This window comes from Catellatospora sp. KI3 (assembly GCF_029948125.1).
Lineage (GTDB): Bacteria > Actinomycetota > Actinomycetes > Mycobacteriales > Micromonosporaceae > Catellatospora.
The window spans coordinates 1-54463 of record NZ_JASAMB010000034.1 but is presented as its reverse complement, the minus strand read 5'-3'; the positions used below and the strand labels follow the sequence as shown (position 1 = coordinate 54463).

57 protein-coding genes and 1 pseudogene are annotated in these 54463 nt (G+C 72.8%); 27 read left to right on the top strand and 31 right to left on the bottom strand.

What is annotated here, in order from left to right; genetic code table 11:
• Nucleotides 1–207: pseudogene (locus QEZ54_RS33695) on the top strand (pectate lyase); the annotation flags it as partial.
• Between the two features lie 124 nt (nt 208–331).
• The gene (locus QEZ54_RS33690; RefSeq protein ID WP_281308817.1) at nt 332–883 is read left to right on the top strand and encodes a cysteine hydrolase family protein; all 552 of its coding nucleotides are present in this window, start codon (nt 332–334) and stop codon (nt 881–883) included.
• A 52-nt stretch (nt 884–935) separates the two neighbouring features.
• Here QEZ54_RS33690 and QEZ54_RS33685 read toward each other — a convergent pair whose 3' ends face one another.
• Complete coding sequence (locus tag QEZ54_RS33685; protein ID WP_281308816.1) at nt 936–1532, bottom strand: LysE/ArgO family amino acid transporter; 597 nt, start codon at nt 1530–1532, stop codon at nt 936–938.
• 77 nt (nt 1533–1609) lie between these two features.
• Here QEZ54_RS33685 and QEZ54_RS33680 point away from each other — a divergent pair, with 77 nt between their 5' ends.
• Nucleotides 1610–2491: a LysR family transcriptional regulator ArgP gene (locus tag QEZ54_RS33680; protein WP_281308821.1), complete on the top strand. Its 882-nt coding sequence runs from the start codon at nt 1610–1612 to the stop codon at nt 2489–2491.
• A gap of 2 nt (nt 2492–2493) precedes the next feature.
• Here the strand turns inward: QEZ54_RS33680 and QEZ54_RS33675 are convergent, their stop codons facing one another.
• Nucleotides 2494–2808 (bottom strand): hypothetical protein, encoded by a 315-nt coding sequence (locus QEZ54_RS33675; protein WP_281308815.1) that lies wholly within the window; start codon nt 2806–2808, stop codon nt 2494–2496.
• A 207-nt stretch (nt 2809–3015) separates the two neighbouring features.
• Between QEZ54_RS33675 and QEZ54_RS33670 the strand changes: the two genes are divergently transcribed.
• From QEZ54_RS33670 to QEZ54_RS33660, 3 genes are all read left to right on the top strand, one after another.
• Nucleotides 3016–3381 carry an ATP-binding protein gene (locus QEZ54_RS33670; RefSeq protein ID WP_281308814.1) on the top strand — a complete coding sequence of 122 codons (366 nt, stop codon included), beginning with the start codon at nt 3016–3018 and terminating at the stop codon, nt 3379–3381.
• 243 nt (nt 3382–3624) lie between these two features.
• Nucleotides 3625–4116: a SigE family RNA polymerase sigma factor gene (locus QEZ54_RS33665; RefSeq protein WP_281308813.1), complete on the top strand. Its 492-nt coding sequence runs from the start codon at nt 3625–3627 to the stop codon at nt 4114–4116.
• Nucleotides 4109–5074, top strand: a complete 966-nt coding sequence (locus QEZ54_RS33660) for a hypothetical protein (protein WP_281308812.1) — start codon at nt 4109–4111, stop codon at nt 5072–5074. Before QEZ54_RS33665 ends, QEZ54_RS33660 begins: the two co-directional genes overlap by 8 nt.
• 49 nt (nt 5075–5123) lie before the next feature.
• Here QEZ54_RS33660 and QEZ54_RS33655 read toward each other — a convergent pair whose 3' ends face one another.
• A complete protein-coding gene (locus QEZ54_RS33655; protein ID WP_281308811.1) occupies nt 5124–5897 on the bottom strand; it encodes an SDR family NAD(P)-dependent oxidoreductase in 774 nt (257 codons plus the stop codon).
• Between the two features lie 130 nt (nt 5898–6027).
• Between QEZ54_RS33655 and QEZ54_RS33650 the strand changes: the two genes are divergently transcribed.
• The 3 genes from QEZ54_RS33650 to QEZ54_RS33640 all read left to right on the top strand — a co-directional run bounded on the left by QEZ54_RS33650 (nt 6028) and on the right by QEZ54_RS33640 (nt 9445).
• A complete protein-coding gene (locus tag QEZ54_RS33650) occupies nt 6028–6747 on the top strand; it encodes a hypothetical protein (protein WP_281308810.1) in 720 nt (239 codons plus the stop codon).
• 18 nt (nt 6748–6765) lie between these two features.
• Entirely contained in the window at nt 6766–7845 is a 1080-nt protein-coding gene (locus QEZ54_RS33645; RefSeq protein ID WP_281308809.1) for a Gfo/Idh/MocA family oxidoreductase, read from the top strand.
• A gap of 262 nt (nt 7846–8107) precedes the next feature.
• Nucleotides 8108–9445 (top strand): cytochrome P450, encoded by a 1338-nt coding sequence (locus tag QEZ54_RS33640; protein WP_281308808.1) that lies wholly within the window; start codon nt 8108–8110, stop codon nt 9443–9445.
• A 12-nt stretch (nt 9446–9457) separates the two neighbouring features.
• Here QEZ54_RS33640 and QEZ54_RS33635 read toward each other — a convergent pair whose 3' ends face one another.
• From QEZ54_RS33635 to QEZ54_RS33600, 8 genes are all read right to left on the bottom strand, one after another.
• Nucleotides 9458–10159 carry an ATP-binding protein gene (locus QEZ54_RS33635; protein ID WP_281308807.1) on the bottom strand — a complete coding sequence of 234 codons (702 nt, stop codon included), beginning with the start codon at nt 10157–10159 and terminating at the stop codon, nt 9458–9460.
• Between the two features lie 88 nt (nt 10160–10247).
• Entirely contained in the window at nt 10248–10643 is a 396-nt protein-coding gene (locus QEZ54_RS33630) for a CBS domain-containing protein (protein WP_281308806.1), read from the bottom strand.
• A gap of 93 nt (nt 10644–10736) precedes the next feature.
• Nucleotides 10737–12686 carry an ABC transporter ATP-binding protein gene (locus tag QEZ54_RS33625; protein ID WP_281308805.1) on the bottom strand — a complete coding sequence of 650 codons (1950 nt, stop codon included), beginning with the start codon at nt 12684–12686 and terminating at the stop codon, nt 10737–10739.
• Nucleotides 12683–14419, bottom strand: a complete 1737-nt coding sequence (locus QEZ54_RS33620; protein WP_281308804.1) for an ABC transporter ATP-binding protein — start codon at nt 14417–14419, stop codon at nt 12683–12685. The genes QEZ54_RS33625 and QEZ54_RS33620 overlap by 4 nt, the downstream gene beginning before the upstream one ends.
• Nucleotides 14413–15012, bottom strand: coding sequence for a TetR/AcrR family transcriptional regulator (locus QEZ54_RS33615; RefSeq protein WP_281308803.1), 600 nt, complete (start codon nt 15010–15012; stop codon nt 14413–14415). Before QEZ54_RS33615 ends, QEZ54_RS33620 begins: the two co-directional genes overlap by 7 nt.
• A gap of 215 nt (nt 15013–15227) precedes the next feature.
• Nucleotides 15228–15650, bottom strand: coding sequence for a DoxX family protein (locus QEZ54_RS33610; RefSeq protein WP_281308802.1), 423 nt, complete (start codon nt 15648–15650; stop codon nt 15228–15230).
• A 258-nt stretch (nt 15651–15908) separates the two neighbouring features.
• Entirely contained in the window at nt 15909–17546 is a 1638-nt protein-coding gene (locus QEZ54_RS33605) for an ABC-F family ATP-binding cassette domain-containing protein (protein WP_281308801.1), read from the bottom strand.
• A gap of 191 nt (nt 17547–17737) precedes the next feature.
• Complete coding sequence (locus tag QEZ54_RS33600) at nt 17738–18166, bottom strand: CBS domain-containing protein (protein WP_281308800.1); 429 nt, start codon at nt 18164–18166, stop codon at nt 17738–17740.
• Between the two features lie 196 nt (nt 18167–18362).
• Between QEZ54_RS33600 and QEZ54_RS33595 the strand changes: the two genes are divergently transcribed.
• A complete protein-coding gene (locus QEZ54_RS33595; protein WP_281308799.1) occupies nt 18363–19265 on the top strand; it encodes a hemerythrin domain-containing protein in 903 nt (300 codons plus the stop codon).
• A gap of 144 nt (nt 19266–19409) precedes the next feature.
• Nucleotides 19410–19931, top strand: coding sequence for a DUF4142 domain-containing protein (locus QEZ54_RS33590; RefSeq protein ID WP_281308820.1), 522 nt, complete (start codon nt 19410–19412; stop codon nt 19929–19931).
• 53 nt (nt 19932–19984) lie between these two features.
• Here QEZ54_RS33590 and gndA read toward each other — a convergent pair whose 3' ends face one another.
• Complete coding sequence (gene gndA, locus QEZ54_RS33585) at nt 19985–21418, bottom strand: NADP-dependent phosphogluconate dehydrogenase (RefSeq protein WP_281308798.1); 1434 nt, start codon at nt 21416–21418, stop codon at nt 19985–19987.
• Between the two features lie 294 nt (nt 21419–21712).
• Here gndA and QEZ54_RS33580 point away from each other — a divergent pair, with 294 nt between their 5' ends.
• On the top strand, nt 21713–22657 hold the full coding sequence (locus QEZ54_RS33580; protein WP_281308797.1) for a sulfite exporter TauE/SafE family protein: 945 nt from the start codon (nt 21713–21715) through the stop codon (nt 22655–22657).
• Here the strand turns inward: QEZ54_RS33580 and QEZ54_RS33575 are convergent.
• The 4 genes from QEZ54_RS33575 to QEZ54_RS33560 all read right to left on the bottom strand — a co-directional run bounded on the left by QEZ54_RS33575 (nt 22654) and on the right by QEZ54_RS33560 (nt 25860).
• Nucleotides 22654–23388 (bottom strand): neutral zinc metallopeptidase, encoded by a 735-nt coding sequence (locus tag QEZ54_RS33575; protein WP_281308796.1) that lies wholly within the window; start codon nt 23386–23388, stop codon nt 22654–22656. The two genes, QEZ54_RS33580 and QEZ54_RS33575, sit on opposite strands and share 4 nt — an antisense overlap.
• Before the next feature lie 153 nt (nt 23389–23541).
• Nucleotides 23542–24768: a sigma-70 family RNA polymerase sigma factor gene (locus QEZ54_RS33570; RefSeq protein ID WP_281308795.1), complete on the bottom strand. Its 1227-nt coding sequence runs from the start codon at nt 24766–24768 to the stop codon at nt 23542–23544.
• A gap of 30 nt (nt 24769–24798) precedes the next feature.
• Entirely contained in the window at nt 24799–25170 is a 372-nt protein-coding gene (locus QEZ54_RS33565; protein WP_281308794.1) for a YciI family protein, read from the bottom strand.
• Nucleotides 25171–25203: 33 nt separating this feature from the next.
• Nucleotides 25204–25860 carry a DUF998 domain-containing protein gene (locus QEZ54_RS33560; protein ID WP_281308793.1) on the bottom strand — a complete coding sequence of 219 codons (657 nt, stop codon included), beginning with the start codon at nt 25858–25860 and terminating at the stop codon, nt 25204–25206.
• Between the two features lie 148 nt (nt 25861–26008).
• Here QEZ54_RS33560 and QEZ54_RS33555 point away from each other — a divergent pair, with 148 nt between their 5' ends.
• Together QEZ54_RS33555 and QEZ54_RS33550 are read left to right on the top strand one after the other, a co-directional pair.
• Entirely contained in the window at nt 26009–26473 is a 465-nt protein-coding gene (locus tag QEZ54_RS33555) for a hypothetical protein (RefSeq protein ID WP_281308792.1), read from the top strand.
• Nucleotides 26474–26546: 73 nt separating this feature from the next.
• The gene (locus QEZ54_RS33550) at nt 26547–27134 is read left to right on the top strand and encodes a hypothetical protein (protein WP_281308791.1); all 588 of its coding nucleotides are present in this window, start codon (nt 26547–26549) and stop codon (nt 27132–27134) included.
• On the opposite strand, the gene QEZ54_RS33545 is transcribed toward QEZ54_RS33550, so the two are convergent.
• The 3 genes from QEZ54_RS33545 to QEZ54_RS33535 all read right to left on the bottom strand — a co-directional run bounded on the left by QEZ54_RS33545 (nt 27131) and on the right by QEZ54_RS33535 (nt 31339).
• Complete coding sequence (locus QEZ54_RS33545; RefSeq protein ID WP_281308790.1) at nt 27131–29011, bottom strand: ABC transporter ATP-binding protein; 1881 nt, start codon at nt 29009–29011, stop codon at nt 27131–27133. The two genes, QEZ54_RS33550 and QEZ54_RS33545, sit on opposite strands and share 4 nt — an antisense overlap.
• A gap of 132 nt (nt 29012–29143) precedes the next feature.
• Complete coding sequence (locus QEZ54_RS33540; RefSeq protein WP_281308789.1) at nt 29144–30397, bottom strand: PHB depolymerase family esterase; 1254 nt, start codon at nt 30395–30397, stop codon at nt 29144–29146.
• A 90-nt stretch (nt 30398–30487) separates the two neighbouring features.
• Nucleotides 30488–31339: an alpha/beta hydrolase gene (locus QEZ54_RS33535; RefSeq protein ID WP_281308788.1), complete on the bottom strand. Its 852-nt coding sequence runs from the start codon at nt 31337–31339 to the stop codon at nt 30488–30490.
• Between the two features lie 151 nt (nt 31340–31490).
• Here QEZ54_RS33535 and QEZ54_RS33530 point away from each other — a divergent pair, with 151 nt between their 5' ends.
• From QEZ54_RS33530 to QEZ54_RS33490, 9 genes are all read left to right on the top strand, one after another.
• Nucleotides 31491–32648: a substrate-binding domain-containing protein gene (locus tag QEZ54_RS33530; RefSeq protein ID WP_281308787.1), complete on the top strand. Its 1158-nt coding sequence runs from the start codon at nt 31491–31493 to the stop codon at nt 32646–32648.
• A gap of 3 nt (nt 32649–32651) precedes the next feature.
• Nucleotides 32652–33401: an ABC transporter ATP-binding protein gene (locus QEZ54_RS33525; protein ID WP_281308786.1), complete on the top strand. Its 750-nt coding sequence runs from the start codon at nt 32652–32654 to the stop codon at nt 33399–33401.
• Nucleotides 33398–34084: an ABC transporter ATP-binding protein gene (locus QEZ54_RS33520; protein ID WP_281308785.1), complete on the top strand. Its 687-nt coding sequence runs from the start codon at nt 33398–33400 to the stop codon at nt 34082–34084. Before QEZ54_RS33525 ends, QEZ54_RS33520 begins: the two co-directional genes overlap by 4 nt.
• Nucleotides 34084–34938 (top strand): branched-chain amino acid ABC transporter permease, encoded by an 855-nt coding sequence (locus QEZ54_RS33515; RefSeq protein WP_281308784.1) that lies wholly within the window; start codon nt 34084–34086, stop codon nt 34936–34938. The genes QEZ54_RS33520 and QEZ54_RS33515 overlap by 1 nt, the downstream gene beginning before the upstream one ends.
• Nucleotides 34935–35909 carry a branched-chain amino acid ABC transporter permease gene (locus QEZ54_RS33510; protein WP_281308783.1) on the top strand — a complete coding sequence of 325 codons (975 nt, stop codon included), beginning with the start codon at nt 34935–34937 and terminating at the stop codon, nt 35907–35909. Before QEZ54_RS33515 ends, QEZ54_RS33510 begins: the two co-directional genes overlap by 4 nt.
• A 288-nt stretch (nt 35910–36197) precedes the next feature.
• Complete coding sequence (locus QEZ54_RS33505) at nt 36198–37115, top strand: diiron oxygenase (protein ID WP_281308782.1); 918 nt, start codon at nt 36198–36200, stop codon at nt 37113–37115.
• Nucleotides 37108–37866: a tryptophan 2,3-dioxygenase family protein gene (locus tag QEZ54_RS33500; RefSeq protein WP_281308781.1), complete on the top strand. Its 759-nt coding sequence runs from the start codon at nt 37108–37110 to the stop codon at nt 37864–37866. Before QEZ54_RS33505 ends, QEZ54_RS33500 begins: the two co-directional genes overlap by 8 nt.
• On the top strand, nt 37863–38660 hold the full coding sequence (locus QEZ54_RS33495) for an SDR family NAD(P)-dependent oxidoreductase (RefSeq protein WP_281308780.1): 798 nt from the start codon (nt 37863–37865) through the stop codon (nt 38658–38660). The genes QEZ54_RS33500 and QEZ54_RS33495 overlap by 4 nt, the downstream gene beginning before the upstream one ends.
• Complete coding sequence (locus tag QEZ54_RS33490; protein ID WP_281308779.1) at nt 38660–39886, top strand: aminotransferase class I/II-fold pyridoxal phosphate-dependent enzyme; 1227 nt, start codon at nt 38660–38662, stop codon at nt 39884–39886. The genes QEZ54_RS33495 and QEZ54_RS33490 overlap by 1 nt, the downstream gene beginning before the upstream one ends.
• Before the next feature lie 12 nt (nt 39887–39898).
• Here the strand turns inward: QEZ54_RS33490 and QEZ54_RS33485 are convergent, their stop codons facing one another.
• The 8 genes from QEZ54_RS33485 to QEZ54_RS33450 form a co-directional block, all read right to left on the bottom strand.
• A complete protein-coding gene (locus QEZ54_RS33485) occupies nt 39899–40423 on the bottom strand; it encodes a hypothetical protein (protein WP_281308778.1) in 525 nt (174 codons plus the stop codon).
• 54 nt (nt 40424–40477) lie between these two features.
• Nucleotides 40478–40687: a ferredoxin gene (locus QEZ54_RS33480; protein ID WP_281308777.1), complete on the bottom strand. Its 210-nt coding sequence runs from the start codon at nt 40685–40687 to the stop codon at nt 40478–40480.
• The gene (locus QEZ54_RS33475) at nt 40684–41877 is read right to left on the bottom strand and encodes a cytochrome P450 (RefSeq protein ID WP_281308776.1); all 1194 of its coding nucleotides are present in this window, start codon (nt 41875–41877) and stop codon (nt 40684–40686) included. Before QEZ54_RS33475 ends, QEZ54_RS33480 begins: the two co-directional genes overlap by 4 nt.
• A 99-nt stretch (nt 41878–41976) precedes the next feature.
• Nucleotides 41977–43806, bottom strand: a complete 1830-nt coding sequence (locus QEZ54_RS33470; protein ID WP_281308775.1) for an MDR family MFS transporter — start codon at nt 43804–43806, stop codon at nt 41977–41979.
• Nucleotides 43807–43940: 134 nt separating this feature from the next.
• The gene (locus QEZ54_RS33465) at nt 43941–44549 is read right to left on the bottom strand and encodes a hypothetical protein (protein WP_281308774.1); all 609 of its coding nucleotides are present in this window, start codon (nt 44547–44549) and stop codon (nt 43941–43943) included.
• Between the two features lie 143 nt (nt 44550–44692).
• Entirely contained in the window at nt 44693–46588 is a 1896-nt protein-coding gene (locus QEZ54_RS33460) for a helix-turn-helix domain-containing protein (protein WP_281308819.1), read from the bottom strand.
• A 23-nt stretch (nt 46589–46611) separates the two neighbouring features.
• On the bottom strand, nt 46612–47394 hold the full coding sequence (locus QEZ54_RS33455; RefSeq protein ID WP_281308773.1) for a 3-hydroxybutyrate dehydrogenase: 783 nt from the start codon (nt 47392–47394) through the stop codon (nt 46612–46614).
• Nucleotides 47395–47564: 170 nt separating this feature from the next.
• Nucleotides 47565–47819: a hypothetical protein gene (locus QEZ54_RS33450; protein WP_281308772.1), complete on the bottom strand. Its 255-nt coding sequence runs from the start codon at nt 47817–47819 to the stop codon at nt 47565–47567.
• Between the two features lie 142 nt (nt 47820–47961).
• On the opposite strand from QEZ54_RS33450, the gene QEZ54_RS33445 reads away from it, so the two are divergent.
• Nucleotides 47962–48468 (top strand): DinB family protein, encoded by a 507-nt coding sequence (locus QEZ54_RS33445; protein WP_281308771.1) that lies wholly within the window; start codon nt 47962–47964, stop codon nt 48466–48468.
• 49 nt (nt 48469–48517) lie between these two features.
• On the opposite strand, the gene QEZ54_RS33440 is transcribed toward QEZ54_RS33445, so the two are convergent.
• The 4 genes from QEZ54_RS33440 to QEZ54_RS33425 all read right to left on the bottom strand — a co-directional run bounded on the left by QEZ54_RS33440 (nt 48518) and on the right by QEZ54_RS33425 (nt 52022).
• Nucleotides 48518–49129, bottom strand: a complete 612-nt coding sequence (locus QEZ54_RS33440; RefSeq protein WP_281308770.1) for a hypothetical protein — start codon at nt 49127–49129, stop codon at nt 48518–48520.
• A 66-nt stretch (nt 49130–49195) separates the two neighbouring features.
• Complete coding sequence (locus QEZ54_RS33435; protein WP_281308769.1) at nt 49196–50179, bottom strand: pentapeptide repeat-containing protein; 984 nt, start codon at nt 50177–50179, stop codon at nt 49196–49198.
• 218 nt (nt 50180–50397) lie between these two features.
• Nucleotides 50398–51606, bottom strand: a complete 1209-nt coding sequence (locus tag QEZ54_RS33430) for a DUF6596 domain-containing protein (RefSeq protein WP_281308818.1) — start codon at nt 51604–51606, stop codon at nt 50398–50400.
• A gap of 59 nt (nt 51607–51665) precedes the next feature.
• A complete protein-coding gene (locus QEZ54_RS33425) occupies nt 51666–52022 on the bottom strand; it encodes a YciI family protein (RefSeq protein WP_281308768.1) in 357 nt (118 codons plus the stop codon).
• Between the two features lie 238 nt (nt 52023–52260).
• On the opposite strand from QEZ54_RS33425, the gene QEZ54_RS33420 reads away from it, so the two are divergent.
• From QEZ54_RS33420 to QEZ54_RS33410, 3 genes are all read left to right on the top strand, one after another.
• Nucleotides 52261–52605, top strand: a complete 345-nt coding sequence (locus tag QEZ54_RS33420) for a hydrogenase maturation nickel metallochaperone HypA (protein ID WP_281308767.1) — start codon at nt 52261–52263, stop codon at nt 52603–52605.
• Nucleotides 52606–52607: 2 nt separating this feature from the next.
• Nucleotides 52608–53381 (top strand): hydrogenase nickel incorporation protein HypB, encoded by a 774-nt coding sequence (gene hypB, locus QEZ54_RS33415; protein ID WP_281308766.1) that lies wholly within the window; start codon nt 52608–52610, stop codon nt 53379–53381.
• A gap of 188 nt (nt 53382–53569) precedes the next feature.
• Nucleotides 53570–54328: an IclR family transcriptional regulator gene (locus QEZ54_RS33410; protein ID WP_281308765.1), complete on the top strand. Its 759-nt coding sequence runs from the start codon at nt 53570–53572 to the stop codon at nt 54326–54328.
• Nucleotides 54329–54463: the final 135 nt, after the last annotated feature.

Genomic DNA, 54463 nt, shown 5'->3' with positions numbered 1-54463 from the left:
ATCACGAAGAGCACGGGCGTGGTCGCGGGCATCAACATCAACTGGGGCGACACGGCCCGGTTCACCCGCATCACCGCGTACGGCAGCAGCACCGTCATCTGCGACAAGTACCTCGGCGCGCCGAAGGGCAGCGAGCCCACGCACGTCGGCAGCGGCGCGGACGGGGTCAACTGCTTCTACAGCCCGTCCGACATCGTCTACCGCTGACCGAACCGCCGCGAGCTCCGGGCCATCCCTGCGGCCCGGAGCTCGCGGCTCTGTCGCCCGCGCCCGCTGTCGGGGGGGGACTACGGTGGGTCCTGAACATGATCGCGAGTTCAGGAGGAAGCGCATGACCACGCTCACCGACCGGCCCAACACCGCCCTGCTGGTGATCGACGTGCAGAACGGCGTGGTGGCCAACGCCCACGACCGCGACCACGTGATCGCCAACATCGGCGCGCTGGTCGACCGGGCCCGCGCCGCCGACGTGCCCGTCGTCTGGGTGCAGCACTCCGACGCCGACCTGGTCAAGGGCAGCGACCCCTGGCAGTACGTGCCCGAGCTGGTCCGCGCGGACGCCGAGCCGCTGGTGCACAAGAACTTCGGCGACTCCTTCGAGGCCACCGAGCTGGAGCAGGTGCTGGCCGAGCGCGGCGTCGGCCGACTGGTGGTCACCGGCGCGCAGACCGACGCGTGCATCCGCTCGACCATCCACGGGGCCTTCGCGCGCGGCTACGACGTGACGCTGGTCGGCGACGCGCACACCACCGAGGACCTCACCGCGTACGGCGCGCCCAGCCCCGACCAGGTCATCGCCCACACCAACCTGTACTGGCGGTACCAGCAGGCACCCGGCCGCAGCGGCGGCACGGTGGAGACCGCCGAGGTCAGCTTCGCCTGACCCGGCCGCGGACGGGTGGGGCGGGCCGGTGCCACGGCCGCCCCGCCCGTCGTCACGACAGCAGCAGGCCGACCGCGATCGCCGTCATGGTCAGCGCGATCACGCCGTCGAGCAGGCGCCAGGTGAGCGGCCGGGCCAGCACCGGGGCCAGCCGGTGGGCGCCCGCGCCGAGGCCGGTGAACCAGACCGCGCTGGCCAGCGCCGCCCCGACCGCGAAGACCCAGCGGAACTGCTGCTGGCTGGCCAGTCCGCCGAGCAGCAGCACGGTGTCGAGGTACACGTGCGGGTTGAGGAAGGTGAAGGCCAGGCAGGCCAGCATGGTGGCGCGCAGGGTGCTGCCGGGGCCGTTGCGGGCCTCCAGCGTCCCGGGGCGCAGCGCGCGGCGGGCCGCGAGCACGGCGTACCCGAGCAGGAACGCCGCCCCGCCCCACCGGATCGCCGTGAGCAGTCCGGGTGCGGCGGCGACGGCCGCGCCGAGCCCGCCGACGCCCACCATGATCAGCAGCGCGTCGGACAGCGCGCAGGTCAGCACCACCGCGAGCACATGCTCGCGGCGCAGCCCCTGACGCAGCACGAAGGCGTTCTGACTGCCGATGGCGACGATCAGCGCCATCGAGGTGGTGAAGCCGGCGAACAGCGAAGCGATCATGCGTCGACGGTACGGCCGCCGACCGGCTGCACTCCAGCTAATGATTCTTACCAAGCATTAGCATCGCTTACGTGGCTCTGGACTCGGCTCAGCTGGAGACCTTCGCGGCGGTCGTCCGCGAGGGCAGCTTCGACGCGGCCGCCCGCGCGCTCAACCTCACCCCCTCGGCGGTCAGCCAGCGGATCAAGGCCCTGGAGCAGTCGGCCGGGCAGGTGCTGGTCCGGCGGGCCAAGCCGTGCCAGGCGACCGAGGCCGGTGAGCCGCTGCTGCGGCTGGCCGGGCAGCTGGCCCTGCTGGAGCGGGAGGCGCTGGACACCGCGCGGGGCGGCCGGGACACCGGCTGGACCCGGGCCGCGATCGTCGTCAACGCGGACTCGCTGGCCACCTGGTTCCTGCCCGCGCTGGCCGCGCTGCCGCCGGAGCCGCGCCTGCTGTTCGACGTGCACTCCGACGACCAGGAGTACACCGCCGACCTGCTGCGCAGCGGCACCGTGATGGCGGCGGTCACCTCCCAGCACGTGCCGGTCCAGGGCTGCCGGGTGCAGCGGCTGGGCACCATGCACTACGTGGCGGCGGCCGCCCCGCGGACCCGTGCCGCCTGGTTCGCCGCCGGTGTGACCGCGCAGACCCTGGCCGCCGCGCCGATGCTGGTGCTCAACCGCAAGGACCAGCTGCAGCACCGCTTCCTGCGTACGGTGGCCAGGCGGCCGCTGGAGCCGCCGATCCACTACATCCCGGCGGTGAGCGCCTTCAACGAGGCGATCCGGCTCGGGCTCGGCTGGGGCATGGTGCCGGAGCGCTTCTGCGCCGAGGACCTCGCCACCGGACGCCTGGAACCGCTGCTGCCCGGCCACCGGGTCAGCGTCCCGCTGTACTGGCAGCACTGGCGGCTGGAGTCGGCGGTGCTCGCCGCCCTGACCGAGGCGGTCCGGGCGGCGGCCGCCACCGCGCTCGACTGAGGTCAGCCGTCGGCAGTCGTCGTCTCGCGGACCGCCGGGGCCGGGGTGAGGCCGCCGACGACCAGCGTGCGGGCACGCAGCTCGGCCTCGTACCCCTCGATGGCGGCCACGGCCTTGTGCGCGTCCTTGCCCTTCTCCCGGATCTCCTCCTCCACCGCCGACGCCCAGATGGCGTAGCCGGACATCTCCCAGTGGGTGTTGCCGGTGAGCTTGCCGGCCAGATGCGTGGCGCGCCCGGCGAAGCGCCGCGACACGTTGCTGAGCTTCTCGTCGAACCCCATGACCGCCTCCCGGTCCTCGGCACCGCTGTCCTTCACCCGGAATCGTGCGCGGCCACGCCGACGCACGCAGCCAAATCGTGAAATTGCGTCGATTCGCGCGTAGAATTCTCGCTGAAGGACCCGGTCCCCCCACGCGGTGCGGGCGGTGCCGGGCGTCGGAATCCTCGGTACGGAAGAGGACGGAGCGGCGGAGATGGCCTGGCTGAAGCTTGCGGCGCACGGCCTGACGGACGGGGCGACCCCGTGAACGCGGCCGCCATCCGGCTGCCCGGCGGAGCGGGCAGCGCGGCGATGGCACGACACTTCGTGCGTACCCAGCTGAGCGCGTGGGCGCTGGCCGACGCGGGCGGGGACGCGCTGATCCTCACCTCCGAACTGGTCGGCAACGCCGTCCTGCACGGCGGCGGCGCGGTCGCGATCCGGCTGGTGCGCACCGACTCCGGCATCCGCATCGAGGTCACCGACCGGGAGCCCCGGCCGCCCGTCCCCCGCCCCGCCGGGGTCGACGGCGGGTTCGGGCTGGGCCTGGTGCAGCGCCTGTCGGCGGACTGGGGCGTCGTGCCGGGCCGTACCGGCAAGGTCGTGTGGCTGGAGTGCGCCCTGTCCTGAGCCGGGCGGCCGTCCCGACCCGGTGACCGCGGTCACGCGGCGGTCGGCGGAATCTTCGCGCGGGCCGCAACCGGATGCCGGGGGATGCCGTGTAGTCCGCGTCCGGCCCGACGGGGGCCGGCACGAAACGGACGAGGACGACCTCGAATGGACGCGACAGCACGGGTGACCACGGCGCCACCGGCGCCCGGTACCCTTCGTCGACCTGGGGAAATGCCTCCCACGGGCACGGGGAAGGCAGGCATGGGGCACGACTTCGACGAGTTGTACGCGGCGCACTTCACCTCGGTGACGACGCAGCTCTACGCGTACCTCGGGGACCGGCAGGAGGCGCAGGACGTCACGCAGGAGGCGTTCTGCCGGGCGCTGGTCCGGTGGAAGGACATCTGCGCGTACGACGACCCGGTCGCCTGGGTGCGCCGGGTCGCCTGGAACCTGGCCACCTCCCACTTCCGCCGGTTGAAGGTGGCCGCCGCGTTCCGGCGCCGCCACCGGGAGGAGCACGTCGACGCACCGAGCGCGGACCGGGTCGCGCTGTTCGCGGCGCTGCGCACGCTGCCGCCGCAGCCCCGGCAGGCCGTGGTGCTGCACTACCTGGCCGACCAGTCGGTCGCCGACATCGCCCAGTCGATGCGGGTGTCGACCGGCACCGTGAAGTCGTGGCTGCACCGGGCGCGTACGGCCCTGGCCGGGCAGCTGTCCGCCCCGAACGCCGAGGAGGTCCGCAATGCCTGAGCTCACCGAGTCCGACCCGATGGCCGAGGCCTTCTTCCAGTTCCGGATGGAGGCCCCGCACGAGGTCGCGGTGCCGGGGGCGGCGGCGGTCCGCCGTACCGTCAAGCGCCGCCGCACGGCACGCATGACGGCGCTGTCCGTGGTGGCCGGACTGGTGCTGGCGGCGGGCGGCTACGCCTTCGGCGCCGGAAGCGGGTCCGGGCAGGTCGATCCGGCCGCCCCCACGTCGACCCGGCCGCTGACCGACGATCAGCTGCAGGCGCTGGGCGTGCAGGCGCTGGGGCTGCTCGGATACACCCCTGAGCACACCCGGCCGGGCATGATGTTCGGGCCGGTCAGCGCGGGCAGCAACGGCTTCACGTACAGCTTCGCGGCGCCGAGCGGGGCGCCGATGCCCGCCGGCGAGTACCAGCTGCGGGCGGTCTGCCTCGGCGGGGTCGGCGAAGTGCGGGTGCGGTGGCAGGCTCCGGACGGGCGCACCGACGTCATGGTGCCCTGCGACGCGACGATCGCCGACCGGCCGATCGTGCTGACCGTCTCCGGCGAGGTGACCATCACCCTGCGCGGAGACGACCAGGCCGCCGGACACGCCGGCATTGCGGTCACCCTGACCAACCCCAACGTCGTCCGGGTGAAGCAGTTGCTCGCCGTCGACCGGGGCGAGTACTACGCCAGCACCTTCGGCGAGCTGGAGACGTCGGTCCGCGACCTCGACAACACGGTCACCTCGGGGCCGGTGCGGATGGACGTCTTCTGCGCGGGTTCGGGCGCGGTAACCGCCCGGCTGAGCCTCGGCGCCTCGTCGGACACCGCCCACCTGCTGTGCAACGGCCAGGCGCAGATGGTCACGCTGCGGCTGCCCGCCGGCGCCCGGGGCGAGTCCCTGATCCTGGACCTCGAACCCGACGCCGAAGCCCGGCTCGCGTCGGCGTTCGCAATGCGCCTCTACCGGGAGTGAGCGGTCCGCCGGGCCGGTCGCGACAGGATGCGACCGGCCCGGCGGCGGCTCAGCGGGGCAGTTCCTGGCCGGTGAGCTCGGCGCAGAGGGCCAGCAGGCGGTCCTGCACCGACTCGTCGTAGGCGGCCGGATTGGCCTTGAGGTCCTGGCGGCGCTTGAGGTAGCGGCCGGTGAACCCGATCTCCGCCTCCGGCGCCGTGGCCAGCCACACCTGCGTCTCGGCGCCGTCGGGCAGCTCGTCGGTGGCGTTCGGGCCGCCCATCCGGGTCTTGATCCAGCCCGGGTCGACGGCGTTGCTCAGGGTGCCCGGCCACAGCCGGGCGACCGCGAAGGCGAGCACGACGTCGTACATCTTCGAGTCGCTGTAGGCCTGCATGCCCTGCCAGGGCCTGTGCGTGTACTGCGGGTCGGCGAAGTCGGGGCGGCCGCCCGCCTCCAGGCCGGAGGTCAGGTAGACCAGGCGGCGCGGTGGCGGCATGAGCGCGGTCAGCAGGTACGGCGCGAGCACGTTGATCGCGAGGATCCGCTCGATTCCGTCCGGGGTGGCCTCCCGCCGCGCCGCCCCGCCGCCGACGCCCACGTTGTGGATCACCGCGTCGTACGGTCCGAGGGCGTTCGCGGCCAGGGCCAGTGCCCGGATCCGGGTCAGCTCCGACACGTCGCCCACGACCACCGCCGCCGCGTCCGGCACCGCCGTGCGGACCTGCGCCGCCCGCGCCTCGCTGCGCGCGTGCAGCACGACGCGGTGGCCGCCGCGCAGCAGCGCCCGCGCCGTCTCCAGGCCGATGCCGTCGGCCGACCCGGTCACGAAAACACTGCTCATGGCTACCTCCGTGTGCTGGAGTGAAAACCGTACCGATGTGGTTTGGGTCACGCTCACTGCGGGTACTCGCCGCAGGCGTCTGAGTGACCATCGGACAGGCGCGGCAGCGACGAACCCTCCGGGAGGCACGATGAGGGCAGGGCACCCGACCCCCACCGCGGTGGCGCAGCATCAGGAAGCGATCCCCTCGGCCGGGGATCTGCTCGCGGATTGGGCCGCCGACGGCGGCTGTGTGTGCGTACGCGTGCTCACCTGCGGTGACGTGGTCGCCGTGCACAGCCTCTACCCGGGCATGGGCCCCGGGTTCACCGGCTTCGACATCTTCCGGCTGGCCGAGGGGGTGCCCGCCGAGCACTGGAGCGCGCTGCAGCCGGTGGCGGTGCCGGGCGGCCAGGCCGAGATCGCCGGCCCGCGTACGGTGCAGCAGCCGCGCCAGTCCTCGACCAGCCGCCGCGTGGTCGACTACCTCGTCGACAACGTGCTGGTCCCGCGCGACTACGAGCACCTGTGCCGGTTCGTCACCACCGGCCTGGTGCAGCACCGCCCCGGCGTGGACGACGGGATCGGGGCGCTGTGGACGCAGCTGCGCGACCAGGACATCCGCTACCAGCGGCGGCACCTGACGGTGGCCGACGGCGAGTTCGCGCTGACCGTGTGCACGGGCACCGTGGCCGGCGAGCCGACCGCCTTCTACGACTTGTTCCGCCTCGAGCACGCCATGATCGCCGAGCACTGGGGCGTGCTGTCCGGGGTCCCGGAGCGGATGCCCTACTCCGAGGCGTTCCCGCCGTACCCGAGCGGCACCGACCCGGTCGCGACGGCGAATCTCACCCCGGCGGTCACCGGCTGAGTGCCGTACAGTACGCCGGTGGCTGAACCCATCCGGTACGCGGTGATCGGGCGCGGCTGGCGCGCGCAGTTCTTCTTCAAGCTGGCGGCGCTGATGCCGGACCGGCTCCAGGTAACCGGGGTGATGACCCGGTCGGCGCAGGCGGGCGCCGAGGTGGCCGCCCAGTGGCGGCTGCCGGTGGTCCAGGACCTGTCCGACCTGCTGCGCACCGGCGACCCCGAGTTCGTGATCACGTCCGTCCCCTGGGACGTCAACCCCGGCCTGGTCGAGACGCTGGTCGGGCGGGGTCTGCCGGTGCTGTCGGAGACCCCGCCCGCGCCTGACGTGGCCGGCCTGCGCAGGCTCTGGGACGCCATCGGCGCTACCGGCCTGGTGCAGGTCGCCGAGCAGTACCTGCTGCTGCCCGACCACGCCGCCCGGCTGGCGGTGCTGCGCTCCGGCGCGATCGGCACGCCGACCTCCGCGCAGGTCTGCTCGACGCACGGCTACCACGCGGTGTCGATCCTGCGCGGCATGCTCGGCGTCGGCCTGGGCCCGGCGAGCGTGCAGGCGCGCGCGTTCACCGCCCCGCTGGCCGACCCGCTGGCCCCCTCCGGCTGGCGCGACGACGCCACCCCGCGCCCGGCCACCACCACGCTGGCCACCATCGACTTCGGCGACGGCCGCAGCGGCCTGTACGACTTCACCGACAACCAGTGGTGGAACCCGCTGCGCAGCCGCCGCCTGGTGGTCCGGGGCAGCCTCGGCGAGCTGGTCGACGACCGGGTGGTGCGGCTGCTGGACCACCGGCCGGTCGAGTCGGAACTGCGCCGCCGCCACAGCGGACGCGACCTCAATCTCGAGGGCTTCGACCTGGACCACGTCAGCTACGACGGGCGGGTGGTGTACCGCAACGCCTACGCCGGGGCCCGGCTGTCCGATGAGGAGATCGCGATCGCGTCGATCCTGGAGGCGACCGGCCGCTGGTGCCGCGACGAGGGCGAGCCGCCGTACCCGCTGGCCCAGGCCTGCCAGGACCACCTGCTCAGCCTCGCCATCGACGAGTCCGCCCGCACCGGCCAGCCCGTGTCGGTCCCCACCGCCCCCTGGACCTCCTGAGGTAAGGAAGGGCCCCTTCTTATCGCTTTGCGACGTAGAAGGGCCCCTTTTTAACGGCGTTCTCAGCTTTGACGGCGCCTGCGGCCGTGAGCAGGCGCCGGACCTCATCGGCAGGACCCGGCGCCCGCCTACGCGAGGGTGCGTTAAGAAGGGGCCCTTCTACTACGGAAAGCGATAAGAAGGGGCCCTTCCTTTCCTCAGGGGGTGGGTGGGTTCGGGGAAAGGGGCGCGGGTCGCTGGGAGGCGCGCATAGCGTGGGGGCGTGCGGGTCGAGGAGCTGGAGCGGGTGGGCGCCGAGCAGGTGCGGCTGTCGCGGGCCAGCGTCGGCGACACGCTGCGGGTGGCCGCCACGGTGCTGCTGCCGACGGTGGCGCAGGGCCTGGTCATCCGGCGGCGGCTGGTCACGCTGGCCGGCCGCTGGTGGCAGCCGGACGCCCGAGCGGTGCGGCTGATGCAGCGGCTGCGCGGCCGGTACGGCGGCGGCGCGCTGCTGCTGCGCAACCCGGGCCGCTGCTGGGCGCTGGCGCTGTCGACCGACGCGGTGCGCACGGTGCTGGCCGAGACCGAGCCCTACAGCCCCGCGAGTACTGCGAAGATCGCCGCGTTGTCGCACTTCCAGCCGCACGGGGTGCTGATCACCCGGGGCGCGCTGCGGGCGCCGCGCCGGGCCGTCAACGAGCTGGCGCTGGACACCGACCTGCCCGTACACCACCTCGCCGGGTCGATCACCGCGAAGATCGACGAGGAGATCGGGCCGCTGCGCGACCAGCTGGGCGGGCGGCTGGGCTGGGACCGGTTCGCCGCGGCGTACTGGCGGGCGGTGCGGCGCATCGTGCTCGGCGACGGCGCCCGCGACGACGACGAGCTGCTGGACCTGCTGGCGATGCTGCGCCGCGACGCCAACTGGGCGGGCCTGCGACCGCGGCAGGACCGGCTGCGGCTGCGGTTCCGGCGGCGGCTCGACACCCACCTGGCCCGGCGCGAACCCGGCAGCCTGGCCGCGCTGCTGCCCCCGCCCGAGCCGGTGGTGGACCCGTACGGGCAGGTCCCGCACTGGCTGTTCGCCTACGACGCCGCCGGGGCGACCGTGTTCCGCACCCTGGCGATGCTCGCCACGCACCCCGCCCAGCGGGTATGGGCCGCCGCGGACCTGCGCCCCGGCGAGTCACCGCACCGGCTGCCGCGGCTGCGCGCCTGCGTGCTGGAGACGCTGCGGCTGTGGCCGACCACCCCCGCGATCCTGCGCGAGAGCGGCGGGCCGACCCGCTGGGACGGCGGCCGACTGCCCGCGCGCACCTCGTTCCTGGTGTACGCCCCGTTCTTTCACCGCGACGACCAGACCCTGCCGTACGCGCACCGGTTCGAACCGGCGCGCTGGATCGACGGCGACGGCCACGACGAGTGGTCGACCGTGTCGTTCAGCGCCGGTCCCGGCCGCTGCCCGGGGCGCAACCTGGTGCTGCTGACCACCACGGCGATCCTGGCGGCGCTGCTGCGCGAGCGCGAGCCGCGGCTGCTGTCGTACCCGACGCTGAGCCCGGACCGGCCGCTGCCGGTCGGCCTGGACCACTTCGGGCTGCGGTTCCGCCTCGCCGAGTAGCGGCCGGGCAGGTCAGGCCGGGATGTCGACCCGGACCCAGACCACCTTGCCGTCGCTGATCAGCAGGCTGCCCCAGTCGGAGGCGAGCGCCGTCACCAGCTCCAGGCTGCTGCCGGGGTCGTCGGGTCCGGGCACCTGCGGCAGGAACGGGTCGCCGTCACGTACGGCCACGTAGACGCTGCCGCCCCGGCGCCGCACGCTCACCCGCAGCCGGGTGCGCGCGTGCACCACCGCGTTGGCGGTCAACTCGGAGGTCAGCAGCCGCACCAGCTGCGCCAGCCGCGGCGCGCCGAACTCGCGGCAGGCCTGCGCGGCCAGGTCGCGGGCGGCGGCGCAGCTGCTGGGCAGCGGCGGCAGGTCGATGGCCCGGCGCAGCGACAGGGGCAGGTCGTTCGCGGCGGCCGTGGCCGCCGCGACGTCGTCGTACAGCATGATGCCGTCGTCGGACGGCAGCGCCAGCCCGGGGGCGCTGACCAGCAGCGGCGCGCCCGGCCAGCGCTGGGCGCCGCGGGCCATCCCGTCCAGCCAGCTCGCCAGGCGGTCGTCGGCGCAGGTCGTCTCGGCCAGATCGAGGATCACGGCGTCCGGCTGCTCGGCCAGGCAGTCGGTGAGCGCGGCACCGACGTGGATCACCGTGGAGTCGTCCAGGGTGCCCGCCACCGCGATCTCCGCGATCGGCAGGTGGCACCGGACATGGCACACCAGCGTCGACATGTCTCCTGGATTCCCCGGGGCGGCACGCGGTTAATCCCGCATCGACGAGGTTAACGACCGAACGCCCGGCGCGGTCCCGCACGGTCGCTCACCCGACGCCGCGGGGAGCGCCACCTCCGGGCTGATCGACGTCGATCCAGGTCACGACGCCGACGACCCGCTCGGCCTCCACCACCGGCAGCCGGTGCAGCGCGTGCGAGCGCATCAGGCGCACCGCCTCGCCGACGCCGTCCTCGGCGTGCACCGAGACCACGTCCTGCTTGATCAGGTCCTCGGCGATGGTGTTGTGCGGATCGAGGTCGTCGGCCAGCGCCAGGACCAGGTCCCGGGAGCTGACCACCCCGAGCAGCTTGTCGTCGTCGGTGACCAGCACGTCCTCGATGCCGTGCTCGCGCATCAGGCGGGCTATGTCGACCATCGGAGCCTGCCGGTCCACGTGGATCGGCGCCCCGGTCATGACGTCACGGACCATGAGAATGTCCACGGGCCACCCCCTCGCACCCCACGATACGGAAGAACGCCGGCCGGATGGCGGTGATCCGCCATCCGACCGGCGCCGTGGGGCGCGGTGCCCGGGTTACTCGGTGACCGCCGCGGCGAACTGCGCCTCGTAGAGGCGGGCGTACGCGCCGCCCGCGGCGATCAGCTTGTCGTGCGAGCCGTGCTCGACGATCGAGCCGTGCTCCATCACCAGGATCACGTCGGCGTTGCGGATGGTGGAGAGCCGGTGCGCGATGACGAAGCTGGTCCGGCCCTGGCGCAGCGAGCCCAGGGCCCGCTGGATCAGCACCTCGGTACGGGTGTCGACCGAGCTGGTCGCCTCGTCGAGGATGAGGATGCTCGGTTCGGCCAGGAACGCCCGCGCGATGGTGAGCAGCTGCCGCTCGCCGGCGCTGACGTTGGTGCCCTCCTCGTCCAGCACCGTGTCGTAGCCGTCGGGCAGCGTACGCACGAACCGGTCCACGTGCGTCGCCTTCGCCGCCGCCACGATCTGCTCGTGGCTGGGGTCGTGCGCGCCGTAGGCGATGTTGTCGGCGATGGTGCCGCCGAACAGCCAGGTGTCCTGCAGCACCATGCCCATCTTCGAGCGCAGGTCCTCGCGGGTCATCGCGTTGACGTCGACGCCGTCCAGGGTGATCCGGCCGCCGTCCACGTCGTAGAAGCGCATCAGCAGGTTGACCAGCGTGGTCTTGCCCGCGCCGGTCGGGCCGACGATGGCCACCGTGTGGCCCGGCTCGACCGTCAGCGACAGGTCTGTGATCAGCGGCTTGTCCGGGGAGTACGAGAACGACACGTGCTCGAAGCTCACCTGCCCGCGTACCGGGTCGACCTTGGCGGCCGGGACCGGCTCGGGGCTCTGCTCGGGGGCGTCGAGCAGCTCGAACACCCGCTCGGCCGAGGCCACACCCGACTGCACCAGGTTGGCCATGGCCGCGACCTGGCTCAGCGGCTGGCTGAACTGGCGCGAGTACTGGATGAACGCCTGCACGTCGCCGATCGACAGCGACCCGGTGGTCACCCGCAGCGCGCCGACGACCGCGACCAGCACATAGTTGAGGTTGCCGATGAAGAACATGGCCGGCTGGATCAGCCCGGAGATGAACTGCGCCTTGAAACCCGCCGTGTACAGCGCCTCGTTGTGCTCGCGGAACTGCTCGGCCGCCTCGGCCTGCCGCCCGAACACCTTCACCAGCGAGTGCCCGGTGTACATCTCCTCGATGTGCCCGTTGAGCTTGCCGGTGACGCCCCACTGGGCGATGAACTGCGGCTGGGCCTTCTTGCCGATGCGCATCGTGACGTACACCGACAGCGGCACGGTGACCAGGGCGATGACCGCCAGCAGCGGCGAGATCCAGAACATCATCGCCAGCACGCCGACGATGGTGAGCACCGCGTTCATCAGCTGGCTCAGCGACTGCTGCATGGTCTGCGCGACGTTGTCGATGTCGTTGGTCGCCCTGCTCAGCACCTCGCCGCGCTGCTGCCCGTCGAAGTAGCTCAGCGGCAGCCGCGACAGCTTGTGCTCCACCTGCTCGCGCAGGTTGTAGACGGCCCGCTGCACCACGGTGGTGATGAGCCGGAACTGGAACAGCGAGAAGATCGAGGCGGCGGCGTACACGGCCAGCGCCACCAGCAGCACCCGGCCGATCGCGTCGAAGTCGATGCCCTTGCCGGGCACCATGTTCATCCCCGAGACCATGTCGGCGAGGTTGTCGTTGCCTTCGGCGCGCAGCCCGGCGACGACGTCGGTCTTGCTGACGCCGGGCGGCATCCGCTTACCGAACCAGCCCTCCACGATGATGTTGGTGGCGTGGCCGAGGATCTTCGGACCCACCACGGACAGCCCGACGCCGGTGACACCCAGCGCCACCGCCAGCCACACCAGCGCCCGGTACGGGTTGAGCAGGCGCAGCAGCCGGCGGCCGGACTCCTTGAAGTTCAGCGCCTTGGACATGGACGGGCCCGCCATCATGGCGGCCGGGCCGAAACGGGGACCGCTGTCGCGGCGGGGCGCGGGGGCCGTCATGCCGCTTCCTCCTCGGTGAGCTGGGACAGCACGATCTCCCGGTAGGTCACGTTGCTGTTCATGAGTTCGGCGTGGGTGCCGGCCCCCACGACCTGCCCGTCGTCGAGCACGACGATGCGGTCGGCGTCGCGGATGGTGTTCACCCGCTGGGCCACGATCACCACGGTGGACTCGGACGTCTCCCGTGCCAGCGCGGCCCGCAGCGCGGCGTCGGTGGAGTAGTCCAGCGCCGAGAAGGAGTCGTCGAACAGGTAGATCTCCGGGCGGGCGACGAGGGCGCGGGCGATCGCCAGGCGCTGGCGCTGGCCGCCGGAGACGTTGGTGCCGCCCTGGGAGATCGGAGCGTTCAACTGCTCGGGCATCGCCTCGACGAAGTCGCGGGCCTGCGCGGTCTCCAGCGCCTGCCACAGCTCCTCGTCGGTGGCGTCGGACTTGCCGTAGCGCAGGTTGCTGGCGACCGTGCCGGAGAACAGGTACGGCTTCTGCGGCACGAACCCGACCGCCCGCGACAGCGCCTGCGGGTCGAGGTCGCGCACGTTCACGTCGTCGACCAGCACCGTGCCGCCGGTGGCGTCGAACAGCCGCGGCACCAGGTTGAGCAGCGTGGACTTGCCGCTGCCGGTGCTGCCGATGATGGCGGTGGTCTCGCCCGGCCGGGCGACCAGGTCGATGCCGCGCAGCACCGGCTCCTCGGCGCCGGGGTAGCTGAACTCGACGTCGCGCAGCTCCAGGTGCCCCCGTACGCCGCCGTCGAGCTGCCGCGGCGCGCGGGGCGGCGCGACGCTGGACTCGGTGCCGAGCACCTCCTGGATGCGCTCGGCGGACACCTCGGCCCGCGGGATCATGACGAACATGAAGGTGGCCATCATGACCGCCATCAGGATCTGCATCAGGTAGCTCAGGAACGCCGTCAGGGCGCCGATCTCCATGCCGCCGCTGTCGATGCGGTCCGCGCCGAACCACATCACCGCCACCGTCGAGATGTTGATGATGAGCATGACCAGCGGGAACATCGAGGCCATCAGTTTGCCGACGGCCAGCGACACCTTGGTCAGGTCCGTGTTGGCCTCGGCGAAGCGCTCCTGCTCGCGCTTGTCGCGCACGAACGCCCGGATGACCCGGATGCCGGCGATCTGCTCGCGCATGACCCGGTTGACGCTGTCGATGTTGACCTGCATCATCCGGAACAGCGGGCGCATCCGGACCACGATGGTGCCGATGCCCAGCACCAGGGCCGGGATGACCGCCAGCAGCAGCCCGGACAGCTGCAGGTCGAGGTTGAGGGCCAGCACGATGCCGCCGACCATCATGATCGGCGCGGAGACCATCATGGTGAACGTCATCAGGGCCAGCATCTGGACCTGCTGCACGTCGTTGGTGGTCCGCGTGATCAGCGACGCCGGTCCGAAGTGGCCGACCTCGCGGGCGGAGAAGTCCTGCACCCGGGCGAAGATCGCGGCCCGGATGTCGCGGCCCAGGGCCATCGAGGTCTGCGCGCCGTAGTACACCGCGCCGGTGGAGCAGACGATCTGCACCAGCGACACCGCGAGCATCAGCGCGCCGATGCGCAGGATGTAGCCGGTGTCGCCGAGGACCACGCCCTTGTCGATGATGTCGGCGTTGAGGGTGGGCAGGTAGAGGGTGGCGATGGTCTGCACCAGCTGGAGCAGCACCACCAGGGAGATTTGTCGCCAGTACGGCCGCAGGTGGCGGCGTACGAGTCGGATCAGCATGCGGGCTCTTCCTTGACTTCGGGGTACAGCACACCGTCGAGGACGACGCTGACGACTTCCTCGACGGGCAGGTTGTCGACGCGGTTACTGAACATGATCATGGAGGTGAGCACCGAGGCGACCGCGTCGGCGGGCAGCCGCAGCCGATGCTGGTCCGGTGCGATCAACTCGGTCAGCGCGTCGACGACACGCGGGAAGCCGTCGCGCGCGTCCGGCACGCTAACCCCGGCGGGCAGGCCGCCGCTGCGCATCGCGATCATCAGCGGCATGTTCTCGCGGAACCGCTGGCCGAGGACCTTGACCGCGGTCCTGAGCCGGAACCGCAGGTCCGGCACGCCGCTGAGGGCGCGCAGTGCCGCGACCGTGGGGGCATGGTCGAAGGCCTGCGCCAGGGCGGCGGCCAGCAGCGCGGCCTTGTCCGGGAACACCCGGAAGAGGGTGCCCTCGGCCACACCGGCACACTCGGCGATCCGGCGGGTGCTCACGTGCAGTCCTTCGGCACGCAGCAGGGGCAGCGTGGCCGCGATGATCGCGGTCCGCCGTTCTTCGGGGGCCAGGGGTGCCACACGGCGCCGGGGGGAGGCGTCAGTCACGGCGCAGAGACTAAATGAGTGAGCACTCACTCCGCAACCGGGTCCCCCGCCCCTCGCCTTGAACAGACGTTGGCCTATCTCATCGAGAATGATCTCCGTGAATCCGATGAGACAGGCCAACGCCTATGGCAAGACGGGGACGGCGGGCCGCCGCCGGGCACCGGTCGCCGGAGCGGGCGGGCGGGGCGGCGGGTGGGGGGCGGCGGGCGCGCCGGTCAGGAGGTCGAGCGGGCGTCGGCCTTGCGGCCGAACAGCAGGGCGTCCAGCGACCAGGCACCGGGGCCCAGCACCGCGATCAGCAGGAACGACCAGCAGAACATGGCCGCGAGCTCGCCGCCGTTGTTCAGCGGCAGCAGCGACATGGGCTGGTGCACCACGAAGTACGCGTACGCCATGGAGCCGGAGCAGATGAGCGCGGCGACCCGGGTGCCGAGACCGGCCACCACCAGCAGCCCGCCGACGAACTGGATGAGCGCGGCCCACCAGCCGGGCCAGGCGGCGAACTCCACCGCGCGCCCCGTACCCCGGGCGCCGCCGAAGGCGCCGAACAGCGATGACGCTCCGTGCAGCGTGAAGAGCAAACCGAGCACCAACCGGAACAGCGTGGTGGTCAGCTCGGGCAGACGTCCGTTGGACACAGCGAAACCCCTTCGTTCCATTCATCACCGCCGATAGTGATGATTATCGATGAGATTACGCACGAGCCAGGGCAGCGTGAAGCGCCGACTACGTCGAATGCGTTGACTCTGCCCAGAAAACGCGCCCGTCGATCCGACGGACTGCGCGACCACACCGCCCCGGGCGGCGCACGTACGCACAGCATCGGACGCCGGTGGAACGCCGGACAACTTCAAAAATGCTGCGATTGTGCCGTTTCTGGGGGGTTGACGACCGGTTCAGGCGGCGGTGACCCGGCCCGCCTCCACCGTCAGCAGCCGGTTGGTCCGCACCGCCGCCAGCATCTGCCGGTCGTGGGTGACCAGCAGCAAGGTCCCCTGGTACGACTCCAGCGCCGACTCCAGCTGCTCGATCGCCGCCAGGTCCAGGTGGTTGGTGGGCTCGTCGAGCACCAGCAGGTTCACCCCGCGCGCCTGCAGCAGCGCCAGCGCCGCCCTGGTGCGCTCCCCCGGCGACAGCGTCGCGGCCGGCCGCAGCACGTGCGCCGCCCGCAGCCCGAACTTCGCCAGCAGCGTACGCACGTCAGCCGGGTTGAGCTGCGGCACCTCCGCCTCGAAGGCGTCGACCAGCCGCTGCTCGCCCAGGAACCGGTCGCGGGCCTGGTCCACCTCGCCGACGACCACCCCGGGCCCGAGCGAGGCCAGCCCGGAGGCCAGCGGCGCCCGGCCGAGCAGCGCCCGCAGCAGCGTCGACTTGCCCGACCCGTTCGGGCCGGTGATCGCGACCCGGTCCGCCCAGTCGATGCGCAGGTCGACCGGCCCGAGCGTGAACGCGCCCTGCTCCACCACGGCCGCGTTGAGGGTGGCCACCACGGCGCCCGAGCGCGGGGCGGCGGCGATCTCCATGCGCAGCTGCCACTCCTTGCGGGGCTCCTCGACCTCCTCCAGGCGCTCGATCAGCCGCTCGGTCTGGCGTGCCTTGGCGGCCTGCTTCTCCGTCGACTCGGTCCGGAAGGCGCGACCGATCTTGTCGTTGTCACCGGCCTTGCGCCGGGCGTTCTTGACGCCCTTCTCCATCCACGAGCGCTGCAGCCGGGCCCGCGCCTCCAGCGAGGCCCTGGTGTCGGCGTACTCCTCGTAGTCGTCGCGGGCGTGCTGGCGGGCGATCTCGCGCTCCTGCAGGTAGGACAGGTAGCCGCCGCCGTACAGGTGCACGCGCTGCTGGTGCAGGTCCAGCTCCAGGACCTTGTTGACGACCCGGGTCAGGAACTCGCGGTCGTGGCTGACCAGCACCGTGCCGGCGCGCAGTTCGGTGACGAAGCGCTCCAGCCGCTCCAGGCCCGCCAGGTCGAGGTCGTTGGTCGGCTCGTCCAGCAGGAAGATGTCATACCGGCTGAGCAGCAGCGACGCCATGCCCGCCCGCGCGGCCTGGCCGCCGGACAGCGAGGTCATCGCGTGGTCGAGGTCGACGTCCAGGCCCAGTTCCGCCGCGACCGCCTCGGCCCGCTCGGGCAGGTCGGCGCCGCCGAGCGCGAGCCACCGCTCCAGCGCCTCGTTGTACCGGTCGTCGGCGCCCGGAGCACCCTCGCCCAGCGCCTGCGCGGCCGCGTCCAGCTCCCGCTGCGCCGCGGTGACCCCGGTACGCCGCTCCAGGAAGTCGCGCACGGACTCCCCCGGCCGGCGCTCCGGCTCCTGGGGCAGGTGCCCGACGTTGGCCGTCGGCGGGTTCAGCACCAGCGAACCGGCCTCCGCCGGGGCCAGCCCCGCCAGCAGCCGCAGCAGCGTCGACTTGCCCGCCCCGTTGACGCCGACCAGGCCGATCACGTCGCCCGGCGCCACCACCAGGTCGAGATCGCCGAAGAGGACGCGCTCACCGTGCCCGGCCGCCAGACCCCGGGCCACCAGCGTGGCGCTCACCAGACACCGCCGTCGACTGTCACGCCCCGCAGCCTAACCGCCACCCCGCCCCGCCCCCCGGCCCGCCTCCACCGGTCGATCATGAACCTGTGGCACGGCTCGGCGGCGGGTCAGGCGCACAATTTCATGATCGTCTTGGGTACGCCGACGCCCGGCGGCCGCGGTGACGGCTGCCGGGCGCGACGCGGACGTCAGGCGCTGGGCGGGGCGTCGCTGATGTCGGCCAGTGCCGAGTTCGGGTCGCGGTCGACCGCCAGGTCGCCCAGGGACACGATCCCCACGGCGCGCCCGTCGGCGGTGACCGGCAGGCGGCGCAGCGCGTGCTCGCGCATCAGGTCGACTGCCGCGGTCACCGGCTCGTCGGCGCCGACCATGACCAGGCGGTCGCTGACGATGTCGTGCAGGTGCACGCTGGCGGGCTCCCGCCCGCCGGCCAGACCCCGCACCACGATGTCGCGGTCGGTGACGATGCCCTCCAGGCGGCCGTCGGCGTCGAGCACGAGCACGTCGCCGATGTTGCGCTGGGACATCTGCTCCGCCGCCTCGATCAGGCTGGCGGTGTCCGGCAGGCACACCGGGTTGGCGGTCATCACGTCGCGGACCAGCTGTGCTGTGGTCACGTTGCACCCCCTCGGGATGGTTGGTACGGATTGTCACCGTTACCCTTCCCGCCCCGCTCACCCGCAAACCCCTCCCCGTCCCGGGACTTGCCTCCCGCCCCAGGCCACCCGTGGGCGCAGTTCCGCGTTCACGCCCGTGAGCAGGGTGATTCCTCCAGGATGGGGAAGGACGCCCGACAGGAGAAAGGCAAGCGCCATGGTTGAACACAGCAGCGACGCCCCGTCCGGCGGCGAGCGCCGTCCCACCAGCCGTGCCGGAGGCGACGCGGCCGGCACGCCCGGCGACATCGCCACGATGAGCGTCACCGAGCTGCGGGGCTGGCTGAAGGACCACGGCGTCACCGGCACGTCCGGCATGCGCAAGGCGGAGCTGGTCTCCACCGTCAAGACGATGCGCTCGGACCAGGCGACGACCACCGGCAGCAGCATCCCGACCGGCAAGAAGAGCGCCACCGGCGGGATGACCGCCCAGCCGTCCGCCAAGAAGAGCACCACGCACGCCAAGACCGGCTCCAACGGCGCCGCCGGCGCGGCCGCCGCCGAGCAGCGGTCGCAGGGGCCGGGGATCTCGGTACCGGAGCGGGCGATCGAGCACGAGGACGTCATCGACGTGCTGCTCTCCCACCACGAGCAGATCAAGGCGCTGTTCGCGCTGGTCGGCAAGGCCGGGGCGACGCACCGGCAGGAGACGTTCCAGCAGCTCACCAGGCTGATCGCGATCCACGAGACGATCGAGCAGCAGCTGGTGCACCCGATGGCGCAGCGCCGCCTGCCCGACGGGCCGGACCTGATCGAGTCCCGGGTGCAGGAGGAGGAGCAGGCCACCGAGGACCTGGCGGAGCTGTACGAGATGGGCGTCGACCATCCGGAGTTCGACACCCGCCTGGCCGAGCTGCGCGACGCCGTGATCGAGCACGCCGAGCTGGAGGAGGACGAGGAGTTCGGCTACCTGCGCGAGGCGGTGCCGCGCGAGCAGCTGGCCAGCCTCGCCGCCGCCGCCCGCGCGGCCGAGCGGATCGCCCCGGCCAGCGCGCTGCAGGGCCCGCCGACGGCCATCGCCGAGCGCGTACGCGACGCGCTGAGCGAGGCGCTGCGCTGACCGGACCCCGGCGGGCGTGCCGTCCCGACCGTTCGGGGCGGCGCGCCCGCCGATGTTTGCCCTGTTCACCGTCGAGGGAACGGATATCGGGGAGCATTCCGCACCGCGGGTGCCCGGCCCGGAGGGGGAACGGCCTTGAAGATCATGCGACGGATGTACGTGCTGGTGGCCGCGCTCGTACTGGCGGTGGTCGCCGCCCAGGCGCCCGCCTCGGCCGTGCTGGACCAGGATCAGGACTGGCTCGGCTCCATGCACCAGGTCGACCTGACCGAGATCGCCTTCGCGAAGCTGGCCGCCGACAATGCCGAGTCGCCGCTGGTCAAGCAGTTGGCCGCCGACTTCGCCGAAGGCCACCAGCAGCTGGACGACGAAGTGCAGCAGGTGGCGCAGCAGCTCAAGGCGACCCTGCCGAGCCAGCCGAACGAGCAGCAGCAGCTGGCGCTGCAGCGGATGGGCCTGATCACCGGGGCGGCCTTCGACCAGCTGTGGTTCGCCACCAACGTCGCCGGGCACGAGCAGGCGCTGAAGGCGGCTCAGGCGGAGGTCAAGTCGGGGCAGCACCCGCAGGCCGTCGCCCTGGCCAACAAGGCGGTGGGCGCCATCGCCACGCACCTGGCGGAGCTGAAGGACATCGCCCCGCAGCTCGGGCTGCCGGTGCCGCAGTGAGCCGACGACCGCCCGGCGGCCGGTGATCCGGTCGCCGGGCGGTCGCTCCGGGCTCAGTCCTGCTTGACCTCGGCCTTGTCGTCGGTGGCCCACAGGGTGTGGAACACGCCGTCGGTGTCGACCCGCTTGTAGGTGTGCGCGCCGAACAGGTCGCGCAGGCCCTGGGTCAGCGCGGCGGGCAGCCGGTCGCGGCGCAGGCCGTCGTAGTAGGCCAGCGACGAGGAGAACACCGGCGCCGGGATGCCCAGCTGCGCGGCCGTGGCGACCACGCGCCGCCAGGCCGGGACGGCGTCGCCGATGGCCTTGGCGAAGGCCGGGGCGAACAGCAGGTTCGCGGGCGGGTTGGCGCCGGAGTACGCGTCGGTGATGTCGCGCAGCAGCGACGCCCGGATGATGCAGCCGCCGCGCCACAGCGAGGCGATCGCGGCCAGGTTCAGGTCCCAGCCGTACTCCTTGGCCGCCGAGACCAGCATGTCCAGGCCCTGGGCGTAGCTGACCAGCTTGGAGGCGTAGAGGGCCTGGCGCACGTCCTCGACGAACGTGTCCGACAGGTCGACCTTCACCTCGTGCCCGGCCAGCACCTGCCGCGCCACCGGGCGCTGCGCCGACTGCGACGACAGCGAGCGGGCGAAGACCGACTCGGCGATGCCGGTGACCGGCGAGCCGAGCTCCAGCGCGGCGATGACGGTCCAGCCGCCGGTGCCCTTCTGGCCCGCCTGGTCCACGACCACGTCCACGAACGGCTTGCCGGTCGCGGCGTCGACGTGGCCGAGCACCTCGGCGGTGATCTCGATCAGGAACGAGGACAGGTCGCCCTTGTTCCACTCGGCGAAGATCTTCGCCTGCTCGCCGGGCTCGATGCCGGCGCCGGAGCGCAGCAGGTCGTATGCCTCGCCGATGACCTGCATGTCGGCGTACTCGATGCCGTTGTGGACCATCTTGACGAAGTGGCCGGCGCCGTCGGTGCCGATCCAGGAGCAGCAGGGCTGCCCGTCGACGTGCGCGGAGATCTTCTCCAGCATGGGCCCGAGCGACTCGTACGACTTCTTCGACCCGCCCGGCATGATCGACGGACCCTTGAGCGCGCCCTCCTCGCCGCCGGACACGCCCACGCCCACGAAGTGCAGGCCCTTGGCCGCCAGCGCGGCCTCGCGGCGGCGGGTGTCGTGGTAGAGCGAGTTGCCCGCGTCGATGATGATGTCGTCGGTGTCGAGCAGCGGGACCAGCTCCTCGATCACGTCGTCGACCGGCTTGCCGGCCTTGACCATGATCAGGACGCGGCGCGGGCGCTCCAGGGCCTCGACGAGGTCCTGCAGCGTCTCGGCGGCAACGAAGGTGCCCTCGTCGCCGTGCTGCTCGATCAGGGCGTCGGTGCGGGACCGGGTGCGGTTGTGGACCGCCACCACGTATCCGTTGCGCGCCAGGTTGCGGGCCAGGTTGGCGCCCATCACCGCGAGTCCGGTCACACCGATCTGTGCTGCTGTCATGCTGGAGACTCCTCAGCGCCAGGCAGCCGCGAACGGGTGCGCCTCGCTGCGCGCCTCGGGCCGCGGCTCGCCGGCAGGGCCGTAGGTTCGATCTTCGGACGATCGTCCTCATCCTAGTTTCCGGACCGGGGACCGCACCCCGACCGTCCCACTTTTCCCGCTTTCCCGCACCCGCCCCAGTGCCCACCCGGCGCCCCGGCACCCCGGGTCGAAAGGCGGGACGAACCGACCGCGCAGTGAGATGACCGCAACCCGACATGCGACATCCGGCCCGGTCACAGGTACGGTCTCCTGATGGATCTCTGGGTCGGGGTGGGCGGCTTCGTCGTCGGCGTCATCGTCGGGCTCACCGGCATGGGCGGCGGCGCGCTGATGACCCCGCTGCTGGTGCTGGTGTTCGGGGTGGCCCCGCTGGCCGCCGTCTCCAGCGACCTGGTCGCCAGCGCGATCATGAAGCCGTTCGGCGGCGCCGTGCACCTGCGCCGCGGCACGGTCGACAAGGCCCTGGTCGGCTGGCTCTGCGCGGGCAGCATCCCGGCGGCCTTCGCCGGCGTGTTCATCGCCCGCGCGATGAAGGGCGACGGCCTCGAGCAGACCATCCAGTACGCGCTCGGCGCCGCCCTGCTGCTGGCCGCATCCGGCCTGGTCATCAAGGTCGTCCTGGGCATCCGCGCGCAGGGCCGCGCCGCCGCCGGGCTAGCGGAGGCCGTCGCGGACGACCACGCCCCTGTTCGCGTACGCATAATTCCGACGGTTCTGGTCGGAGTGGTAGGCGGCCTGGTGGTGGGCGTCACCTCGGTCGGCTCCGGCTCGCTCATCGTCATCGCGCTGATGGCGCTCTACCCGCGCCTGCACCCGCACCGGCTGGTCGGCACCGACCTGGTCCAAGCCGTCCCGCTGGTCGCCTCGGCCGCGCTCGCGCACCTGCTGTTCGGCGACTTCCAGTTCGGCCTCACCGCCACCCTCGTCGCGGGCGCCGTGCCCGGCGTGCTGCTCGGCGCGGCCGTCTCCACCCGCGCCCCGGCGGGCCTGATCCGCGGGGCGCTGACGGTCGTGCTGGTGGCCAGCGGCGCGAAGCTGCTCGGCGCGAGCACCCCCGTCGTGGGCGCGCTCGCGCTGGGCCTGCTCATCGTGCTGCCCGTCGCGTGGATCCTGCTGCGCCGGGGCGCGGGCCTGCCCGCCCTGCCCAGCCGCACCCCGGCCCCGGCCGAGCCCGAGCCCGTCGGGGCGGCCAACTAGTCGGTCAGGTCGCAGGCGGTCAGCGAGTCCTCGTACCCGTTGAAGAACGCCTGCGACCGCTGCTGCGCCGTGCCGTGCGAGCCCGGGGCGAACCACGGCTGGTCCGGGTCGTCGGCGACCGCGACCAGGCCGGTGCGCAGCTCGTCGAGGTCGCCGTCGTCGACCCGCAGCCGCCCGGCGCGCACCACGTCGCCCAGGTACGCCCCGGCCATGCAGTCGGCCTGGAGCTCGTGGTCGATGGTGTACCGGTGCGTCACGTTGAGCCGGTCCTGGATCGCGTGCGCGTACTCGTGGCCGATCAGGTAGTACAGGAAGGCGTCGCCGACCTGCCGGAACGCGGCCACCGCCCAGTCGGCGTCGTAGGCGATGAGATCACCGTCGGGGCAGTAGGCGGCGTTGTTGGCGGGCATCGGCTCGCCGCCGCAGCTGACCTCGCCCTCCCGCAGGTACGGCACGATCCGGCTCACCGGCCGGAACTCCAGCCCGGAGTCGGCGAAGACCGCCGCCCAGTACTCCGCCGCGGTGTCGATCGCCGAACCGGCGTCGTCCTGGAACTCCTCGACGGTCATGGTGCCGTCCACGCCCCCGCTCGGCTCGGCCGAGGGCCGGGTGTCGCGGGTGGGGGCGGGTGCCGGGTCGGGGTCGGGCAGCGGCAGCGAACCGCAGCCCAGGGTGAGGGCGGCGGCCGCGGCGAGCGCGAGGGACAGCACGGTACGGGGGCGGGCGGGCATCACGCCACTCCTTCACAACGGGGGTACCCCCGTCATACCCGACGCGCGCCACCCCACGCACGCCGCGGCCGGTGGCGCAGTTTCGGGGAAGGTGCTGGAATCCTGGGCTCGGTTCGTGCAGTTTCCCTGAAACCGCACGAACCGCCCCGAGGGTCAGGCGAGGGCGTCGGCGCGGGACTGGAAGAGGGTGCGTTCGCGGGTGTTGCGGGTCAACGCGGCCGCGCGCTCGAACTCGGTGCGCGCCTCAGCGGCACGGTCCAGCCGGGCGAGCAGGTCGCCGCGGACCGCGGGCAGCAGAGCGTAGCCGGGCAGGGTCAGCCCGTCGACGATGCGCAGCGCCGCCTCGGCGTCGCCCGCGTTGGCGATCGCGACGGCGCGGTTGAGGTCGACGACCGGCGAGGGCGAGACGTGGACGAGCACCTCGTACAGGGCGGCGATGCGGGTCCAGTCGGTCCGGTCGGCGGTGGCGGCGCGGGCGTGGCAGGCCGCGATCTCGGCCTGGAGCGTGTACGGCCCGAACGTGCCGTGCGCGCGGGCCAGCGCGTCCAGGCCGCGCCGGATCAGCAGCCGGTCCCAGCGGCGCCGGTCCTGGTCCTGCAGCAGGATCGGGGCGCCGTCGGCGGCGGTGCGGGCCGGGGCGCGCGAAGCCTGCAACTCCATCAGCGCCACCAGCCCGTGCACCTCCGGCTCGCGCGGCGCCAGCGCGGCCAGGACCCGGCCCAGCCGCAGCGCCTCCTCGCACAGGGCGGGGCGCATCCAGTCGTCGCCGGCCGTGGCGGCGTACCCCTCGTTGAAGACCAGGTAGACGACCTCCAGCACCGAGCCGAGCCGCTGCGCCGCCTCGGCGGGCGGCGGCAGCTCGATCGGCACCCTCTTGTCGGCCAGGGTCCGCTTGGCGCGGGTGATCCGCTGCCCGACGGTCGCCTCGGGCACCAGGTACGCCCGCGCGATCTCCTCGGTGGTGAGCCCGCCGAGCAGGCGCAGCGTGAGCGCGACCCGGGCCTCGGTCGACAGCACCGGGTGGCAGGTGGTGAAGATGAGCCGCAGCAGGTCGTCGCCGACGTAGTCGTCGAGTTCGGCGGCCAGGTCCGGATCCTCGGCCTCCGGCGTGGCCCGCCCGACCTCGGCCAGCTTGCGCCGGTACGCGCTCTGCCGCCGCAGCTGGTCCACGGCGCGGTGCCTGGCGGTCGCCATCAGCCAGGAGCCCGGATGGTCGGGCACCCCCGCCTCGGTCCACTGCTCCAGCGCGATGACGAACACGTCCTGCGCCAGCTCCTCGGCCACCCCGACGTCGCCGACCAGCCTGGCCAGGGCGGCGGTGATCTGGGCGGACTCGATCCGCCAGACCGCCTCCACGACGCGACGAGGATCGGTAGCCACGGCCACCGATCCTCGCACGTACGCGCCCGGTCAGGCGGGAGGTCCGAAGTCCTCCGGCCCGAAGACCTTCAGCAACTCGGTCTCCCCCTCCCACTCCGGCCACAGGTCGCGGTGCAGGGCGAGGAACCGCGAGGCCCACTCGACGGCCTCCTCCTTCGACCGCACCTGGTACAGCGCGTAGCTGATGGTCTCCTTGGCCTCGGCGAACGGGCCGTCGGTCACCGACAGCGCCCCGCCGTAGAGGCCGACCGTGGCTCCCGCCTCACTCGGGGCCAGCCCGGCGGTGTCCAGCAGGGCACCGGCGGCCGACGCCTCGGCGCCGAGCTTGAGGATGGCCTCCATCAGTCCGGGCGGCGGCGGGGTGTCGGGGCGGCGCCCCTTGAGCAGCATCAGGTATCGCATGACGTGGTCCTCTCGTGTCGGATGTCAGGTCGTTCAGGCGGCGGTGCGGTAGAAGTGGACGCTGACGGTGCTCAGCCAGGCCCAGGCGAGCACCACGGCGGCGACGAAGGCCAGCGTCGTGGGGCCGTGCGAGCCGCTGGCGATGCCCGCGAACGCGGCCGGGAACACCACGCCCGTGATCCGCGAGAACCGGGCCAGGCCGCGCGCACCGTCGCGGGCGAGGCCGCGCGCCAGCACGAAGCAGGCCGCGACCAGGCACCCGAAGCCGATGCCGCCGAGCATGAGATGCAGCATGCCGTGCCAGCTGACCGCGGTGGTCTCCGGCGCGCCGACGGGGAACCCCTGGACGGCGTCGGCGCGGAAGACCCCGGCGCCGACCAGGCTCAGGCCGTAGCCGGCGAGCAGGAGCGGGGCCCAGCGGCGGCGGCCGGCGGGCAGGGCCCGGCGCAGGCCGACGGCGGCGGCGACGGTCATCAGCCCGGCGACGATGAAGTTCGCGATCTGGATCCAGCCGTGCTCGCCGTTGGCCAGCAGGCTCCAGGCGTGGCGGGACAGGTCGAACCCGTCGCGGGTCAGCGCCTGGGCCAGGCCGGTCACCACGTAGATCGGGCCGGCGATCACGCCGTACCCGAGCAGCGACTTGGTGATCCGGACCGGCAGCGGCGGGCAGGTGGCGGCGGCGGCGGTCATCTGGGTGTCTCCTTCGGTTTCGAGGCCTACACCTGGTCCTCGAACGGCCGGCCCAGGATCCGACACGCACTTTCAAGATTTTTTCGGGGCACCGCCGCAGCTCCGCCGAGGGCTGCCGTACAACGGACGGTCTGGCATGATCTGCCGCGTGAATCCCTCTTACTCTGGCCCCGTCCAGCCCTACGCCGCCTACCAGGTGCCCGTGCCGCTGCCGGAGGGGCACGGCGTCATCGTGGCGAGCTTCAACCGCGGACCGTACCTGGTGTCGGCCGCCGCCACCTCCCGCCTGAAGATCGACGGCCGGAACGTGCCGTTCGGCTCGGAGGGCACGTACCACGTCGTGGTCCCGGCCGGACCGCACGAGGTCAAGGTCACCGACTTCCTCGGCATGCCGATGATCAAGACGCGGCTGACGGTCCAGGCGGGCGCCGCCCACCAGCTGAACTTCCGGTTCGGCGGCTGGCGCAACCGGGTGAAGGACGGCTTCGGCACCGACGTGACCACCTTCGGCCTGTGGTCCAACTACCTCATCATGCTGATCACGCTGGGCGTGGGCGTGCTGTGCTGCGGCGGTGCCACCGTGCTGGCGGCCCTGATGAACACGTCCAGCTGAGCCGACGGCCGGGCCGGGCCGCACGGGCACTTCTGCGAAGCTGACCGTGCGGCCGGACGACAGGAGGCACGGGATGCGGGGGTTCGCGCGGCGGGAGTTCGTGTTCATGCTGCTGCGGCGCATGGACGACTACCAGCCCGAGCTCGTCGAGGTGGCGTACACCGGCCTGGGCGCCGCCCGCGCCGACTACCTCGCCGCCCACCACCGCTGGCAGCAGCTGCTGCGCTCCCGGCGCAGCCCGCGCGGGCTGGACCTCTACCAGGCCGTGATCGGGCCGCCGGACGCCGAGCGGCCGGTGCCGTTCGGCGACCTGACGCTCACCGCGTACACGTGGCGGCTGCCGGGTCCGTGGCCGGACCTGCGCTGGGAGGCGACCACCGGCACGGACGGCGTCGTACTGCACGCCTGGCTGGTGCGGGCCGAGCCGTCGTCGGCGCCCCCGCCCCGCGCACCCGACCAGGTGGCGCCCTGGTCGGCGGTGGTCGACGACGTGCTCGGCGCGTACCCGGGCGCGCGGCAGCTCGACCCGGAGGTGGCCAGCCGCTGGGTGGTGCGCACCGGGTCCGGCGCCGGCGCGTACGACCTGGTGTTCGTGCACGGCCTCTACCAGGTCGGGCACCCCGCCGGGGCGAGCACGCCGCCGCGCCGGACGACCGCCTAGGGCTGGGCCTGGTAGCCGCTGGCCTGCAGGGTGAACAGGTCGGCGTACCGGCCGCCGAGGGCCATCAGCTCGTCGTGCGTGCCCGACTCGACCAGCCTGCCCTCGTGCAGCACGTGGATGGCGTCGGCGGAGCGTACGTTGGCCAGCCGGTGCGTGATCAGCACGATGATCCGCTCGGGGTGGCGGCGCAGCTGGGCGAAGAAGGCGTGCTCGGCCTTGGCGTCCAGCGCCGAGGACGGCTCGTCGGCGATCAGGATGGTGGCGTCGCGGTAGATGCCGCGCGCGGCGACCAGCCGCTGCCACTGCCCGCCGGACAGGTCCTGCCCCTCCTTGAACTCCTTGGACAGCAGCGTGGCGTAGCCGTGCGGCAGCTCGGTGATCATGTCGTGGGCGGCGGCCGCACGGGCGGCGCCTTCGGCCCGGTCGTGGTCGTACTCGGTGTCGTGCCGCCCGATGTGGATGTTGGCCTGCACGCTGAACGGGAACTTGTAGTACTGCTGGCTGATCATCGCCACCTGCGCGGCCGCCTGGTCGGGATCGAGCTGGTTCAGGTCGACCCCGTCCCAGGCCACGGTGCCGCCGCTGGGCCGGTACAGGCCCGCGAGCAGCATGGCCAGGGTGCTCTTGCCCGAGCCGTTCTCCCCCACCAGCGCGACGACCTGGCCCCGGTGCACGGCCAGCGACACCCGGTCCAGGGCCGGCCGCTGCGCCCCGAGGTACGTGAACGACACCTCCTCGACCCGCACCTGGTCGACCCGCTCGACGGCGGCGCTGCTGGCCTCGGGCACCCGCTCGGCGGCCCGGCGCAGGAACGCGCGGAAGTCGGTGTAGTAGAGCGCGTCCTCGTACAGCCGGTTGATCGAGAACGTGGTGGTCCGCAGGCTCGCACTCGCCGCCTGCACGGCGAACAGCGCGGTCGCCGCCGCGGCCAGCGGCACCAGGCCGCCCATCAGCAGGAACGCCAGCAGCGCGTACATGCCCGCGCTGGCCAGGCCGGTGAGCCCGGCCCCGACCGCCCGCATGGCGGTCTGCTCACCGGCGAGCTGCAGCGACAGCCGGGTCTCGGCGCCCATCAGGGTGCGGTACTGCCCGAGCAGGTAGTCGCGCATCTGGAAGGCGCGCAGCTCGGCGGCGGTGTATCGGTTGGCCAGCAGCACCGCCAGCATCCAGGCGCGGCGGCGGCGGTCGTAGTGCTTGAGCATCAGCAGGTACTCGCGCCGGGCCACCCGGATCGCGGTCACGGCGGTCGGCGCCCCGGCCACCAGCAGGCACGGCAGCAGCAGCGGCGCGATGACCGCGACGGCGGCCCCGGCCGCGGCGATGCCCGCCACGCCGGTGATCAGATCGACGGTGGAGTCGACGATCCAGGCCGACTCGCGCATGCCCCGGTCCCGGGCGCGGTCCATCTCCTGGGCGAAGCCCGGGTCGTCGAAGGCGGCGAGGTCGACGCGGGTGGTGGCCTCGTACATCTGCAGCTCGACCTGGAGGTCGATCTGCGGCCGCAGGCGGCTCTGGGCCCAGCCCGCGGCGATGCCCAGGGCCCCGCGCGCGGTCACCGCGGCCGCGGCCCAGCACAGCGCGGGCAGCGCCGCCCGGACCCGCTCCGGGGTGGGGCCCTCGCTGAACAGGTTGGCCAGGACGTTGCTGGTCGCCAGCAGGCCCAGCGTGGTCATCGACCCGGCGAGCAGCTGCAGCCCGATGGCGGCGACGGTGTCGCGCGGATTGGCCGCCCAGGCCAGCCGCAGCGACTCGCGGACCAGCGCGGGCAGGCGCCGCGCCACCGCCCAGAACCCGGTGTTGGCGAACGCCTCGGCGTGCGCCATCCAGTCCTCGGCGGCCAGCTCCGGCAGCGCCGCCACCCCCTGCGACTCCGTCACGCCCGGCACGCTACCGCCCACCGACCATCCACACCGGACGCCACGCGCACGGGTCAATCCGTCGTGCGGTTTCGGGGAAAGTGCTGGAATCCCGGGTCGAATTCCTGCGCTTTCCCCGAAACCGCAGTCACGTCAGCACTGGCCGTCGGCCAGGACGTAGTAGTTGGGGGCGGTCTGCCGCAGGGTGTGGGTTATCGCCACGTTCCACAGGCCCATGGCCTGGTTGGAGCCGTTGGCGTAGGTGTAGCCGCCGCTCTGGTGGGCCCGCCCGGCCGTGGTGTGGGCGTAGTTGCTGGCCGTGAAGCACGGCTGGTTGGTCGGGCTGGGGCTGGGCGACGCGCTCGGCGAGGCCGAAGCGCTGGGTGCGGGGCTCGGAGCGGTCGAGGCGCTGGGGGACGGCGCCGGGCCGCCGGTGGCCAGGCCCCAGTCCAGGGCGATGCGGTACGACGAGCAGATGGAGTCCAGGAAGTAGGCGGCCGCGTTGCCGCACTGCTCCACGCCGCTGCCCGGGTCGACCGGCGTCCCGTGCCCGATGCCCTGCACCCGGTAGGTGATCACCTGGCCGGTCCCGTACACGGTGCGGGTCGTGCTCGCGGGCAGCGCGCTCGTGCCGGTGGCGGTGGTGCTGACGCCGTGCACGTTGACCCACTGGTCGCGCAGCTCGTCGGCGTTGGCCGGCACCACGGTCGGGTCGGAGCTGCCCGCCCAGACCGACACCTTCGGCCACGGCCCGGCGTACCCGGCGTAGGCGTTGCGGACCAGGTCGCCCCACTGGGTCGGGGTCTTGCTGACCGCGCCGTACATGCAGGTGTAGGCGCTGGACGTGTCGGTGGCGCAGCGGTAGGCCAGCCCGGCGACCACCGCCCCGCCCGCGAACACGTCGGGGTAGGTGGCGAGCATGACCGAGGTCATCGCCCCGCCCGCCGACAGTCCGGTCACGTACACCCGGGCGGCGTCGGAGCCGTAGTTCGTCTTGGCGTAGTCGACCATCTGCTTGACCGACAGCGCCTCGCCCTGCCCGCGCGTGGTGTCGGCGGGCTGGAAGAAGTTGAAGCAGGAGTTCGTGTTGTTGGCCGAGCTCTGCTGCGGCAGCACCAGGGCGAAGCCGTACAGGTCGGCGTACTTCTGCCAGCCGGAGTTGGCGAAGTAGTCGTTGGCGGTCTGGGTGCAGCCGTGTAGCGCCACGACCAGCGGGGCACCGGTGGGCAGGCCGGTGGGCCGGTAGGCGTACATGGACAGGGCACCGGGGTTGCTGCCGAAGCCGGTGACCTGGGTCAGGGTCGCGGCGGCCTGGGCGGGCGCGATGGCGGCGGCGGTCGCGGCCGTCGCGGCGGCCAGGGCCGCGACGCCGGACAGTAGGGCGGTGTACCAGCGGGGACGGGTCATGGCCCGGAAACTACGACCGCCGCTGACCTTCCCGAAATGGGTGCTAACCACATGTTCCGGGCGCCGAATGTGGCGCCGGTCACAACCTGATCAGCGAAGCGCCAGCTTGCGGATGTGGTCGGCCACCACAGCCGCGCCCTGCTCGCCGAGCACGATCGTGTAGTGGTTGACGTCGGGCACCAGCTCGTTCGGCACCCCGGCCAGGGTCTCGGCCCGGTACAGCCCGGTCGGCTCGTCCATCAGCCCGCGCGGCGCCCACAGCACCTCGATCGGGCAGCTCACCGTCCGGTACGCCGTGGTCGTCGGCTCGTGCACCAGCGTGTCGGCCGCGTCGGCCCGGATCGCCTCGACGTTGCAGGAGGAGCGGTCGCCGCGCAGGTCCCGCAGCGCGTACGCCTCGATCGCCGCCGACCAGTACGGCCCCAGCGCCGGATGCTCCGACCAGAAGTCCAGGTAGCCGTCCACGGTCGGGAACACCATCGACAGCCGCTTCATCGCCGGGCCGATGACCGCCAGCAGCAGCGCGTCGATGTCGACCCCGACCGGGAGGCCGAACGCCACCCCGCCGTCGACCAGCAGCACCGCCGACACCCGGTCCGGGTGCATGACCGCGGTCAGCGCCGCGACGAACCCGCCCATCGAGTGCCCGACCAGCACCGCCCGCTCCACCCCGAGGTGGTCCAGCAGGACCGCCACGTCGGCGGCGTGCGCGGCCAGCCCGTACGGCCCGGGCAGGTCCGCGCTGCCCGCCCGGCCGCGCAGGTCCGGGGCGACCAGGTCCACGGCCCCGCCGAGCTGCTGCGCGAGCACCGCGAAGGACAGGGCGTTGGCGGTGATGCCGTGCAGGGCCACTACAGTCGGGCCTTCGCCGGGCCAGCGGCACACCCGCAGGCTGCCGCCCGCGACGGCGAGGTCGAACTCGTCTGGCTGGAGGAGGGTCACGTGGGGCAACCGTACGGATCTCTCCACACGCGCGCGATGGGCTGCGACCCACACCATCGGGGGGTGCGGTGTGGTGGCGGACCACATGGCCGCCCGGTGGCGGCGTCCATAGCGTGGCGTGGACCACAACGGTAACCAAGGAGACCCCGATATGAAACGGCGACTCGTCATCCTCGCCACCGCGTCGGCGCTCGCCCTGGCGGCGTGCGGCAGCCCGCAGGACGCGGCGGCCCCGCAGAGCGCAAAGGTGTCGGTCGGACTGGTGTACTCCCAGACCGGCGCCCTGGCCAGCTACGGCAAGCAGTACGTCGACGGCTTCAAGGCCGGGCTGGCGTACGCCACCAACGGCACCAACAAGGTCGGCGACCGCACCATCGAGCTGCTGGAGTCCGACGACGCGGGCGACCCGGCCAAGGCCGTCTCGGCGGCCAAGGACCTGATCGGCAAGGGTGTCAAGGTCATCGCCGGCTCCACCGCCTCGGGCGTGGCGCTGCAGGTGGCCCCGCTGGCCGCGCAGAACAAGGTGCTGTTCGTCTCCGGCCCGGCCGCGACCGACGGCATCACCGGCGCCAACCGGTACACGTTCCGCTCGGGCCGCCAGTCCTACCAGGACGTGCTGGCCGCCAAGTCGTTCATCGCCGACCCGGCCGGCAAGAAGGTGCTGGTCTTCGCGCAGGACACCGCGTTCGGCAAGGCCAACGAGGCGGCGGTGACCGCCGTCATCGGCGGTGCGGGCGCCACGGTGACCGCCCTGGAGGTGCCGGCCAGCGCGACGGACTTCACCCCGTTCGCCAGCCAGATCGCCCAGGCCAAGCCGGACCTGCTGTTCGTGGCCTGGGCGGGCACCACCGCCAGCGCCATGTGGCAGGCCCTGGAGCAGCAGAACGTCCTCAAGAGCACGCTGGTCGTGACGGGGCTGGACCAGAAGGCGTCGTACCCGACCTTCGGCAAGGCCGGTGACTCCGTCTCCTTCCTGTCGCACCACTTCCCCGGCGCGACCGACAACGCGGTGGCCAAGGCGGCGGCCGCGGCGATCCCCAGCGGCCTGGACCTGTTCACCCCGGACGGCTTCAACGCCGCCCAGATGATCGTCCACGCGCTGCAGGCCGGTGACGACGTCGAGAAGATGATCACCGCGCTGGAGGGCTGGAGCTTCGACGGCATCAAGGGCGCCAACACCATCCGCAAGGAGGACCACGCGCTGCTGCAGCCGATGTTCCAGGTGAAGCTGGTCGGCGGGCAGCCGCAGCTGGTCAAGGCCCTCAACCCGGACGAGGTCGCCCCGCCGGTGGCCGCGATGAAGTCCTGACCGATGCCGGTCCTCAGTACAGACGCGCTGACCTGGCGCATCGGTGAAGTCTCGATCGTGGACGGGGTCACGGTCGAGCTTCACCCCGGCGAGTTCCTCGGCGTCATCGGCCCCAACGGCGCCGGCAAGACCTCGCTGTTCAACCTGATCTCAGGACTGCACCCGGCCACCTCCGGCCGGGTGCACCTGGCGGGGCGGGACATCACCGGCCTGACCCCGCACGCCCGGGCCCGCCACGGGCTCGGGCGCACGTTCCAGTCCTCCTCGGTGTTCGGCTCGCTGAGCGTGCGGGAGAACGTACGGCTGGCGGTGCAGGCCAGATCCGGCGGTTCGGGCTCGCTGTGGCGGCGGGCCGACTCGTTCCGCGAGGTGGCCCGCCGGGCCGACGAGTGCCTGGACACGGTCGGGCTGCTGCCCCGCGCCGACGTCGACGCCCGCACCCTGTCGCATGGCGAGAAGCGGGTGCTGGAGATCGCGCTGCTGCTGGCGGGCGAACCGGCCGTGATGCTGCTGGACGAACCGATGGCCGGGGTCGCCTCGGCCGACGTGCCCGCCCTGGTCGAGGTGATCCGGCAGGTGTCGGGCACCGGCGACCGGGCCGTGATCATGGTGGAGCACCACATGCACGTCATCCTGGACCTGGCCGACCGGCTGGCGGTCATGCACCACGGCGCGCTGCTGGCCTGCGGCACCCCCGACGAGGTCATGGCCGACCCCGTCGTGCAGGAGGCATACCTCGGGGAGGCGCTGTGATCCTCGACGTACACGAGCTCGACGTGCACCTGTCGGGGCTGCACATCCTGCAGGGCGTGAGCTTCGGCGTCGCACCGAGCGGCGTGACCGCGCTGCTGGGCCGCAACGGCGCCGGCAAGACCACCACGATGCGGGCGCTGGTCGGGCTCAACCCGGGCACCGGCCGTGTCCTGTTCGACGGCGCCGACCTGGCCGGAAAGCGCACCCACGAACGGGTGCAGGCAGGGCTGGGCTACGTGCCGGAGGACCGGTGCGTGTTCGCCGGACTGACCGTCACCGAGAACCTGCGGCTGGCCGCGCGCGGCGAGACCGACCTCGACCTCGTCTACAACCTGTTCCCCGAGCTGCTCAAGCGCGGGCAGCAGCAGGCGGGCTCGCTGTCGGGCGGGCAGCAGCAGATGCTGGCCCTGGGCCGGGTGCTGCAGAACCGCAACCGGCTGCTGCTGGTCGACGAGCCCACCAAGGGCCTGGCGCCCAAGGTGGTCACCGAGGTCGCCGAGGCCCTGGAGCGGGTCGGGGCCACCGTGCCGGTGCTGCTGGTCGAGCAGAACCTCGCGGTGGTACGCCGCCTGGCGGGCACCGCCGTGGTGCTCGCCGCGGGCAGCGTCGCCTGGACCGGCGACGCCACGCACCTGCTCGGCGACGCCGAGCTGACCACGTCTCTGCTCGGGGTGGGCCGCTGATGTCGACGATCGTCCTGCTCGCCGTCACCGGCCTGGGCCTGGCCGCGCTGTACTTCCTGGTCGCCTCCGGCCTGTCGCTGGTGTTCGGCCTGGCCGACGTGCTCAACTTCGCGCACGGCCTGTTCCTGTCCGTCGGCGCGTACGCCACCTGGTGGGCCGCCGACTTCATGCCGGTCGAGGCGGCCGTGCTCGTCGGCGTGGCCGCCGGGGTCGCCACCGCCGTGCTGGTCGAGCTGATCCTGATCCGGCCGCTGTACCGGCGCACCATCGAACAGGTGCTGGTCACCGTCGGCCTGTCCCTGGCCGGGGTGGCGCTGCTGCAGTCCGTCTTCGGCGCCGACCCGCGCCCGTTCCCCCGCCCCACCTGGGTCGAGGGCGTGGTGCCGGTCTTCGGCGCCCGCATCCCGGCCGACCGGTTCCTGCTCATCGGCGCCGCGCTGCTGGTGTTCGTCGCGCTGGCCGCGTTCCTGCGCTACACCCGCTACGGCCTGATCGTGCGGGCCGGGGTGGAGAACCGGGAGATGGTCACCGCGCTCGGCATCGACGTACGCAAGGCGTTCACGCTGGTGTTCGCCATCGGCGGCGCCGCCGCCGCGCTGGCCGGATCGCTGGCCGGGATCTACTTCACCACCGTGTCGCCCGGCACCGGCGGTTCGCTGCTCATCTTCGCGTTCATCGTGGTCGTCATCGGCGGCATGGGCTCGGTGCCCGGCTCGGCGGTCGCCGCGATCCTGGTCGCGCTGCTGCAGCAGTTCGTGAACTACTACGGCGGCTCCGGCGCCGGCGACGTGTGCGTGGTCGCGCTGCTCGCCGTCGTCCTGCTCTGGCGCCCGAAAGGACTGGCGAAAGCATGAGGCGATGGTTGCCCTGGGGGCTTGCCCTGGTGCTGGCGCTGCTGCCGTTCGGCCAGGCGTTCAACGCGCCGGGCACGCTGAACCTGCTGGCGCTGTGCCTGGTCTTCGCGGGCCTGGCGGCAGGCTACGACCTGCTGTTCGGCCGGACCGGCCTGCTGTCGTTCGGGCACGCGCTGTACTTCGCGATCGGCGCGTACCTGACGGTGATCCTGATGAACCACGGGTTCGCGCTGCCGGTGGCGGCGCTGCTGGCGATCCTCTCCGGGGTGGTCGTCGCGGCGCTGCTCGGCGCGGTGGCGCTGCGCGTGGACGGGATCGCGTTCTCCATGGTGACGCTGGCGTTCGCGCAGGTCGGTGCGATCATCGTAGCCCGTGACCCGGGCGGGCTGACCGGCGGCGAGGAGGGCGCCACCATCGCGAAGGGCATGCCCGACGCGCTGGTGGGGGTCGTCAACACGGTCAACCTGTACTGGCTGGCGCTGGCCTACCTGGTGGTGGTGCTGGTAGTGCTGCACCGGGTGGGCCGGTCGCCGGCCGGGCGGGTGCTGTCGGCGATCCGCGACGACGCGCGGCGGGTCGGGGTGCTGGGGCTGTCGCCGTACCGGTACAAGCTGATGTCGTTCGTGCTGGCCGGAGCCCTGGCCGCGCTCGGCGGCACGGTGTACGTGCTGGTCGTCGGCGGCGCCTCGCCGCACCTGGCCTCCTCCGACCTGACCCTGACCCTGCTGGTCATGGTGGTGCTCGGCGGGCCGGGCAGCCGGTTCGGCCCGGCCCTGGGCGGGGCGCTGTTCACGTTCCTGGACTACCAGCTCACCGACTACGCCACCGACCTGCCGGGTCCGCTGGCGCAGCCGATGTTCGTGCTCGGGGTCGTGTTCATCCTGGCGGTGTACTTCTTCCCGGGCGGACTGGCCCGGATCGGGGTGACGCTGCCGGGCTGGCTGCGCCGCCCGGCCCGCCAGGAGGCCTGACCCCGGGGCAGCCCGCTCCCGCGGCACACCGCCGCCGCCGCTTTGAAATTGACGCTGGCCTATCCAGAAGACGGTTTTCGATTATCCGTCCTCCAGATAGGCCAGCATCAATGCTAGGTCTGGGGGCGGGCGCGGTCGGGCCCGGCGGGGCTGAACACGCACACCTCGCGGGGTCTGTCCACTCCGGACGACACCGCGAAGTGCGCAATCTGGCGGTAGAAACGCCGCGACCCCGTCCCTAGCATCGACTCCCGGCACGTGATCACCCACGCGCCCGGCGGGAGAACGATGACTGGCGATCCATTCGGCGACTGGTACGACGCTGCCGGCGTACGCGGCGGGACCCGCCGCCTGCTGCGGGACGAGACGGAGCAGGGCCTGGCCTACTTCCCCGAGAAGCTGGTGCCGTACCTGGACCACGAGCTGGTCAAGGCGCTCGGGCCCGAGGCCCGCCGCGACCTGACCGTGCGCCACCTCTACCAGTTCCTGCTGGCGACCACCCATCTGGAGACGCGGATCGTCAACCGCGGCGCCGAGCGCATCGCCAACAACCGGGTGGGTCTCCACCTGCCCGCCCGCACCCGGATGAACGCCTTCAAGGTCTACTGCGACGAGGGCTACCACGCCCTCTACAGCCTCGACCTGGCCGAGCAGGTCGAGGCCGCCACCGGCGTCACCATCCCGGGCTGGGACTTCGGCGGATTCACCAGGCGCCTGGACGACACCGCCGCGCGGCTGCTGCCCGACGCCCCGGTGCTGGCGCAGCTGCTGCAGGTCGTGGTCTTCGAGACCCTGATCACCGCGGTGCTAAACGAGCTGCCCAACGACCCGGGCGTCGTCACCACCGTGCGTGAGCTGACCCGCGACCACGCCCGCGACGAGGGCCGCCACCACCGCTTCTTCGCCGCCTTCTTCCACGAGCTGTGGACCGGGCTCGATGCGAACCGGCGCGCGCAGGCGGCGCTGGCGCTGCCCGCGTTCATCGAGGACTGCCTGCGCTTCGACACCCTGCCGGCGGAGCGCTCGCTCACCCTGGCCGGGCTGGCGCCGGGTGACACGGTGACGGTGCTCGCCGACACCTTCGACCGCCCGCAGCGCCTGCGCGAGAACGCGGCCGCCACGGTGCGCATGTGCCGCTCGGCCGGGGTGTTCGACGTGCCCGGTGCGGTGGAGGCGTTCGCGGGCAAGGGGCTGATCGATGGGTAGCGCGAAGGTGGCCGACCTCGAGGTCGCCACCAGTTACGGCGCCTACCTGCGGCTGGACGAGCTGCTGACGCTGCAGCGGCCGCTGGCGCAGCCCTCCGCCCACGACGAACTGCTGTTCATCGTCGTGCACCAGGCGTACGAGCTGTGGTTCCGGCTGCTGCTGCACGAACTGGCCGAGGCGCGTGACGCCCTGCTGGACGGCGACGCCTACCGGCCGCGCCTGCTGCTGGAGCGGTGCCAGGTCGTCGAACGGCTCATGGTGAGCCAGTTCGACGTGCTGGACACCCTGAGTCCGCAGGGGTTCCTGGAGTTCCGGGCCGCGCTGGCCGACACCTCCGGCGCCGAGTCCGCCCAGTTCCGCGCGATCGAGCGGCTGTCCGGGTCGGCGGAGCCGCGCCCGCCCGCCGACGGCGACGGCGAAACCCGGCCCGCCCATCCGCCGACCCTGTGGGAGGGCTTCCTGGCCCTGCTGCGCCGCGCCGGATACGCGGTGGAGCTGCCGCTGGAGCGCCGGGACGCCCTGCTCGACGTCGCCCGCGATCCGCGCCGCCGCGAGCTGTGGCAGGTCGCCGAAGGGCTGCTCGGCCACGACCAGGGCTGGAGCCTGTGGCGCGGCCGGCACGCGCTGCTGGTGGAGCGGCAGATCGGCGCGAAGCCCGGCACCGGCGGCAGCTCGGGCGTGGGCTACCTCAGGTCCCGGCAACATCATCGGTTCTTCCCCGAGCTGTGGGAGGTGCGCGGCAGGCTATGACGGCCCCGACGACACGCAACGTACTGATCACCGGCGGCTCCAGCGGGATCGGGCGGGAGGCCGTACGCGGCTTCGCCCGGGCCGGGGACACCGTCTGGTTCACCTACCTCACCGGCGCGCGGCGCGCCAAGGAGCTCGTGGACGAGCTGGCCGCCGAAGGGCTGGCGGTGACCGCGTACGAGTTCCAGCAGGGCGAGTGGGACAGCCACCAGAACCTGCTGGCGACCCTGCCCGGCCCGGTCGACGTGCTCATCAACAACGCGGCCGTGGGCTCCAAGACGGTGGAGGACTACGAGCCGGGCGCGGCCCACGAGCGGTCGGCCGCGATGCTGCGCATCAACAGCGTCGGTCCGCTGTGGCTCAGCCAGCAGATCGTGCCGGACATGCTGGACCGGGGCTACGGCAAGATCGTGAACGTGGCTAGCGTCGGCGGCGGGGTGGCCACGTTCGCCGAGTTCGACCCGGCCGACGGCATGAGCAAGGCGGCCCTGGTGCAGCTGTCGCGCCAGCTCGCGGTGGAGCTCGCGCACACCCCCGTCGACGTCTTCGCCGTCTGCCCGGGCGCCGTGGAGACGAACATGCTGGGCGCCAGCGTGCTCGGCAGGCTGGACGCGCCGGCGCGGCAGGCGTTCGAGGCGCGGCTGCCCAAGCAGCGGCTCATCCAGCCCGACGAGATCGCCCGCCTGATCCAGTGGCTGTGCACGGCCGACGCCGCCACCCTGCACGGCGCCGTCCTGGACGCCTCGTTCGGCCTCGGGCTCGCCCCCGGCCTCTTCCAGCCCGGAGCCGCCTGATGGTCTCGCAGCAGTCCGCCCGGCTCGTCGCCGGGACACCGGCCATCGCGGTCGCCCACTTCGCGGCCGAGGCCGACCCGTACCACCCCGGCACCAACCCGCGCGGCTACGTCAACCTGGGCACCGCCGAGAACCGGCTGCTCTGGGACCTGCTGGCACCACGGCTGCGGGCGGCCCGCCCGGTCGAGGCCGCCGACACCCGGTACGCGCCGCTGCACGGCACCGCCCGGCTGCGGGAGAACGTGGCCCGGTTCCTGGCCGCCACCCGGGGCGTGCCGGTAGACCCGGAGGACCTGGTCATCGTCAGCGGCGCGACCGGCGCGCTGGACGTCATCGCCACCGCCCTGTGCGACCCCGGCGAGGCGATCGTGGTGCCGGTGCCCTACTACGGCGCGCTGGACACCGACCTGACCGGCCGCTCCGGCGCCGTGCTCGTCCCGGTCGCGCCGGGCCCCGGCGACGGGCTGACCCCGGGCCCCGCGGCGGTCGCCGAGGCCGTCCGCCGGGCCCGCGACAGGGGTGTCACGGTACGGGCGCTGGCCATCACCTCGCCGCACAACCCGCTCGGCCGGGTGTATCCGGCCGGCGAGCTGACCGCGCTGGCCCGCGTCTGCGCCGGACTCGACCTCGACCTGGTCGCCGACGAGATCTACGCCAACTCCGTGTTCGGCAGCACCCCGTTCACCAGCGCCCTCGACCTGACCGGCGACCTCATCGACCCCGACCGGGTCCACGTCGTATGGGGCTTCGCCAAGGACTTCGGACTGCCCGGCCTCAAGGTGGGCGTGCTGCACACGCGCGGTGCGCGGGTGCGCGACGCGGTCCGCGAGCTGGCCTACTTCGCGCCGGTCTCCACCGACACCCAGTGGCTGCTCGCGGACCTGCTCGACGACAAGGGCTGGCTGGCCGACTTCCTCGACGAGCACCGCCGCCGCCTGTCCGCCTCCTACACGCGGGTCACCGCCGAGCTGACCGCCGCCGGGCTGGCGTTCGCCCCGGCACAGGCCGGCTTCTCGGTATGGACCAGCCTGCGGCCGTGGCTGGCCCGCGACGACGCGGCGGGCGAGCGGGAGCTGTGGCGGCGGCTCGTCGACGGCGCCCGGGTCAGCCTGACGCCGGGCGAGGTGTTCCACGCGACCGAGCCGGGCTGGTTTCGGCTCTGCCACACCGTCGGCGCGGACGCCGTGACCGAGGGCGTCCGGCGGATCCGGCAGCTGCTCGGCTGAGCGGCGCGGCCGTCAGCCGAGCATCGGATCGTACGGCCCGTGCTCGCTGATCGGCCGGTACGCCTCGTCGGCGGCCGCCGCGTGCAGCGCCGCCAGCAGCCCGTCCGCCGGGGGCAGGTCGAGTGCCTGCCTGGCCAGCGCACGCGCCTCGTCCAGCGTCTGCCCGCCCGGGTCGTGGGCGTCGTCCTGGCGGATCTCCTCGTCGGCCTCGGCCAGCGAGCGGAGCAGCTCCTCGCCGAACGGCACGGCGAGCGCGTCGTGCAGGCTCGGCAGGCCCACGACCAGCGCCAGCGCGTCGCGCAGGTCGTGCGCGATCAGCCCGCCCTCGCCCTCCGAGCCCGCGTAGACGACCGCGCCCGAGGGCGTCCGCAGGAAGGTGCCGCCGGAGGCGTCGCCCGCGATCGGGGTCAGCGGCTCACCGCCGGCGAGGTGGACCGGTTCGGCCGGATCGGTGCGGGCCAGGTCGAAGTCGAAGCGCCGGGCGAGCAGTTCGGCGAGCCACGGCGTCGCCTCGATCCGCGCGAGTACGTCTGTCATGGACGCATCCTCGCCCACCGGTCCGACAGCCGTCGCCGGCGGTGCGGGCCGCTCTCAGGGCCCGGCGACCGCGATCGCGCCCGCCGGGCAGTTGTAGGCCGCCTGCCGTACCGCGTCCCAGTCCCCCGGCGCCGGCTCGGACCGGCGCAGCAGCACCAGGCCGTCGGCGTCGTCCTGGTCGAAGACCTCCGGCGCGGTACGCACGCAGTTGCCCGACCCGCAGCAGGCCTCGCGGTCCACGGCGACCCGCAGCGCTCCGCTCACCAGGTGACCTCCAGTCTGCGCACCCCGAACACCACCGCATCGCGGAACTCGACGGTGCTCGGGTCGACCGCCAGCGCCAGCTCCGGCAGGCCGTTGAACAGCTCCTGCAGCGCGATGCGCAGCTCGGCGCGGGCCAGCGGCTGCCCGATGCACTGGTGGATCCCGAACCCGAAGGCCATGTGCTGGTGCGAGCCGCGCGCCAGGTCGAAGCGCTCGGCGTCGGTGAACACGTCCTCGTCGCGGTTGGCGGCCGACAGCAGCCCGATCACGCCCTCGCCCGCCCCCACGCGGTGCCCGCCGACCGTGGTGTCGCGGACGGCGACCCTGGTCAGGCCGGTGCGCACGATGGTCAGGTAGCGCAGCAGCTCCTCGACCGTGTCGTCGATCAGGGCCGGGTCCTGGCGCAGCCGTTCGAGCTGGGCCGGGTGCTGCAGCATGACCAGCGTGCTGAGCCCGATCATGTTGGCGGTGGTCTCGTGCCCCGCGACGAGCAGCAGCACCGACAGGCCGACCAGCTCCCGCTCGGTCATCTCGCCGGTCTCGACCCGTTCGGCCGCCAGGCGGCTGATCATGTCGTCGCCCGGGTTCCGGCGCTTCTCGGCGATCAGCCGGACCAGGTACTCCCGCAGCTCCTCGATGACGGTCTGCACCTGCTCGGGCGTGCTGGCCCAGGCCAGCAGCACCCGGCTGCGCTGCTGGAAGAACTCGTGGTCGGCGTAGGGCACCCCGAGCAGGTGGCAGATGACCATCGACGGCACCGGCATGGCGAAGTGCTCGACCAGGTCGGCGGGCTTGCCGGCCGCCCGCAGCGACTCCAGCGCCCCGAGCACGGTCTGCCGGATCAACGGCTCCAGCGTCCGGATGTGCTTGATCATGAACTCGGGGGTGAGCATCCGGCGGAACCGGGTGTGCTCGGGCGGATCCATCCGGATGAACGAGCCGTCGCGCTGCGGCGCCTCTTTGGGCATCGGCCGGATCTGCGGGAACCCGGGGCGGCTGAAGTCACTGGAGAAGTCAGGGCTGCGCAGCAGTTCGCGCAGGTGCTCATGCCGGGTGAACAGCCAGGCCTCCTGCCCGGTGGGCAGCCGCACCCGGCCGACCCCCTCCTGGCCGAAGTCGGGCAGTCTCGGCTCGGGGCCGTCGTTGCCGAACGGGTAGGCGGGAATGGGGGTGACCAGCGTGTCTGACATCGTTCCTCCCTGAGCCGCGGACCCTTACAAGCTACAAGGAAATGTCAGGTTTTATCGGTTCTCCTCGGCGACCGGTCGGCTTCCGGACATCGACAGAGGTCACGGCTGCCAGTCGCCGCCGCGACGCGGGTGACCCGCCTCGGACCCGTCGAACCCGGTGCCGGCGGCGTGGACCCCCGCCAGCGGAGCCGGCCCGCCGCGCCGGTGCGCCGGGGTGTATCCGGCAGGCCGGTACGCGTGCGCCTGGGTCGCGCGCGGCGCCGGACCCGGCCCCGCGGGCCCCGGCTGGCGCGGGGCAAACCCGGGGTGCGCCACCGGCGCGGGCGCGGGCGCGACCGCCCCGGGCCGCCCAGCCCGCGCCGCCTCGGTGTGGGAGCCGGTGTTCGGGGCGGACGAGCCGGCGGCCGGGACGTCGACGGTGGACCGCAGCACGATCGTGGGCAGCGCCAGCGCCGCCAGCACGCCGACCAGGGCCACGGCGGCCGAGATCAGGAAGACGTGCCCGGTGGCGTCGCCGTACGCCTCGCGGACGATGGCCTGCGCGGCGGGCGGCAGCGCGGCCAGGTTGAGCGAGCCGCCGCCCGAACCGGCGGGCATCCCGGCGGCGGCCAGGTGGGCGGCGATGATCGACTGCACCCGGTCGGCCAGCACCGCGCCGAGCACCGAGACGCCGATGGTGCCGCCGAGCGAGCGGAAGAAGGTCACCGAGCCGGTGGCGGCGCCGAGGTCCTTGCGCTCGGTGGTGTTCTGCACGGCCAGCACCAGGTTCTGCATGGTCATGCCCACGCCGAGGCCGACCAGCAGCATCCCGGCGCCGATCGCGGGCAGCGGGGTGGTGTGGTCGATGAACGACAGCCCGGCGAACCCGGCGACCAGCACGATCGTGCCCGTCACCAGGTACGGCTTGATCCGGCCGGACCTGGTGACCATCTTGCCGCTGATGGTCGAGGAGATGACGACGCCCAGCATCATCGGCATGGTCAGCAGCCCGGCCTCGGTGGGGCTGTAGCCGCGGCCGATCTGGAAGTACTGGCCGAGGAAGACCGAGCCGCCGAACATGGCCATGCCGACAGCCAGGCTGGCGAGGATCGCCAGGGCGGGCACCCGCCGGGCGATGACGGTGATCGGGACGACGGGGCTCTCGGCGCGCAGCTCGACCCATACCGCCAGCGCCAGCACGGCCAGCGAGCCGCCGACCATGGCGTAGCTCTGGGTGGACAGCCAGGCGAACGAGTCGCCGACGAACGACACCCAGACCAGCAGCGTGCTCACCCCCGCGGTGATCAGCAGCGCGCCCAGGTAGTCGATCTTCGTCTTCACCCGGGGCGCCCGGGGCAGGTCGAGGGTGAACCAGAGCAGCGCGAAGGCGAGCGCCGCGATCGGTACGCCGACGAAGAAGCACCAGCGCCACCCCAGCCACGACGTGTCCACGATCAGGCCGCCCAGCAGCGGCCCGGCCAGCGTGGCGACCGCCATCACGCCGCCGAGGTAGCCGTTGTAGCGGCCGCGCTCGCGAGGCGGGATCATCGAGGCGATCACGATCTGCACCAGCGCCTGCAGGCCGCCCACGCCGATGCCCTGCACCGCCCGGAACGCGATCAGCTGGCTGGTGTCCCGCGCGAACCCGCTGAGCAGCGACCCCGCCACGAAGATCGCGATGGCGACCATGACCAGCAGCTTCTTGCCGAACATGTCCGACAGCCGCCCCCAGATGGGGGTGGTGGCGGTCGCGGCGAGCAGCGTCGCGGTGACCACCCAGGTGTACTGCGTCTGGGTGCCGTTGAGTTCGCCGATGATGCGCGGCAGCGCGGTCGAGACGATGGTGGAACTGATCATCGCGACGAACAGCACGAGCAGGAGGCCGCTGAGCGACTCGAGGATCTCGCGGTGGCCCATGCGCAGGTGGCGGGGGGTGTGGGCGGGGTGCATGACTTCGACCTTGCCACCGCCTTTGCACACTGCGCAAAGTTTCCCCGTGTGCACTACGCCACTTCAGGCGCAAGGAAGGGCCCCTTCCACTCGCTTTCCGTAGCAGAAGGGGCCCTTCTTAACGGGGCGGCGGCTCAGGCCTTCTTGAGGTGCCAGGTGACGCTGGGACCGGCCAGAGTCGCGGTCGAACCGGAGCAGGTGTAGGCCAGGGCGCCCTGGCTCAGGTCGAGCGCTCCCTTGAAGGGGACCTGCGTCATCGGCGCCTCCTTGCCGGCGATGGTGGCCTTCATGTCCATCTTCACGTCGTTCGTCGGCATGGTCCCGGCGATCTTGCCGCCCTTGGAGGTCCAGTCGGAGCTGACGGCGCTGCCGGTGTACTTCGAGTCGACCTTCATGGTCAGCTCGGCGCTCATCGGCACGACGATCGCGATGTTCGCGTCGTACTTGATGGTCATCTTCTCGCCGAAGGTCAGGGTGATCGAGCCCGTGCCGTCGCCCTTCGCCTTCAGCTGCGCCATCATGGCCGCCGCCTGCTCGGCCATGTCGTCGACGTCGACCTGCCAGGTGCCGGTCAGGCAGCTGTCGCGGTCGCCCGAGCCGCCGCCGGCCGGGCTCGCCCCGGTCCCGGCCGAGGCTCCCGCCGCCGGGGAGGCGCCGGTGGCACCCGTCCCATCCGGGCCGCAGGCCGACATCGCCAGCGCGGCGACCGCCGCCATACCCGTAACCATCCATCTCGTCCGCATGCCGTACAGAATGGTGCGCGCCCCATCCGCCGAGCTACTTCATGTCGCCAACAGGTCACCGCCGCATCGCGCGGCAACCCGTGGTTAACAAGGGGCCCTTCTACTACTGATTGCGATAAGAGGGGTCCCTTCCTTACCTCTGGTCAGAGGTTGCGGAGGCGGTGCAGGCGCAGGGCGAGCTGGATCTCCAGGGAGCGGGCGGGGGTCTGCCAGTCGGCGCCGAGCAGATTGCCGACGCGCTCCAGGCGCTGGGTGACGGTGTTGACGTGGACGTGCAGGCGCTCGGCGGCGCGGGCGAGGCTGCCGCCGGAGCCGAAGTACGCCTCGAGCGTGGCCAGCAGGGTGGTGCCCCGGCGGGTGTCGTAGTCGACGATCGCGCCGATGGTGTGCCGGACGAACTGCTGCACGTCGCCGCCGTCGCGGTCGCTGACCGCGCCGAGCAGCAGGCCGACGAAGCCCAGCTCGGCACTGCCCGCACCCTCACCGGTGCGCCCCAGCGAGATCAGCGCCGAGGCGCAGCGGACGGCTTCGGCGTACGCCGCCCCGATGGTCCCCGAGCCGCCGGCCGGACCGCCGCCACCGGCCGTGACCGGGCGCCCCAGCACCCGGGTCAGCTCGCGGACCACCGCCTGCGCGGCGGGACCCGGCTCGGCCCCGGGCAGCAGCAGCACCACCCAGCCGTCGCGGACGGCCGCCAGGCCGGTACGGGCCGAGGCGTACGTGCCCGCCCAGGACAGTGCCCGGCCGCGCGGCTGGCCGGGGCCGGTGTCGGCGCGTACCGCCACGAGGACGTGCGGGGCGTCGAGGTCGACGCCCAGGCGGCGGGCGCGTTCACGCAGCGCGGCCGGGTCGCGTACGGGTTCGGCGAGCAGGTCGTCGAGCAGCTCCCCGCGTACCCGCCCCTCGGCCTCCGACGAGGCGCGGCGGAACAGCGTGAGCAGCGCGGTGACCAGGGCGGCGCGCTCCAGGATCTGCTGGTCGGCGTCGACGAGTTCGCGTTCGGGGCGCAGGACGAGTGCACCCAGGTCGTCGGCGCCCGCGACGACGGCGGCGACCCACAGGCCGTCGCGGCGGACCGCGCGGCCCTCCAGGCGGGAGGCGGACAGGGCCTCGGCGACCCGGGCTGGTTCGAGCTCGCCCAGGCCGCCGACGGCGGCGACGGGGCGGCCGTCGGGGTCGAGCACGACCAGGTCGCCGCCGAGCACCTCGGTGACCGCGGCGACCACGTCCTCGACGCCGCCGCCGCGCAACACCAGGCCGGTCATCCGGTCGTGCGCGGCGGCGGCGCGTTCGACCGAGGCGCTGTGCGCGCGGATGACCGCGTTGGCGGCCGACAGCTCCTCCAGCGCGGCGCGGGTCTCGGTGATCAGGCGGGCGGTGTCGATGGCCACCGAGGCGTGCGCGCCCAGCGACACCATCAGCGCGACCTCTTCGCGGGCGAAGGGGCGGGCGGAGCGGTTGGCGGTGTACAGCACGCCGATGACGCGCGAACCCAGCCGCAGCGGTACGCCCAGGATCGCGACCAGGCCCTCCTCGCTCACCCCGCTGTCGATGTCGCCCTTGTGCTGGAACCGCATGTCGGTCATGTAGTTCGCGGTGGCGTACGGGGTGCCCGTCTGCGCCACCAGGCCGCCCAGCCCGGTGCCCATCGGCAGTCGCAGCACCTGGAACTTGGCCGAGACCGAGCCGTCGGTGACGCGCATGTAGGTGTCGCCGCGCTCGTCGTCGTTGAGCGTCATGTAGGCGATGTCGGTGTTGAGCAGCCGCCGGGCCCGGTGCACGATCGCGCGCAGCACCGCGTCGAGGTCGCGCAGGCCGGCCAGGTCGCCGGCGGTCTCGTACAGGCCGGTCAGCTCCATCTCGCGCTGGCGGCGGCGCTCCAGCAGCCCGCGCACCCGCAGCGCCAGGATCTTGGCGTCCTCCAGCTCGGCCAGCCGCTCCGGGGACGCGCCCGCGGCCCGCGCGGCGACCAGCGGACCCTCGAACTCGACCGCCGCGGCCTCGCGCGACAGCAGCTCAAGGAACTCCGCGCCCGACATGGCGACCGAGTTTGCCACGCGCATCAGTTCGCGGTCCAGCCGCCGTCCATGGCGATCGAGGCGCCGGTGATGAACGAGGCGGCTGGGGTGCACAGGTACGCGGTCAGCTCCGCGACCTCCTCCGGCTCGATCAGGCGCTTGATCGCGGCACGGGCCAGCATGATCTTCTCGATCACCTCGGACTCGGCCAGCCCGTGCGCGCGGGCCTGGTCGGCGATCTGGCCCTCGACCAGCGGCGTGCGCACGTACGCGGGATTGATGCAGTTGGAGGTGACCCCGTGCGCGGCCCCTTCCAGGGCGACGACCTTGGACAGGCCCTCCAGCCCGTGCTTGGCCGCCACGTACGCCGACTTGTACGCCGAGGCGCGCAGCCCGTGCACCGAGGAGATGTTGACGACGCGGCCCCAGCCGTTGCCGTACATGTGCGGCAGCACCTTGCCGACCAGCCGGAACGGCGCCTCGACCATGACCTTCTGGATGTAGCCGAAGCGCTCGGCGGCGAACTCCTGCACCGGCGCGACGTGCTGCAGCCCGGCGCAGTTGACGAGTACGTCCACCGCGCCGTCGAGCGAGTCCAGCCCGGCCGGATCGGACAGGTCCACTCCAGCGGCGATGCCGCCGGTCTCGGCGGCCACGGCGGCGGCCGCGGCGGCGTCGCGGTCGACGGCGATCACCCGCGCGCCCGCTGCGGCCAGGCGGACCGCGCAGGCGCGGCCGATGCCGCTGCCCGCGCCGGTCACCATCGCGGTACGGCCGGTGAGGTCGAGGTGTACGACATGGCGCTGCGCCATAGGTGATGCCGTCATGAGTCCAGAACCTAGGTTTCGGCGCCGGACGATCACATGGGCTGCGGCCACATACTGCACCGGGCGCGCATGTGTGCGGACATGTGCGCCCGGGTGCGGGCCCGGCGCGCGCTCGCCCACGCGCGCGCCGGGCCCCGGCGGCCGTCGCGACAGCCGCCCCAGGGGTTGGGCTACTCGTCGCCCCCGGCCAGGGCGCAGTTGACGCGGAGCACCGGGCCCACCGCTCCGGTCAGGACCGGCGCCAGCCTCATCGCCATGGCGAGGCTGCTCGTCCGCACCACCGCCACCGTCCGCACCGGCGGCAGCGGCGGCGCCTGGGTGACGACGACGCAGACGTAGGTGTCGGCGGCCGCCGCGGGGGCCGCCATCGTGGTGGCCCCGAGCGCCGCGGCGGCCAGCAGGACGGCGAGTCGTACCTTGGTCATGGCGGTAGCCTTTCTTTTTGGACCTTTCGTCCGTTTGTTTCGGACTTGTCGCTCAGCCTGCCGCAGCCGGACGCCGGGATCGATCCCCCGTTCCGGCGACCCTGCGATCTTGATAAACGCCCGCTGCTGGTAGACACGTGCGATGACCACCGAACGCATCGGCCCGAAGGCCACCGCCGACGAGCGCGAGATGCTGCGCGCCTTCCTCGACTACCACCGCGCCACGCTGGCCTGGAAGTGCGACGGCCTGGACGACGAGCAGCTGCGCCTGCGCTCCATGCCGCCGTCCACCCTGTCGCTGCTTGGGCTGGTGCGGCACATGGCCGAGGTGGAGCGGGCCTGGTTCCGCCGCGTCATCGACGGCCAGGACATCGGCCTGGTCTGGTCCGACAGCGGCGACTTCCAGGTGGCGTACGACGCCACCGGCGCCACCCGCGCCGAGGCGTTCGCCGCCTGGCAGGCCGAGGTCGAGCACTCGCGGCGCATCGAGCGCGAGGCGGCCTCGCTGGACGTGACCGGCTTCAGCAGGAGCTGGGACGAGGACGTGTCGCTGCGGATGGTGATGCTGCACCTGATCCACGAGTACGCCCGGCACAACGGCCACGCCGACCTCCTGCGCGAGGGCGTCGACGGCGTCACCGGCGCCTGAACGGCCGCGTGGCCCGACCGGAACCCGGCCGGGCCACGCGAGGATCAGGTCAGCGGCCCTGCAGCGCGTCCAGCGCGACGGCCATCGCCACGATCAGGCGGCGGTCGGCCTGCGGGTCGTGGATGGTGACCGTGTACTTGTCCCGGAACAGCTTGAACTTCTTCTCCACCGAGAAGATCGGCCGGTCGCCCGCGACGAAGTCGAAGTGGTACGGCAGGAACGAGATGTCGGAGAAGCGGCGCAGCAGCGCCACGAACATGCTCCGCTCCTGGCCGGTCGCCCGGAACCCGTCGGTCCCCTCAAGGTGCCACGTCGAGCGCAGCAGCGACTTGGCGAAGTCCTTCTTGAACAGGCCGATCGGCGTCCCGCTGTGGTCCTTGATGTCGTAGGTCGCGCCGAGGTCGATCACGCTGCGGGCCTTGAACGCGGCGAACACCGCGGTCTTGGTGTCGTCGCTGAACAGCGTCACCTCCTCCTTGAGCTTCATCCGCTTCTGCTCGACGAAGGCCAGCATGGCGCCGTCGGAGCCGTCGGCGGTGGCGGCACGGACCTCGTACCGGTTGATCATCATGGTGAAGCGCTGCTTGACGACGAGCGTCTGCTGAGCCTGCAGAGTGGACAGGTCCACTGTTCCTCCGTGGGGGTGACGGTCGCGAGACATCCTTGTGTCCGCGAGCCGACAGTGTGCCACGGCCCGGCGACACCCGCGCGGCGGGCGAGTGGCCGATCAGCCCGCCAGCAGCGAGCGCAGCAGCTCGGCGGCCGCCCCGTCGGCGATCGCGCCGAAGTCGAGCAGGGCCTGGTCGCTGCCGCCGTTGACGCCCATGAAGCGGCGCAGGTACTGCAGCCGCCCGAGGGCCACCAGCGCGGACTGCTCGTCGCAGCCCTCCAGCCGGGCGATGCCCGCGTCGATGCGCGCCGGGTCCCGCACCACCAGCAGATCCAGGCCCGCGGGCAGGGTGACCCGGTCGAAGTTCACGCCCCGGAAGTCCACATCGTCGAAGGCGGTCACCCGGCCCATGTCGACGTCCAGCATCGGGTTGGGGCCGAGGTTGCGGTCGCGCTCCAGCACCCGGCCGTCGAACACCACCTCGCGCAGGGCGCCCGCGAACGTGCAGCGCACCAGGCTGGCCTGCCAGAAGTTGGTGCAGGCGAGCTGGGCGTAGGAGAAGTCGACGTCGGTGAACCCGGCCACGCCGCAGCCCAGGCGGGTCAGGTCGGCGTGGCTGAAGTCCACGCCGCGCAGGCGGTTGGGCCGGTTGGCATACCAGCCGCCGACCGAGGACCGGCCCAGCTCGGCCGCCACGAACGAGCAGTCGATCACGTCGGTCGCCCACATCCGCAGGCCGGTCAGGTAGGCGCCGTCGAAGCGGCAGTTGTCGAGCACGCAGCTGAACAGCCGCAGCCGGGGCAGGTGCGCCCCGCGCAGGTCCAGGTCGGCCAGGTGCCGCCCCTGCAGCTCGACCTCGGTCGGCAGCGCCGCGAACTCGAACGTGTACGAGGTGCCGCCGAGCATCGGCTCGCGGAGGTCGGGCTCGATGCTGCGCACGTGCGGCACACCGAGGCCGCGCAGGTCCCAGCGGCCGTCCACCCGCTCGAGCGGCAGCCCGTCCAGCGGCTCGCCGGTCTGCAACCGGCGGACGATCTCGTCCTGCAGGTCCGGTCCCGTGGCGACGTGCCACCGTTCGACGAGCGCCTCATCGTGCCACACGGCCGACCCCACCTCTCGGCGCCGGGTTTGCCCAGGTCACCGGCGCGTGGCGACAAACCTAGGCCGGGGGCGGCCAGGCTACAACCCCTGCCCGTCCGAGATGCCACGGTTGTCCGATCGTGTTATCGAAATTTGACCCACCGCAGCCGTCCGACTACACACCTGCCCTCCAATCCGGTGGTATGCCGCCTGACCTGCCACTTCAGCGGCCGGGCACCTCAGCCGACGGCGGCCAGCCGGTCGCGCAGGAACGCCCGCTCGGCCTCGTTCGCGGTCAGGGCCAGCGCCCGCTCGTACGCCTGCCGCGCCTCGGCCGCCCGTCCGCAGCGCCGCAGCAGATCGGCCTTCACCGCCGGCAGGTACTGGTAGGCCGCCAGGCCCGGCTCCCGCTCCAGCCACTCGACCTGCGCCAGCGCCGCCTCGGGGCCGGCGACCATGGCCAGCGGCACCGCCCGGTTCAGGGCGACCACCGGCGAGGGCCAGACCGCCAGCAGCCGGTCGTACAGCAGCACGGCCTGCGCCCAGTCGGTCGCCTCGTACGAGGGCGCCTGCGCGTACAGCGACGCGATCGCCGCCTGCAGCAGGTACCGCCCGGGCATCCCGCCGCGCAGCCCGGCCACCACCAGCTCGTGCGCCTCGGCGATGGCAGCGCGGTCCCACCGGGCACGGTCCTGCTCCTCCAGCGGCAGCAGCCGGCCCGCGGCGTCCACCCGGGTGGCCCGGCGCGCGTCGGTGGCCAGCAGCAGGGCGAGCAGCCCGCGCACCTCCGGCTCGTCGGGCATCAGCTCGCGCAGCATCCGGGCCAGGTGCAGGGCGCGCTCCACCAGGCCGGCGCGGACCAGCTCGGCGCCCGAGGGCGCGGTGTGCCCGGTGGTGAACAGCAGATGGATCACCCCGAGCACCGCGCGCAGGCGGTCCGGCAGCTCCGCCGGGCGCGGCACCCGGTACGGGATGCGGGCCCCGGAGATCTTCTTCTTCGCCCTGGTGATCCGCGCCGCCATCGTCGCCTCCGAGACCAGCAGCGCCCGGGCCACGTCCCCGGTCGGCACGCCGCACACCAGCCGCAGCGTCAGGGCCAGCTGCGCCTCGGGCGCCAGCGCCGGATGGCAGCAGGTGAACACCAGCCGCAGCCGCTCATCGGGCACCGCGTCGCCAGGCTCCTCGACCTCCTCGTCGAGCAGCCGGTCCGGCGCCCCGTCCGCCGCGGCCTCCTCGGGCTCGACCAGCAGCGGCAGCTTCGACCGGAGCGCCAGCTCGCGCCGGATCACGTCGATCGCCCGGCGCCGGGCCGCCGTGGTGAGCCACGCCGCCGGGTTGCCCGGCACGCCGTCGCGGGGCCAGCTGCGCAGCGCCGCGGCGTACGCCTCCTGCACGCACTCCTCGGCCAGGTCCAGGTCCCCGGCCGTGCGCACCGTCGCGGCGAGCACCAGGGCCCACTCGCGGCGGTGCGCGTCGGCGACGGCCGCCGCGGCGGCCGACTGCCCGCTCATCCAGCCGGGTGCCGCACGAAGCCGCCACCGGCGACCGGCCGCACCTCGACCCCGCCACCCAGCCGGCACGCCGGGTTCAGCCGGGCGATGGCCAGCGCCGCGTCGAGATCGGGCGCTTCCAGGAGGTAGAAGCCGGCCACGATCTCCTTGGCGTCCACGAACGGGCCGTCGGTGACGACGTCGCCGCGGACCGAGGTGGCCAGGTCCCTGGGCGTCAGGGCGTACGCCGCGAGCAGGGCGCCGGAGCGCTCCAGCTCCTCGGCGTGCCGGTCGTGCGGCGCGGTGTCCTGGGCGGTGGCGTCCGAGCGGTGGGCGGAGTCGCCGGCGTAGATCAGAACCGCGTACTGGGCCATGGTGAACTGCCTTCCTGCTTCGAGTTCCGGACCTTGCACCGGTACGTCGAACGCGCCCCGCGAAATCGACAGGCCGCACGGAGATTCTCTGTCACACCGCTGCCCCATGGTCTCCGCCCTGGCACCCAGGACGCGCAACGTACTGCCATTTCACGTGTCAGTGATTGCCGGAGGCCCCCGGAGCGGGTAGACATGCACACGATGAGCCTTTTGGACATTTCGCCCGCTTCGGCCGCCCATGCATGAGCTGTCGGTGTGCGGAGCGCTGGCCGAACTCGTGAACCGGCGCGCGGGCGACCGCCCCGTCACCACGATCAGCCTGCGCATCGGGCGGCTCCGGCAGATCGTCCCGGACACCCTCGCCTTCTGCTGGACGATGGTCACCGCCGAGACCGCCCTGGCCGGGTCCCGGCTGGAGATCGAGACGGTGGACGCCACCGTCACCTGCGCCGACTGCGGCCACGTCAGCCGGATCGACCCGCACCCGCCCCTGTTCGTCTGCCACGGCTGCGGCGGCTTCTCGCTGACCGTGCTCACCGGCGAGGAGTTCCTGCTGCTCGCCCTCGACCTCGCGGAGGTATGACGATGGGCCGGTTCCACCGCCACGACGACGGCACCGAGCACCGCCACGACGAACCGCACGACCGCACCGGCCACGACCACAGCGGCTACGCCACCGGCGCGCAGCGGATCCAGGTGCTGGAGCACATCTTCGGCGAGAACGACCGCACCGCCGCCGCCAACCGCGCCGACTTCGCGGCGCACGGCGTGCACACGGTCAACGTCATGTCCTCCCCTGGCGCGGGCAAGACGACGCTGCTGCGCCAGACCCTGCGACGGCTGGACGGCGTACGGGTCGGGGTGCTGGAGGGCGACATCCACACCAGCCTCGACGCCGACCGGCTGGGCGGGCTCGGCGCGGCGATCGCCCTGGTCAACACCGGCGACGGGTTCGGCGGCGAGTGCCACCTGGACGCGCCGATGGTCCGCTCCGCGCTGCCCCGGCTGCCCCTGGCCGACCTCGACCTGCTGCTGATCGAGAACGTCGGCAACCTGGTCTGCCCGGCCGAGTTCGACGTCGGCGAGGCCGCCCGCGCCATGGTGTACGCCGTCACCGAGGGCGAGGACAAGCCGCTGAAGTATCCGGTGATGTTCCGGTCGGTGGAGCTGGTCCTGATCAACAAGATCGATCTGCTGCCGTACCTGGACTTCGATCTGGACGCGTTCCTGGCCAACGTGCGCGCGGTGAACCCGGGCGCCCGGACGCTGCGGCTGAGCGCCCGGACGGGTGAGGGAGTGGACGGCTGGGTCGAGTGGCTGCGCTCCCGGACCGGGGCGGACGTACCGTCGCCCGCGTGACCCGCCCGCGTGACCCGCCCGCCCGGCCGCCCCGCGCGCGCCCCGCATCGATACTGGCCTGTCACGAAGAAGTCGATCGACTCATTTTCCTCGTTATAGGCCGACGTCGATGCTAAGTGCGGCCGCTGCCGCCGCGGCGGCACCGGGCGCGGTGTGGTGGCGACCCCCGGACCGATAGGCTGCTCGGCATGACCAGCAGCGGCAACGCGGGCGGTGCCGCCGACAAGGTGCTGTCGGTGCTGGAGGCGCTGGCGGGGCACGAGCGGCTGGCCGACCTGGCCGTCGCCACTGGGCTGCCGAAGTCGACGGTGCACCGCATCCTGCAGTCCCTGGTCGCGCGGGGGTTCGCCGCCGCCGACGGGCACGGCGGCTACCTGCCCGGACCCCGGGTGCTGGCGCTGGCCGGGCGGGTCATGGGCACGCTGGACCCGGCCCGGACCGCCCGCCCCGAACTGCAGGCACTGCGCGACCGCACCGGCTTCACCGTCCACCTGGGCCTGCGCGACGGCGACCGCGCCGTGTACGCCGACAAGATCGCCGGGCCGCAGCCGTACGACATGCGGTCGCGGATCGGGCAGAGCCTCGACCTGCACTCGACCGCCATCGGCAAGGCGATCCTGGCCCGCCTGCCCGCCGCACCGGTACGCGAGCTGGCGGCCCGCACCGGCCTGCCCCGGCACACGCCCCGTACCGCGACCAGCATGAAAGCACTGCTCGCGGCGCTGGACCGGGTGCGCGTGGACGGGTACGCCGTCGACGACGAGGAGAACGAGCCGGGCCTGCGCTGCGTGGCGGCAGCGGTCGCCGGGGCCGACGGCGCGGTGATCGGCGCGGTCAGCGCATCGGCGCTGGTGCTGGAGCTGCCCGACGACCGGGTGTCCGCACTCGGCGCCGAGGTACGCGCCTCCGCCGACCGCATCTCCACCTCACTCGGCTCCCCCGCCTGACCCCGCACCCCAACCCAGCAAACCCACCACCAGCCCCCCGCCGCCGGCCCCGCCCCCAGCCCGCGCCCCAGCCCGCGCCCACGTCCACGCCCACGCCCGCGCGCGCCCGGTTCAACATAGACGTTGGCCTATTAC

Excerpts from the sequence above, each read along its gene's own strand:
- QEZ54_RS33580 (WP_281308797.1), top strand. The coding sequence starts at position 21,713 with ATGGATCTCTGGGTCGGGGTGGGCGGCTTCGTCGTCGGCGTCATCGTC.
- QEZ54_RS33450 (WP_281308772.1), bottom strand. The coding sequence starts at position 47,819 with ATGACCAAGGTACGACTCGCCGTCCTGCTGGCCGCCGCGGCGCTCGGG.
- QEZ54_RS33625 (WP_281308805.1), bottom strand. The coding sequence starts at position 12,686 with ATGACGGCCCCCGCGCCCCGCCGCGACAGCGGTCCCCGTTTCGGCCCG.
- QEZ54_RS33690 (WP_281308817.1), top strand. The coding sequence starts at position 332 with ATGACCACGCTCACCGACCGGCCCAACACCGCCCTGCTGGTGATCGAC.
- QEZ54_RS33475 (WP_281308776.1), bottom strand. The coding sequence starts at position 41,877 with ATGTCAGACACGCTGGTCACCCCCATTCCCGCCTACCCGTTCGGCAAC.
- QEZ54_RS33410 (WP_281308765.1), top strand. The coding sequence starts at position 53,570 with ATGACCAGCAGCGGCAACGCGGGCGGTGCCGCCGACAAGGTGCTGTCG.
- QEZ54_RS33650 (WP_281308810.1), top strand. The coding sequence starts at position 6,028 with ATGAGGGCAGGGCACCCGACCCCCACCGCGGTGGCGCAGCATCAGGAA.
- hypB (WP_281308766.1), top strand. The coding sequence starts at position 52,608 with ATGGGCCGGTTCCACCGCCACGACGACGGCACCGAGCACCGCCACGAC.
- QEZ54_RS33440 (WP_281308770.1), bottom strand. The coding sequence starts at position 49,129 with ATGTCTCGCGACCGTCACCCCCACGGAGGAACAGTGGACCTGTCCACT.
- QEZ54_RS33590 (WP_281308820.1), top strand. The coding sequence starts at position 19,410 with ATGCGACGGATGTACGTGCTGGTGGCCGCGCTCGTACTGGCGGTGGTC.
- QEZ54_RS33665 (WP_281308813.1), top strand. The coding sequence starts at position 3,625 with ATGGGGCACGACTTCGACGAGTTGTACGCGGCGCACTTCACCTCGGTG.
- QEZ54_RS33500 (WP_281308781.1), top strand. The coding sequence starts at position 37,108 with ATGGGTAGCGCGAAGGTGGCCGACCTCGAGGTCGCCACCAGTTACGGC.
- QEZ54_RS33575 (WP_281308796.1), bottom strand. The coding sequence starts at position 23,388 with ATGCCCGCCCGCCCCCGTACCGTGCTGTCCCTCGCGCTCGCCGCGGCC.
- QEZ54_RS33420 (WP_281308767.1), top strand. The coding sequence starts at position 52,261 with ATGCATGAGCTGTCGGTGTGCGGAGCGCTGGCCGAACTCGTGAACCGG.
- QEZ54_RS33525 (WP_281308786.1), top strand. The coding sequence starts at position 32,652 with ATGCCGGTCCTCAGTACAGACGCGCTGACCTGGCGCATCGGTGAAGTC.
- QEZ54_RS33655 (WP_281308811.1), bottom strand. The coding sequence starts at position 5,897 with ATGAGCAGTGTTTTCGTGACCGGGTCGGCCGACGGCATCGGCCTGGAG.
- QEZ54_RS33565 (WP_281308794.1), bottom strand. The coding sequence starts at position 25,170 with ATGCGATACCTGATGCTGCTCAAGGGGCGCCGCCCCGACACCCCGCCG.
- QEZ54_RS33470 (WP_281308775.1), bottom strand. The coding sequence starts at position 43,806 with ATGCACCCCGCCCACACCCCCCGCCACCTGCGCATGGGCCACCGCGAG.
- QEZ54_RS33620 (WP_281308804.1), bottom strand. The coding sequence starts at position 14,419 with ATGCTGATCCGACTCGTACGCCGCCACCTGCGGCCGTACTGGCGACAA.
- QEZ54_RS33425 (WP_281308768.1), bottom strand. The coding sequence starts at position 52,022 with ATGGCCCAGTACGCGGTTCTGATCTACGCCGGCGACTCCGCCCACCGC.
- QEZ54_RS33485 (WP_281308778.1), bottom strand. The coding sequence starts at position 40,423 with ATGACAGACGTACTCGCGCGGATCGAGGCGACGCCGTGGCTCGCCGAA.
- QEZ54_RS33685 (WP_281308816.1), bottom strand. The coding sequence starts at position 1,532 with ATGATCGCTTCGCTGTTCGCCGGCTTCACCACCTCGATGGCGCTGATC.
- QEZ54_RS33540 (WP_281308789.1), bottom strand. The coding sequence starts at position 30,397 with ATGACCCGTCCCCGCTGGTACACCGCCCTACTGTCCGGCGTCGCGGCC.
- QEZ54_RS33505 (WP_281308782.1), top strand. The coding sequence starts at position 36,198 with ATGACTGGCGATCCATTCGGCGACTGGTACGACGCTGCCGGCGTACGC.
- QEZ54_RS33465 (WP_281308774.1), bottom strand. The coding sequence starts at position 44,549 with ATGCGGACGAGATGGATGGTTACGGGTATGGCGGCGGTCGCCGCGCTG.
- QEZ54_RS33550 (WP_281308791.1), top strand. The coding sequence starts at position 26,547 with ATGCGGGGGTTCGCGCGGCGGGAGTTCGTGTTCATGCTGCTGCGGCGC.
- QEZ54_RS33530 (WP_281308787.1), top strand. The coding sequence starts at position 31,491 with ATGAAACGGCGACTCGTCATCCTCGCCACCGCGTCGGCGCTCGCCCTG.
- QEZ54_RS33490 (WP_281308779.1), top strand. The coding sequence starts at position 38,660 with ATGGTCTCGCAGCAGTCCGCCCGGCTCGTCGCCGGGACACCGGCCATC.
- QEZ54_RS33595 (WP_281308799.1), top strand. The coding sequence starts at position 18,363 with ATGGTTGAACACAGCAGCGACGCCCCGTCCGGCGGCGAGCGCCGTCCC.
- QEZ54_RS33560 (WP_281308793.1), bottom strand. The coding sequence starts at position 25,860 with ATGACCGCCGCCGCCGCCACCTGCCCGCCGCTGCCGGTCCGGATCACC.
- QEZ54_RS33635 (WP_281308807.1), bottom strand. The coding sequence starts at position 10,159 with ATGTCGACGCTGGTGTGCCATGTCCGGTGCCACCTGCCGATCGCGGAG.
- QEZ54_RS33510 (WP_281308783.1), top strand. The coding sequence starts at position 34,935 with ATGAGGCGATGGTTGCCCTGGGGGCTTGCCCTGGTGCTGGCGCTGCTG.
- QEZ54_RS33495 (WP_281308780.1), top strand. The coding sequence starts at position 37,863 with ATGACGGCCCCGACGACACGCAACGTACTGATCACCGGCGGCTCCAGC.
- gndA (WP_281308798.1), bottom strand. The coding sequence starts at position 21,418 with ATGACAGCAGCACAGATCGGTGTGACCGGACTCGCGGTGATGGGCGCC.
- QEZ54_RS33445 (WP_281308771.1), top strand. The coding sequence starts at position 47,962 with ATGACCACCGAACGCATCGGCCCGAAGGCCACCGCCGACGAGCGCGAG.
- QEZ54_RS33660 (WP_281308812.1), top strand. The coding sequence starts at position 4,109 with ATGCCTGAGCTCACCGAGTCCGACCCGATGGCCGAGGCCTTCTTCCAG.
- QEZ54_RS33515 (WP_281308784.1), top strand. The coding sequence starts at position 34,084 with ATGTCGACGATCGTCCTGCTCGCCGTCACCGGCCTGGGCCTGGCCGCG.
- QEZ54_RS33455 (WP_281308773.1), bottom strand. The coding sequence starts at position 47,394 with ATGACGGCATCACCTATGGCGCAGCGCCATGTCGTACACCTCGACCTC.
- QEZ54_RS33460 (WP_281308819.1), bottom strand. The coding sequence starts at position 46,588 with ATGTCGGGCGCGGAGTTCCTTGAGCTGCTGTCGCGCGAGGCCGCGGCG.